This is a genomic window from Lysinibacillus sp. FSL W8-0992, assembly GCF_038008685.1.
In the GTDB taxonomy this organism is placed as follows: domain Bacteria; phylum Bacillota; class Bacilli; order Bacillales_A; family Planococcaceae; genus Lysinibacillus.
This window is the reverse complement of the sequence record NZ_JBBOZQ010000001.1, coordinates 2,708,012-2,765,682: the sequence shown is the minus strand read 5'-3', so window position 1 is coordinate 2,765,682 and position 57,671 is coordinate 2,708,012. Positions and strand designations below refer to the sequence as shown.

The window sequence follows — 57,671 nt, the reverse complement described above, 5'->3', positions numbered from 1 at the left end:
GATTCGAATGCTATCTTTATGCTAGATGCTGAATTAGCGAATCGCTCTTTCACACCAGATACTGAAGCTTAATAAAAAAAGGGCTGAATCAAATACTATTTGATTCAGCTCTTTTCATTTTCAAGATATTTTCCTACAACGGTCGGCTTGGCTCACGGATTTCGCCATCAAATGCAGCGCGGTAAATAGCAAAAATATCATCCCGATTTAATGGCATCGGACTGCGAGCTAAAATTCTTGTTTGCTTTGTTGCATCATCCGTTAATTGTTCAAGAGCAGTTTCTGGTATGTTAAAACCTTTTAAAGTCGAAGGAATATTTACATCGCGTACTAATTGTTGCAATGCATCAACACACTTATAGGAAGCAGCTTCTTGCGTTAAATACATAGAGGAAAGACCCATTGCATCTAATATATCTTTCATGCGTTTTTCACAACTTTGGCGAATATAGCCCATTACGTATGGCAATAGTACAGCATTTGAATCTCCATGTGCAATATGGTACTGACCACCAAGCGGATAAGCTAAAGCATGTACCCCTGCTACACCTGCATTAAAAAATGCTAACCCTGCTAAGTAACTACCATAACTCATATCCGAGCGTGCTTGCTTGTTATTACCATCGTGTACCGCTGTACGAATTGAGTTACTGATCAATCTAATCGCTTGCAGTGCAAGTCCATCTGTCACTTCATTTGCATTGATAGAAACATATGCTTCAATTGCATGTGTTAAAGCGTCTACACCCGTAGCGGCAGTTACTTTTGAAGGCAAGGAAATCGTTAATTGCGAATCCACAATGGCTACATCAGCCAGTAAATAATCATGCGTCACAACATCCTTAGTCGTTTCTAACGATAAAACAGAAATATTTGTAACCTCTGAGCCTGTACCTGAAGTTGTCGGAATTAAAATTTTCGGAAGCCCTTTATTTTCAAGTGTTTTCGTGCCTGTTAAATTTAAATAGTCAGCCACCTGACCATCATGAGTAGCTAATACAGCAGCTAGCTTAGCTAAATCTAATGCACTTCCCCCACCTAATCCAATAACTAAATCAAACTGATGGTTTCGTGTATAGGCCACTAGTTTTTCACCAATTGCAAGAGGTGGCTCAGGAGCAATGTCAGTATAAATTGTCGTCTTATACCCATTGTCCAGCAATGGCTTTTTAACTTGATCCACTAAACCTAAGTCTTGTAAAAATGGATCTGTTACTATTAATATATTATTTGCTTGAAATTTTTTTACTTCTACAAGAAGCTGTTGCAAACAACCCCAACCTGTATAACTTGTAGGAGTAAAGGTTAATTTATTCATTTTCAATCTACTCCTATCTATTCATAATAGCCTTCTGTGGATTTTCTAAATGATTTAAATTGCACAGGATCATGACCAAACCAAACTTGTGAATTCGTTTCATTTGCTAAGCGTCGAATTCGTTCAACTGTTGAATTATAGCCGACTGAATCATAAATAATACCAGGAGGCTTCACAGGAGGTCCAAAGCTTTCGGCTGTGTAAATGGCATCTGACGCTAAAATTATTCCTCCAGTTTCCGGCATATTAATATGCAAGCCAAGCATACCCCAAGCATGGCCACTACCAAAATTTAATATATTAATGCCTTCTGCAAGTTTCACATTATCTTCACCACGTTTGATTAATCGCCACTGTAAATTGTTTTTAATCCACATATCAATATCACCCCAAACATAAGCGCCATCCTTAACATTTCTCGCATATGTTTGTAATGTGCCATTAAATTCATCTTCCTGCACAATAATCGTTGCATTCGTAAAAAGTTCTAAACAACCTGCATGATCTAAATGAAGATGTGAAGCAACAACATATTTAATATCTTCTGGGCGAACATTTAATTCTTCTAAGCGATGGTGTAAATAGCATTCTTCTGGCATATTAATAGGAAATGCTTTTTGTGTAAATTCACCCCAGCGTCCTTCAGGTCCCATTGAGTTCGGATTACATGCTGTATCAAATAAAATTTTTCCTTCTGGATGATCTATTAAAACTGTATAAACGGGAAATTCAACAAATTCATTAGGTTGATTTGGATGATCGATTGTCGCCGGATTATGCATTGCAATCATATAATTTTTATCCATCCGCATCGTGCCATTATCCATAACAAAAAGCTTAGCATGTTGATTTATCATCTTCATTTACAAACATCCCCATTTCATGATTAGTTGTTATTCCAAATAACTAGTTTCATCTCGGTCATTTCTTCTATTGCATATTTAATTCCTTCTCTTCCTGTCCCACTTTCTTTTACTCCACCATATGGCATATGATCTACACGATATGTAGGAACATCATTAATAATGACACCACCTACTTGCATTTTTTTTGAAGCTTTAAAGGCCGTTTCAATAGAAGGTGTAAAGATGCCAGCTTGTAAGCCGTAATTAGAATCATTTATTGCTTCAATCGCTTCATCTATTGTGGACACTTTGTTGACGATAACTACTGGAGCAAAAATTTCTTCACATGAAACACGGCTATAGGATGGTACATTGTATAGCACTGTAGGTAATAAAATATTGTTTTCAATGCGACCACCAGTAATTATTTGTGCCCCATTCTTAATAGCCTCTTGAATCCAAGTGAGGGCACGCTGTTGCTCCGTTTCTGAAATCATCGTTGTAAGATCTGTTGTGGGATCAAGTGGATTCCCTAGCGTCAGTTGCTTAATTTTTGCTGTTAATTGTTCTAAAAATTGGTCCACTACATTGTCCTTTACATAAATTCGTTGTAGTGAAATACAAACTTGACCTTGGTTTGAGAACGCTCCCATTACAATGCGGTCTATCATTTTATCTAATTGAACCCCTTCATCGACAATAACGCCTGCATTGGAGCCAAGTTCTAACGTTACCTTTTTCAAACCTGCTCTATTCCGAAGTGAAATACCTACTGCAGGACTGCCTGTAAAAGTAATCATTTTCACATGTGGATGTGCTAAAAATGTATCTCCTACGAGCTTTCCTTGCCCTGTGATTAAATTAAAGGCACCTGCTGGCAAATCTGTTTGGGCTAATAATTTTGCTAGAAAGTGTGCTGATAAGGCCGTTTGTGTTGCCGGTTTTAAAACAATTGTATTTCCTGCTGCTAATGCTGGTCCGACTTTATGTGCGACAAGATTTTGAGGGAAATTAAATGGTGTAATTGCCGCTATTACCCCAATTGGTTCACGTAATGTATAGGCAAAGCGTCCTTCTCCACTTTTTGAAGCGTCCATAGGAATTAACTCTCCTGCAAGTCGCTTCGCTTCCTCTGCTGCAAACTTATAGGTTTCAATTGTTCGGTCTATTTCTGCAATTGCATACTTTAGTGGCTTAGCTGATTCTAATGAAATTATTGAAGCAGCCTCATCTCGATGTTCAGCAAATAAATTCGATAATTGTTCCAAAATTTGTGCTCTCTGGAATGCTGTTAAAGATGCCATTTTTGAAGTAGCTTCTTGCGCACTTTCAATTGCATCTTGCACGTCAACCTCAGTTGCCATAGCGAATTTAGCAATTAATTCCTTTGAATATGGGGCATACACATCGGTATACCCTTCTGTCATACGCCATTCGTCATTAATTAATAATTCTTTCTTCAAGTCATCCTCCTCCTCCCCTTTATGGTTACGTATTCATTTCTGAAAATAAAGAAATGAATACGTAACCATTTATCAAGTAAAAAAATAAACTGATGAATATCAGTTCATTTTTTACCTGTTGTGTTTCTTGGGAAAAGTTTAACAGATTCAGTTTGCTTGATGCAAGTACTTTTTTTCTCCATAACATCAAATAATTTTTCAATCGCTAGAAATCCTAGATTTTTTTCCGATTCGATGCCCACAGTAGTCAAGGAGATTGAACGATGTTTACTTAACTCTACATTATCAATACCAATAACATTAAAATCGTTAGGAATAGCAAATCCTTGCTCTAAACATTGGTTTAAAATTTCAATAGCAATAGCGTCTGTTGCAGCACAAATCGCTGTCGGTCTTGGGTTTAATAGCAATAGTTCTTCAAATGCTCGCTTAATATCGTCTTTGCTCGTATTTGTAAAAAATGTTGGCACTATATTTGTGTCAATTTCTGCTTCTGCTAACGCTCTTTTGAAGCCCTCATATCTTCCAAAAAAAGTACTCATTTCATGTGGTCCACCAATCCAGCAAAGATCCGTATGACCTAACGAAAGCATATGTTTAGTCGCTAAATAACCAGCATCCACATTATTGATTTCTACAAAATGCTTATTTTCTTTATGCTTACGATTAAACATTATAAAGGGTATATCCAATTTTTCGAGCTTATAAAATAATGGATCCGTATACCCGATAGAAGATAAAATAATTGCATCCACTTTCGTTTCTAACACGGAACTATAAATTGTATGTAAATTTTCTTCTGTTCCAAAATGCACATTTACTTTATAGCCCCTGGCGTTCGCATAATTAACAATTGCAGTTGTTGTATCGACAAAAAAAGGATTATGCAAAGGTCCAGAAATTAAAGTAATAATTCCTGTCTTTTGTTGTACTAGTGATCTCGCAATATCGTTTGGAATATAGTTTAATTCTTCAATTGCCTCCATCACTTTTTTTATTGTTTTCGGCTTTACTAATTCAGGTGTATTTAACACTCTTGAAACAGTCGTCTGAGAGACACCGGCAAACTTTGCTACATCTTTAGAAGAAACCAAAAAAACCCCCCACTTCATCTTTGTATGCCTATTTTATATCATCAAAAGGATATTGTTAATAGGATAAATCTCTAGTTAAGCCATTAAGGAAGTTGTTCCCATTCATCCACACTTTCATGCTATATAAATAAAACAAAGCCCTAAAAGAATCCATCACTTTTAGGACTTTGACTAATACATATTATGATTCATATTGTACTTCTAATTTATTTGGTATTGCGGGAATATCGTTTGATTTAACATCCGTCTCTGCAAGGCGTAAGTCTTGTAATGGATATTTACTGTCAACCTCAAAAGGAATCTCAATACTTTCCATTTTATTATTCATCTGACTTCTAGCGAGTAAGCCATTTTTCGATAAATCGATGTCAATAATACTGTAGATTGTTTCTTCCAGCATTTGTTGATCTTTTACGCGAAGTGGCATTCTATCTTCCATTAAAAATGGCTTTATATTATCTTTAATAAATCCTTGCGCTTCAATTAAACATGAAAACTCATTTAATTTAGCTGCATATAATTTTAGTTGCTTTTTCTCTTTTGCACGTTGCTGGTTAAGCTCTTTCACCCTTTTTTCTATTCGAGCTAAACGTTTTTTCGATAACCCTATCAAATAGCTTTGGATTGATTGTATTTCTTCAATAATTGAGGCTTCCGCTTCTCTTACTTTCGCATACTGAGTAACACATTCCTCTTGCTGTTCATTTAAGCGAAGAACACGTTCTTTGAAAAATTCATTTTGGGTATGTTGACCAAAGATGGCTTTCATAAGTCCTTTGCCATGAATTTTTTTATGTTGTGCATCTAGGCGCTCATGTTCTCGCATATATTCGTTATGCATATTTCGATATTCTCGTAAGGCTTGCTGATAGATTACCGCCTTTTCAGTAAACTGTTCTACTTGATCATCCTGTAAATAATCATTTTGGGAAATCGTTTGTAAGAGCTGATACAATGTTTGAACATTTTTGAAGACATTCGCTACCTGTTCATACTCTTGTTCGTATTCTTGTACAATCGCTAAATCGCGTTGGTAACGTGAAAATTCATATTGTGTATCGCCAGCAAATTTTTCTATATTTTCAACTGCTGATTGGAATGGGTCTCGTTGTGGTATAACTGTTAATTCAAAACGGAAACGTTCTAGCCATTGTAAAAAACGAATAATAATTGCATACGTTTTTTTATCACTATTCATCGCGACACGTTGAATTTCCGCAATTAAATTATCATATTGACTCTGGTGCCATAACTCTTTATTTTCTGTTCGTTGTGCTTCGATGGCATCGATTGCCGAAACAGGAACAAAGTCGCTTATTAAATGACCAATTCGCTTTTTTTCAGAACTTATAAACGCTTCAGTATTATTATTTGTATCAATTGCATTGACAATACAAAGAGGTACAACCCCTTTATTTTTTAAAGCCTCCATTAATAAAATTTCTGCGTCAATAGCCATTGATTGAGAGCGTAGCACCCAGAAAATTTCATCCACACGATTGATCAAAGATTCAGAGAAATAGGCCATTTCTCCCCCTCCTGCTTCCAATGATACCGAATCGATAATTGTCACAGATTTCAATAAATCATGTTTTATATATACTTCTAGATAGTCTAAATGTTCACGTAAAATTTGTGATGCAAATGTATCTCCTGTTGTGAGTAATTCTAATTTACTCATATCAAATATTGCCACCATACCATCTAAAAAATAAGCTTTTACTTCCTCATTTTCACCGTAACGTAAAAACGTGTTAACCCCTGTCGGATTTTGATCGCTAACAGGTAAAATAGAACGACCAAGAAGTCCATTCACAAGGGTTGTTTTTCCTACACGTTGTTTCCCGACTATCAGTACCATTGTTTCATTGTTTGCATCTTGGATTATACGATTTAAGTGCTTAGCTGTATCTTTTACATATGTATTTTGTACAATAATGCTGTGCAGTTGACGTAAACGATCCACAAACTGTGGCAAAATATTATTCGCTGAGGCTGTATAGTCGATTGGCGTAGTGTCAATATTCGTCATCCTCAAAACCTCTTTCCTATGTATCTATAGTTTCATTATAAATGAAACTATTCTATTTCTTATACATAGTTGAAAATTAATAACAAAAAAGGACAAACTACTTAGTTCGGGTTGTCACAAATAGGATTTACTTCTTAGTTCGATTTTCTATATTTTCTTTATTTATTGCACAACTAGGTAAATGAAATGAGATTTTCGTGCTAACCTATTATGAACTTAAAGCTAATCTTGAAGCGCAATATTTTCTATTCGTCATAACCAGCCATTCGCACATACACTTGGTTAAGCGTTGGCATACCGCCTTGTGCGCCTAATTTCTCGACAGAAAGCGAGGCTGCTATATTTGCAAAATAAACAGCTTCGTCCAATGATTGCCCCTCTGTTAATGCATACGCAAGTGCACCATTAAATGTGTCGCCTGCTCCTGTTGTATCTAATGCTTTTGTCATATAGCCAGGAACATGAATAGGGTACTCTCCATCAAAATAACGAGCGCCATCACTTCCTAATGTAATAATTATTTTATTCGGATATATTTCTAGTATACTGTCGAAATCATCTCCAAATATTTGGGCACACTCTATTTCATTCGGTGTGATGTATGTTATATCCTTCATCCACTGCATATCAAAATTCGCCGCTGGTGCAGGGTTTAATAGCACTGGTACATTAGCATCCTTACATAATTTCAATGCATATGCCGTCGTTTCTTTAGGAATTTCTAGCTGTAAAATTACTATTTGGCTCTGCTCTATCACGTCTTTAACCGCATCTAAATGAGACGGTTCCAATGTATAATTTGCCCCAGGTACTACAATAATCCGATTATCATTATGATGAACTAAAATATTAGCTACTCCCGTTGGTACTGACGCTGATATAAGTGTTTTCGTATTAACATGCTCTTGCTCTAAAACTGTTCGCAATGTATTACCGAAGTCATCATTGCCTACGCATCCCACCATTGTTACTTGACTACCTAGACGTGCAGCGGCAATAGCCTGATTAGCGCCTTTCCCACCAGGACTTGTTCGAAACGCTTCACCAAGCACTGTTTCTCCTTGCTGTGGAAAATTAGCCATTTGTATTACTAAATCCATATTTAAACTACCGATTACTGTTATCATCTGAATCATCCTTTCCATCTTCCTTACCATTTTACCGAGTCAACAATAGAAAGACAAAGGCTTACTTGTTCTCATTCTTACGATGTATCGGCGATTTCACTAGGTTTACTGGCGATTTCCCGCCATGTATCGGCGATTCCACCAGGTTTATCGGCGATTTCCCGCCATGTATCGGCGATTCCACCAGGTTTATCGGCGATTTCCCGCCATGTATCGGCGATTCCACCAGGTTTATCGGCGATTCACCTATTTCGCCTGTGAGGCAAACGAACAACAACGTTTACAGCAAAAAAAGTGTTAGATTGAACGCAGTCAATCTAACACTTTTTTCTAAGCCACTTTTGCTAATTAGTAGGCTACTCGCTGCGCTTCATATGCAGCAATTTGATCTTCGTACTTAATTGTTAGGGCAATTTCATCCCAGCCATTTAATAATGTTTCTTTATAATAGGAATCGATATTAAATGTATAGACTTTACCATCTTCGCCCGTTACAGTTTGTGCTTCAAGATTTACATCTACATGGTAAGGGTTTGCTAAACCTTTTTCTAAAATTTCATCGCACTCTGCTTCTGTTAGCTTGATTGGTAAAATTCCATTTTTAAAGCAGTTATTGTGGAAAATATCTGCGAACGATGGTGCAATGACTACATTGAAGCCATAATCTAAAATGGCCCATGGTGCATGCTCACGAGAAGAGCCACAACCAAAATTATCTTGTGCTACTAGAATTTTAGAGTCTTTAAACTCAGGTTTATTTAATACAAAGTCTTGTACTTCATTTCCTTGCGCATCATAGCGCCAGTGATAAAACAAATATTGACCAAAGCCTGTGCGCTCAATCCGTTTTAAAAATTCTTTCGAAATAATTTGATCTGTATCTACATTTTTACGATCAAGTGGTGTAATAACACTTTTTACAATATTAATTGGTTCCATTTCAATCATCCCTTCCGTGTAAATTTAGCTTTTACACAGTTTCCTTCACGAATTCCCGTACATCAACGAAATGTCCTGCAATGGCTGCAGCTGCTGCCATCGGCGGTGATACTAAGTGCGTGCGCGCGCCTGTACCTTGACGACCTTCGAAATTACGGTTTGATGTTGATGCACAGCGTTTACCAGCTGGGACAACATCATCATTCATTGCCAAACACATCGAGCAACCTGATTCGCGCCATTCAAAACCAGCATCAATGAAAATTTTATCCAAACCTTCAGCCTCTGCTTGTTTTTTTGTAGTATGGGAGCCCGGAACAACGATTGCTGTAACGTTTTCATGAACTTTGCGGCCTTGAATAACGTTTGCCGCAGCACGCAAATCGCTTAAGCGTGAGTTCGTGCATGAGCCAATAAATACGTATTGGATATCGATTGAAGTTAATGGCTGACCCTCTTCTAAGCCCATATAAGCAAGTGCTTTACGAAGAGCGGCTTTGTCAGACTCATCTTTGTAATCTGCCTGCGTCGGAACATTTTGCGATACACCAGAACCCATCGAAGGATTCGTACCCCATGTAATAATTGGCTCAATTTCCTCAGCCTTAATGATGCGCACTTCATCATATGTAGCATCCTCATCTGATGCTAAACTTAACCAATAAGCTGTTGCTTCTTCAAATTTGTCACCTTGTGGTGCATATTTGCGGCCACGAATATAATCTACTGTAATTTGATCTGGTGATACAAGACCAGCCTTTGCTCCCGCTTCGATTGACATATTACAGATTGTCATCCGTTCTTCCATTGACAGTTTGTGGATTGCCTCTCCAGTGAATTCCACAATATGCCCTGTACCAACGCCAATGCCAAATTTCGAGATGATTGCCAAAATAATATCCTTTGCCGCAACGCCAACTGGAAGCTCGCCTTCAACACGGATTTCCATTGTTTTAGGCTTGTTTTGCCATAACGTTTGTGTGGACATTACGTGCTCTACTTCTGATGTACCGATACCAAATGCAATGGCACCGAATGCACCATGTGTAGAAGTATGAGAATCTCCACATACGATTGTTTTACCAGGTTGTGTTAAACCTAATTCTGGTCCAATAACGTGTACAATTCCTTGATCAGGGTGACCCATACCTGCAAGTTCAATCCCAAATTCAGCAGCATTTTTCGCTAATGTTTCGATTTGATTGCGTGCAATTGGGTCATTAATAGTCGGTAAATTTTTCGTTGGAACGTTATGATCCATCGTTGCAAAGCTTAAATCAGGACGACGCACTTTACGTCCGTTCATGCGTAAACCTTCAAATGCTTGCGGAGAAGTTACTTCATGAATTAAATGAAGATCAATATATAACAGGTCCGGTTTGCCCTCTTCCTGATAAACAACATGTTTATCCCAAATCTTTTCAATTATATTTTTTCCCATTGTCTTCACCTATTTCTTAAATATATGTTGTCATAATACTTTCCGATACAAAACTTGTATCAATTTCATTAATTACTTTATCTGTCCATTCATTTGTAGATAACGTGCGCCCACCATCGCGTGAAAGGTCAGCTGTAAAGTAACCATCATCAAACACAGCACTAACAGCACGTTCAATTTCAGCTGCTTCTTCTGCTAAGCCGAATGAGTATTGTAACATCATAGCGACTGACAGAATTGTTGCTGCTGGATTGGCAACACCTTGCCCTGCAATCTCTGGTGCTGAACCGTGTACTGGTTCATAAAGACCAAAATTATCACCACGGATGGATGCGGATGGTAATACACCGAGAGATCCTGTTATAACCGATGCTTCATCACTTAAAATATCACCAAACATATTTTCTGTAACAACGACATCATAGTGAGCTGGATTTGTAATTAATTTCATAGCTACTGAATCTACTAAGTTGTGCTCGACTTGCACATCTGGATAATCCTTTTTCTTCGCTTCTACAACTTCGCGCCATAAACGACTTGTTTCAAGTACGTTTGCTTTATCGACAGAACATAATTTGCCTCCACGTAAACGTGCTAATTCAAAGGCATTTTCAACGATACGCTCTACTTCTGCTATTGAGTAAACTGTAGTATCAATTGCGCCATTTTCAGTACGCATACGTGGTTCCCCGAAGTATACGCCGCCTGTAAGTTCACGTACGATCATTAAATCGACGTTTTCGGCTACTTCACGTTTTAAAGGTGAAGCATCTAGTAAACTCGGGAACGCCTTTACTGGACGTAAATTTGCGAATAAGTCAAAGTGCTTGCGAATACGTAACAATCCTTTTTCTGGACGTAGTTCTGGAGGGTTATTGTCCCATTTTGGACCCCCTACTGCTCCTAATAAAATGGCATCGCTGCCCTCACACATTTCAATTGTTTCATCAGGTAGTGGATTATTGTGTTGATCGATGGCAGCGCCACCAATCGTTCCATAACCTAAATGGAATGTATGGTTAAATCGTTTGCCGATTACTTGTAATACACGTATAGCTGACGCAACCACTTCTGGCCCAATTCCGTCGCCAGGAAGTACTGTAATTTTTTTCTCCATTTATAAAACACCTTTCTTTTTATAGAGTATGGTTACGCTGTTTTAGGAAAGACTCTCACCTATTTCAGGCAGGTGAGAGCCAAATCAAATTAAACTAGTTGACCTTGAGCTCGAAGACTTACTTGGATTAAATGTCGATTAATCGCATTTAAATAAGCTTTCGCAGATGCTTCTAATACATCTTGAGATGAGTTTCGTCCCGTTGTTGATACACCATCGTATCGAATATTAATGACAGCTTCACCAAGTGCATCGCGCCCTTTGCCGACAGACTTCACACGGTAATCTATAACATTGATGTTACCTGGCACAAGCTGTTCTAATGTATTAAAAATAGCTTCTACTGAGCCTGAGCCCGTTGCCACTACATTTTTCACATGGCCTTCTGGCGTCACAACAGTTGCAGTGGCTGTCGGAATATTTTCTGTACCATATTGTACCTGTACCATTTTCAGTTCAAATAATGGCACATCTTCAATTTGTACTTGTTGCTCCGTAAGAAGTGTTAGCAAGTCTTCTTCCGTAATTTCCTTTTTACGATCTGCAAGCTGTTTAAATTCAACAAAAGCTTTGTTTAGCTTTTCGTCTGACAGTGTGAAACCCATTGTTACTGCACGATCTCGGAAGGCAGCACGTCCAGAATGTTTTCCAAGGACAAGTGGCACTTCACCTTCGCCAATTAATGCAGGTGAAATAATTTCGTAAGTTTCAGGATTTTTTAGCACGCCGTCTTGATGAATACCAGACTCATGGGCAAATGCATTTTTACCAACGATTGCTTTGTTCGGCTGAATAACGACATTCGTTAGTTTACTTACTAATTGAGATGTACGCTTAATTTCTTGTAGATTAATACCTGTTTCCACAGGGTACATATCTTTACGGATATGAAGAGCCACAGCGATTTCTTCTAGTGCAACATTCCCTGCACGCTCTCCGATACCGTTAATTGTTCCTTCTATTTGTGAAGCACCATTTTCGATAGCTGCGATTGTGTTCGCCGTCGCCATCCCTAAGTCATCATGACAATGTGCTGAGAATTTAACTTTTTCAGCACCTTTCACATTTTCTAGTAAAAATTTAAATAATGCCCCATATTCTTGTGGAGAAGCATAGCCAACTGTATCAGGCACGTTAATCGTCGTTGCACCAGCAGCAATAACATCATTCATAATACGGACTAAAAATTCGCGATCCGATCGGAAAGCATCCTCTGCAGACCATTGCACAAGAGGGAAGTATTTTTTCGCATACTTCACAGCTTCAATTGCTTGCTCTACTACTTGCTCTGGTGATTTTTTCAGCTTGTATTCCATATGAATTGGAGATGTTGCTAAAAATATATGAATATGTGGTTGTTCTGCTACTTTAATAGCTTCCCATGTTGTATCTATATCTTTTTGGACGCAACGAGCTAGCCCTGTAACGATTGAATTTTTCACAGTACCGGCAATTCGGTTGACCGCATCAAAATCACCAGGAGATGAAGCAGGAAAACCTGCTTCAATAATCGTTACACCTAGTCGTTCAAGTTGCTTAGCAATTTCAATTTTCTCTGCTGTATTTAAGTTAATACCTGCAGATTGTTCGCCATCGCGAAGTGTTGTATCGAAAATATCAATTTTTCGCACTTGTAGCCACTTCTCTCACAACTTTTTCCTTACCTTCATTAATGAATGGCATCATTGCACGTAATTTTGCACCAACTTCTTCAATTTGGTGGTTCGCACCAGCTTCTTTGAACTTCGTATAGTCTGGACGACCATTTTCATTTTCTTGAATCCAACGACGAGCAAATGTGCCATCTTGGATATCTGTTAATACTTCCTTCATACGACCTTTAACAGATTCGTCAATGATACGTGGACCTGCAACATAATCACCCCACTCAGCAGTATCTGATACTGAGTAACGCATTGTTGCCATACCACCTTCAAACATTAAGTCCACGATTAATTTTAATTCGTGTAATGTTTCGAAGTAAGCAAGTTCTGGTTGGTAGCCAGCCTCTACTAATGTTTCGAATCCTGCTTTTACTAATTGAGTTGCCCCACCGCAAAGTACTGCTTGCTCACCGAATAGGTCTGTTTCTGTTTCCTCTTTGAATGATGTTTCAAGTAAACCACCGCGTGCTGCACCAATACCTTTACCGTAAGCAAGAGCTAAATCTTTTGCTTGACCAGTTGCATCTTGATGGATTGCGAATAAACCTGGTACACCTGCACCTTGTTGGAATTGACGACGAACTAGATGCCCTGGACCTTTTGGTGCTACTAAAAATACGTCAACATCTGCAGGTGGTGTAATTTGACCGAAGTGAATATTGAAACCATGAGCGAACATAAGAGCTTTACCAGCTTCTAAATATGGAGCAATTTCAGCTTCATAAACTGCTTTTTGACGCTCATCTGGAAGTAAGATTTGAATTACATCTGCTTGCTGAGCTGCTTCAGCAACTGTTTTTACATCTAAGCCATCCGCTTTTGCTGCGTCGAAAGATCCGCCTGGACGAACACCTACTACTACATCGAAACCTGATTCTTTAAGGTTTAATGCATGTGCATGACCTTGTGAGCCGTAACCGATAATTGCGATTTTTTTCCCTTTTAATACGTCCTCGTTGATGTTTTGTTCATAGTACATAGTAGCCATTGTTTGTTTCCTCCTAATAGTGGGTTTATTTTTTTGCTTGCGATTATTACTACTTATTCAGTATTGCAAATCACAAGTTTCAATTTTATATGCAAACTATTTTAAAATAGAGAGCTGTGTATTCATGATTTTTTGTGTTTCACGAACAGACGCTGTAGCACCCGTACGTGTTAATTCTTTAATACCATATGGGCGAATAAGCTCAATAAAGGCATCAATTTTTTCTGGATGTCCTACCACTTGATATGTCACAACGTTTTTCGCTGTATCAATAATTTGTGGGCGGAACGGTTCAACAATTGAGTTCATTTCCAGACGTAAATTTGGTGGTGAAATAACCTTCACAAGCGCTAGCTCACGAAGCACGATAGATTTATCTGTAATGTCATTGACTTTTAACACATCAATTTGCTTCGATAGTTGCTTCACAAGTTGTTCAATTTTCCGCTCATCTTCTACATTTACAACAAAAGTCATTTTAGAGAAGTTTGGCTGTTCTGTATGACCAACTGTGATCGATTCGATATTGAATTGACGCTTCATAAGTAAACCTGTTACACGGTTTAGTACACCACTTTGATTAATCACTGTTACGGTAATTACTCGTTTCAATTCTTTTTCACCCCAATCATTTCATGTAACCCTTTACCTGGTGCAACCATTGGGTATACACATTCAAGCTGTTTTACGCGGCAATCGATTAACGCTGGCTCGTCATTAAGAAGTGCCTCACGGAAAATACTTTCCGCTTCGTCAATTGTGTCAATTCGATAGCCTTTAATGCCGTATGCATCCGCTAATTTAACAAAGTCTGGCTGGATCGGCATAAGTGAAGATGAATAACGCTCTTCATAAAATGTTTGTTGCCATTGGCGTACCATTCCTAAACAGCTGTTATTTAAAATCACAATTTTTACTGGTAAGTTGAATTCTTGTAATAATGAAAGCTCTTGTGCAGTCATTTGGAATCCTGCATCGCCTACAATGGAAACAACTTTTTTGTCTGGCTTCGCAAACTGGGCTCCAATTGCGGCCGGGAAGCCGAAGCCCATCGTACCAAGTCCACCAGACGTTACCCATCCATGATCATTGTTTAAGCGGTAATATTGCGCAGCCCACATTTGATGCTGCCCTACATCCGTCGTAACAATGGCATCTCCTTCAGTAATTTTATGCACAAGCTCTAGTGCTTCCTGCGGTAAAACTTCCGAGTCACCAGCTTCTTTTGTATACCAAAGCGGATATTCATTTGCGTGATTATTTAAAAACTCTAGCCATTGTGCAGTATCTGGACCATCAAAGTCTTTTTTCAATAAAGATTTTAGCGCCTCTTTCGCATCCGCAACGATTGGGATATCGGTTGGTACGTTTTTACCGATTTCAGCTGGATCGATATCGATATGGACAATTGTCGCATTCGGTGCAAACGTTGCTAAATTCCCTGTTAAGCGATCATCAAAGCGAGCACCGATATTTAAAAGTAAATCTGATTTCGTAATCGCAATATTCGCTGTTACCGTCCCATGCATCCCTGCCATACCAATGAATAATTCATGGTCACCATGGATGGAGCCGAGACCTAATAATGTATTGGCCACTGGAATTCGATACTTTTCAGCGAATGTCGTTAATTCTTCACGTGCATCTGCAAATAGTACACCAGCTCCTGCTAAAATTACTGGATTTTTAGCTAATGAAATTGCTTGAATAGCCTTTTGAATTTGTAAATAGTTCGGCTTATAAGTTGGCTGATATCCTGGTAAATAGATTTCTTCTGGTTCTTTTGGTGGATTATCTACATCAAACAGCATTTGAGAGACGTTTTTTGGGAAATCCACAACAACTGGTCCTTTACGGCCTGTGTTGGCAATATGGAAAGCTTCTTTCACAATGCGTGGAATATCATTCACATCCTGCACTTGATAGTTATGCTTTGTAATCGGTGTTGTAATGCCCATAATATCTGCCTCTTGGAATGCATCTGTTCCAATAACAGATGTTGCTACTTGACCAGTGAAAACAACTAGTGGAATTGAATCAATCATCGCATCCGCAATACCTGTTACTAGATTCGTTGCACCTGGACCACTTGTTGCGATAACAACTCCTGGTTTATTCGATACACGTGCATAGCCTTCAGCTGCGTGAATGGCACCTTGCTCGTGACGTGTTAAAATATGACGAATTGGGTTTTTGTACATTGCATCGTATATTTGAAGTACTGCCCCACCTGGATAACCAAAAATTATCTCTACATCTTGATCATGTAGCGCTTGGACTAAAACGTCTGCACCGTCTTTCGCTTGAAAAGTTTGCGCTACTTCTTCTGTCGCCAATTGTTCTTTTTCATTAATTGAAACATTCGTACTCATCAAAATATGCCTCCTTCTTGTCTTTCGATTCACAACAGCATACGACTACCTGTTCTAGTTAATGAACACTTTAATGATTTAACGTCGAAAAGGTTAAGCAATTTATGCTGGAAAACATAAAATAGAATATACTGTTCTTTTTGAAAAAAAATAAAAAGCCCTTTTCTCCGAACGCAAATAACTACCTTGCGTAGGGATGAAAAAGACTTTTCATGGTACCACCCTTGTTTATAGCAATAAAAATTGCTACCTCGCGAATAAATGAAAGCATTTATGCACCAATGTAAGTAAACTTACATCCAATACGGTGTCATAAATCATTTATTCATTAATAACGAGCACTTCGATTATGCCCGGAACTATCTAATGGCGATCACGCGTTTAATAGTTCACTCCGAGGGGATGTCGGATCTAGTTGTATCGCCGGCTTCCAGCACGACCGGCTCTCTGGTAGATACAAGGCTCTAGAACCTTTAACCTCATCAACGTTTTAACTTATTTATTTTTTAGTACTAAATCTTCATAACGCCACCAGTTGATGCACTTGTCACTAATTTTGAATACCTTGCTAACCAGCCACGTTTGATTTTCGGTTCAAAAATCGGCAGTTTAGCACGACGTTCTGCTAATACTTCATCGGATACTTCTAAATTGATTGTACGATTCGGTAAATCAATTGTAATAATGTCACCATTTTCAACTAAAGCGATTGGACCACCTTCTGCTGCTTCCGGCGAAATATGCCCTATTGAAATACCGCGAGATGCACCTGAAAATCGACCATCAGTAATTAACGCCACTTTGGTACCAAGACCACGACCTTGAATCGCTGATGTTGGTGCTAACATTTCAGGCATCCCTGGGCCACCTTTTGGTCCTTCATAACGAATGACGACTACATGGCCTTCCTTAACATTACCGTTATCAATATTTTCTTGTGCTGCCTCTTGTGATTCGAAGACAATAGCTTCCCCTGTAAACACTTTAATAGAAGGATCTACAGCACCAACTTTAATAACTGAGCCATCTGGTGCAATATTGCCAAATAACACCGATAAACCACCGACTGGACTATAAGGATTGTCTTTTGTACGAATGACTTGATCATTCGTAATCTCATAATCTTTTACTAGTTCACCCATTGTTACACCTGCAACAGTAGGACGATTTGGATGAATAGCACCTGGAATAGATGTTAATTCATTGATGATGGCACTTACACCACCTGCTTTATTAATATCATCCATAGAAACATCTGAAGCTGGCATAATTTTCGCCAAATACGGTACTCGCTCTGCAACTTTATTAATATCTTCAATGTTATAGTCAATTTCAGCTTCATTGGCAATTGCTAATGTATGTAGAACCGTATTAGTGGAACCACCCATTGCCATATCTAGTGCAAATGCATCGTCAATTGCTTCTTTTGTAATAATGTCACGCGGCTTAACGTCTTCTTTAACCATTCGCACTAGTTGTTTAGCGGCTTCCTTAATAAGTTTATGTCGTTCCTCAGAAGTAGCAACGATTGTTCCGTTGCCTGGAAGTGCTACACCTAGCATTTCCATTAAACAGTTCATAGAGTTCGCTGTGAACATCCCTGAACATGATCCACATGTTGGACATGCATTATTTTCGATATCTAACAGCTCTTCAGCTGACATGTTGCCTGATTTATGAGCCCCTACACCTTCAAAAACTGAAGTTAAAGAAAGCTGTTTTCCTGTAGCAGATGTTCCCGCCTCCATTGGGCCACCAGATACAAAAATCGATGGTACGTTTGTACGGACCGCTGCCATTAACATCCCTGGTGTGATTTTGTCACAGTTTGGAATGTAAAATACTCCATCAAACCAGTGTGCATTAATAACTGTTTCTGCTGAATCTGCTATAATTTCACGGCTAGGTAAGGAGTAACGCATACCAATATGCCCCATTGCAATACCATCATCAACACCGATTGTATTAAATTCGAATGGAATACCACCCGCTTCAATTATTGCTTCTTTCACTACATCAGCAAATGTACGTAAATGAACATGACCTGGAATAATGTCAATATAAGAGTTACAAACCCCAATAAATGGTTTCCCTAAATCTTTTGCTTTTACTTTGCCTGTTGCATATAAAAGACTTCGATGTGGCGCACGATCTACGCCTACTTTAATCATGTCACTTCTCATATTAAACGCCCCTCATTTATTGCTATGTTCGTTGATATATACAAAATGTTCTGTCTATTTTGTTTTTGCCTTAGCATATTGCCTTTGTTGGCAGCTAATTGTTGTAACGAACGTATTAAATTGTTGTTATCATAGTACGAATAACTATACTAAGTCAACAGTGTTTTTTGAATTGTTTAAAAAATTCAAATACTCTGCTAAATATGAAATCGTTTACATGCTGATTAAGCATCACTTTTATCTCGAATTGATAAATATTTTGACATTTCGTTCAAATTTTAATTTTTTTATAATAAACAATATTCAGTATGAATTAATTGTAAAAGTACTTATTGTTTTCCATCCCTTTTGACGAGTAAATTTACGATTAATTCGAAATTTTATAATATGAATAATTGTTCTAGGTAATGTGTGAGAAATACTTTATCAGGATCATATTGTGCACGAACTGCTAAAAATTTATCTATATTTGGATACAATGCATGGACATGTGAAGCTGTTAAATGACTTTGTTTTCCCCAATGTGGCCGTCCCTGATATTTTTGCATTAGCGTATGGATCCATTTAAAATAAGGCTCCTCTGACATTCCTTTATACATATGAAATGCAATAAACGCTGATTCCTGTCCCTGCGTTGGACTTAAATAACCGGATTCGCCAGCTGTTGTTCGGCATTCCAGTGGAAAATGCACGTTCAAATGCCCTTTTTTAAACGTTGCATGAATTTCTTCCATACATGCTTCAAATTGCGGTAAAGCTATCGCGTACTCGCTTTCTTGGAATTTTACACTGCGAGGAGAGGGAAAAATTTCATAGCTTATACCTATCTTCTCAGCCTCCACCACATTTGCCGCAGCTAATTTGCTCATCGCACTACTTAAGGTTGGCTTCCACTTACATAATTCCGAAATGGCAAAAAACGCACCATTTTCTACTATTTGAAGTTTTATATTTTCTACGACCTTACTCCATTGACTTTGATAGACAGGAGCCATTGCATTCATCCGTTTAATTTGAATCGTCTCACTGCCTGGGAAGTAAAACCACTCCACATGACGATGCTGTCGTATATCTTTGGCGAACGTCGCAAGCCCATTTGATAATGTATCCCTAGACCCAATATAATGTAAGCTATATAGCGGTAACACTTTAATTGTTACCTTTACAAGTACACCAAGCATGCCGAGTGAGACATGCAGTGTCTCGGATAATTCATCAGCATCTCTATCATGTTCGTGATATGTTCCATTCCCATCGACAAAACACCAGCGTGTCACTGCCGACGATAGCGAACCTAACGTCACACCTGTCCCATGTGTACCTGTGGATACTGCACCAGCAATTGTTTGTTCTTGAATATCGCCCATATTAATAAGACCAAAACCGTGTTTTGCGAGCTGTGGACCAATTTCATATAAATATGTTCCTGCCCATAATGTCGCCTCTTGTTTTTCCGCATCAATCGAGATGAGCCCTCGCATATTATGTAATGAAAGTGCAATATGCTCTGGCATTGCAACAGCACTAAAAGAATGAGCTGCACCTGTGACACGAATCGTTTTCTTTGTATCACGCGCATGCTTCACTACGTTTACGACTTCTTCTATAGAACGAGGCAAATACATCTCACTTGGATAAGAAATAATATTACCTGCCCAATTCGTCCATTTTTCTCCACTTTTCCACTTTTCTATAGAAAACATTGGCCATCCCCCCTATATGTTGCAAAGCTACCTACGTATTGGTCTCCCCTTATTCCATGTAGTGCTTGAAATCTTTCGCATAGCTCCCCGGCTTTTGCATGACGAAAATAAATGGTGTCACCAATTGCGATAGTTTTACCTTTCACTTTAATAGGTGTCTGCACCTCTCCTGCCCCTTCTAAACCGAGAAATGAAAAATAAGCAGGCTCATAAAATGCTGGATATCGATCAACTGCCATCGCTCCAGATGCTGGGTAGCCCCCACCATGACAAACAACAAAATAATTTGCCGGTTTTCGCGTAACACGGAGTGCAAAACCTGCTGCTTTGGCAAGTTGCAAATGGGAAAACTGATCAAAAAGTGCTGGTGCATAAAATGCTGAGCCAACTGTGATTTCCGTCACTTCTTTCTGCTCAGCCGTATACGTCATACTTCCAGTCCCACCACCATTGACAAAGCGTAATTTTGGAAAATATGCTTTAATATGCGCAACTGCTAATCTACGAAACTGCGTAACTTGCTTTTTTGCTTGTGTTTGCATTAAATCTATTAATCTACCTTTTATAGCATTTGCAGGACGATTACCGACACCCGCTATTTGCGCTTCATAGCCCATGACACCTACAACTTCTATGTGCGATTGCTCTTTTATATATAATAAGAATGGTGTTATCGACTCCAACGAATGGAGAGAGGATCGCTTCGTTCCAAAATAGAGCACTTTAAAATCTGTCGATAAATTGATATCAATACAAATAGATACTTTAATATCAAGCTCCGACCCTATTTTCTCTAAAAATGCTACATGTTCAAGTCTATCAACCATAAATGTGATCGTTCTTCCTTCTTTCACAAACTGTAACAGCTGTCGAACTGCTATTTCTTCCATAATTGGATAGCCAAGAAGAACATCATCAAAATGTTGTTCAAGTAAAAATAATGTTTCTGCTGCAGTAAAAGTCATGAAGCCTACTACGTTTGAAAGGTTTTGCTGTACATAATGCAGCACCTCTACCGAACGGATTGATTTTGTGGCAACGCGGATTTTTTTTTGCCCGCATGCTTGTTGAACTTTTTTAATATTTTCATCTAGTGCGTCAAGGTCAAGCCATGCAAAAGGTCGCTCTAGCCCATTGAATGCTTGCTGAAATCTTGTAGTCATCAAATCCCCCCATATGCTTTATATATTTGACAATAGATAGAAAAATTCACCTTTTAAAATAAAATGCTTGTCTACTTCCTCCTTACAATACCAACCGAGCATGTCATTGGTCTTGCATTCTAGCTTTACAATATATAGAGACAACAAAAAACAACCGTGGACTACGACGAAATTGCCTTCACGGTTGTTTTAGTATAGGTCAAGCATTGTACTCACCTTTCTATTGTATTTTTAATTACGAAGCAAATAAAAACTCCGCAGCTAAATTTAACACCACTACTAAATGTAACGCAGCGATTAAGAATCCTTGGCGATCTAAACGTTTCATAACAGACATATTCATAAACTATCACCTCTCCTTTTTTCACATTATACGCTCACATTCTTCAATTTTCAAACTATTCTTAATATTAAAATATGACTATTTTTCTGACAACCAAAACCAAATATGGCATGATAAAGAGTGAAATCATGCCTAAAGGAGTGGAGAAAATTTTGAAAAAAGCATTACTTGTCATTGATTACACAAATGATTTTGTAGCGGCGGACGGCAAACTATCTTGTGGAGAACCCGGACAATTACTAGATACGCCCATTGCCACATTAATAGAGCAATTTATTGCTGAGAAAAATTTAGTGGTCTTTGCTAATGACTTACATGAAGAAAACGATTCGTTTCATCCCGAAACAAAGCTTTTTCCTCCTCATAATATTCGGGACACGCTTGGGCGCAATCTATACGGACATGTTGGTAAAGTTTATGACTTGCATAAAGAAAAAGTAATGTGGCTTGATAAAACACGCTATAGTGCGTTTGCAGGAACAAATTTAGCCATTTTACTAAAAGAACGTGGCATAGAGGAAATTCATTTAGTGGGTGTTTGCACAGATATTTGCATTTTGCATACTGCTGTAGATGCTTATAATTTGGGCATTTCTACAGTTATTTATGCAAATGCTGTAGCTAGCTTTGACGCAGCTGGTCATCATTGGGCTTTACGTCATTTTGAACATACATTAGGTGCAAACGTTGTGAAATAATATAATGAAATCATAAAAAAAGAAGCTGTTTAGGTTTAATTATCTCCAAAAAGGATATAACTAAGTAATGCCATTATAGAAATGCCATTATATCTTAACTTTAAGGAGATGGATAATTTTGATTAGTTTCATTTGGTTTTTAATTATCGGAGGAATTTTAGGTTGGTTAGCTGGAGTCATTTTAGGAAAAGACGTTCCTGGAGGCATTATTGGTAACATTATTGCCGGGATTGTCGGTTCTTGGATAGGTAGTATGGTTTTAGGAAATTGGGGTTGGAGAGTCAGTGATTTTTATGTATTCCCAGCATTAATCGGTGCAATCGTACTTATCTTCATTGTAAGTCTTATTTTAAAGGGTATGCGTAAAGCAGCCTAATTATGTACAAAAGAGCCATTCATAAGAATGGCTCTTTTCGTTATTTTGAATTCATAAGAACTGCTGTTTTTAATTCATCATGGTAATCATTATACAAATTATAGTAATGTAACACATTGCTAACGTATTCCTCGCTATGATTATAATTAAAAACTGCCCGTTTTACATCACCTTTAGCAGCACCATACTTTGATAAATAATTTGCTGCACTAAACACTGCATCTTCAATATCATATGGATCGGCGATGCCATCACCATTTGCATCGACTCCATAGCCACCATATTTTTTTATAATAGCTGGATCCATTAGTTCTGCTTTTGAAATATTGCCCTTGCCCAGTCCAGAGCAGGTTGGATGCTTCCAGCCTACAAATGTGCAGGGCATAAATTGCATATGACCTACAGCACCAGCCGGTGATACAAGAGATTTCATGGAGGAAAATCGCGTTTCAATGCGATGATGGGCTGCTAACAATGTCCAAGGCACTCCATATTTTTCTTCAGCCGCAATATATACGGGAATAAATTGCTCTGGAATGTTCATATCAAAATTTTGCTGTATTTCTTCAATTGCCTTTTGTTGCGCAAGTTTTTCAAAGATAGGAAATGTTTGAAGTTCCCGCCACGCAAAAAAGGCGAGTACATACACAGTAATCGCTACAGGGATTAATAAAGCTATCATCCCCATCTTTACAGTTGGTGATAGCAGTGGTTTCTTTTGTTTTTTTTTCGCCATATGTCACACCTAATCATTCTTTGTCTACTTCCATATTACCAAATTTACCGTTTTATGTTGTAGATTTTTTCTATTTTTATTTTTACTTTGTTATAATGAGGCAAATATAGTAAAATACAATTCGATTGTTTTAATGGATATTAGTAGGAGGATTTTTTTTATGTGGAAAGACTTTAAGGAATTTGCTATGAAAGGTAACATCATTGATTTAGCGATTGCAGTTGTAATTGGTGGTGCTTTCGGTAAAATTGTTACATCTTTAGTAGAAAATATTATTATGCCATTAGTTGGTGTTTTAACGGGTGGCATTGATTTAACAGAAAGCTTTATATTTGGTTCAGGTACAGCCCAAGTCAAGCTTGGCGTATTTTTACAGTCCATCGTTGACTTTTTAATTATTGCTTTTGCCATTTTTTTAGCTTTGCGTCTGATGACTAAATTTACTAGAAAAAAAGAGGAAACGGTTGTAGAGGAGCCTACACCAGAGCTCGATGCAAAAGAGGAACTTTTAAAAGAAATTCGCGATTTATTAAAAAAACAACAAGCTTAATAAACAAGGCTATAGAGCAATTCGTTAAATTCGAATACTCTATAGCCTTTTTGTATGTGCTTACAGTTCCATCCTCGGCAATTAATCCCCTACTATTCCTACATGATTTAATTTCAATAATCTATGTAATTTTCTGAAATCATCTTGTCCTTCTGTACTATACATGTTAAATTGGTAACAATTATAGAGAATATTGAAGATACTAATCAAATTATTCTATTAAGAAATAGAGTCCTAATTGGGCTCTTTCTATATTATTGATGAAGAAAAGAGTGACGATATGACAAACAATAGAACTATTGAAACAAAACTTGTACAGCTAGGAAATTTAAGTGACCCGAGTACTGGCGCTGTCAGCCCTCCAATTCATTTATCGACTGCTTATAAACATGCAGGTATTGGTGAATCTACAGGTTTTGACTATGCACGTACAAAAAATCCAACACGTGCCATTTTAGAGGCAGGAATTGCTGATTTAGAAGGTGGCGACGCTGGCTTTGCCTGTAGTTCAGGTATGGCTGCGATTCAACTTGTTATGTCTCTGTTTAAGCCTGGTGATGAATTAATCGTACCGGATGATTTGTATGGTGGTACATATCGACTTTTTAACTTTTTTAATGAAACATACAATATTAAACCGATCTATTCAAAATTTGAGTCTGTTGAGCAAGTAGAGGCTTTAATTAATGAAAATACGCGTGCCCTCTTTATCGAAACACCAACAAATCCACTTATGCAGGAATTTGATCTCAAAGTGTATGCTGAGCTTGCACATAAACACGGTGCATTGTTAATCGTTGATAATACATTTTACACGCCATATTTCCAACGACCAATCGAATTAGGTGCCGATATTGTGTTACATTCTGCGACAAAGTATATTGGTGGCCATAATGATGTTTTAGCTGGTCTAGTTGTCTCAAAAGGCGTTGAGCTGTCAGAACGTATTGGCTATATTCATAATGGTAGTGGAATGGTATTAGGTGCGATGGATTCTTGGTTATTGATTCGTGGATTAAAAACATTGCATCTTCGCTTAAAACAACATGATGCAAATGCGAAGGCAATAGCTGCTTTTTTAGAAGAAGAAGAACTTGTGACAGACGTACTTTATACAGGCAAAGGTGGTATGCTGTCATTCCGACTTCAAAAGCCTGAATGGATTGACCCATTCCTCCGAAACTTAAAGTTAATTATTTTTGCAGAAAGCCTTGGTGGCGTTGAGAGCTTTATCACATATCCTGCCACACAAACACATGCCGATATGCCTTACGAAGAACGTGTAGAACGCGGTGTATGCGATCGTTTACTACGCTTCTCTGTCGGCATTGAAGAAGCTGAAGATTTAATTGCAGATTTAAAACAAGTGTTTGATACGCTGAGAAAAGAGGCATAAAAAATGAAGCAACATATTGAAACAGCCCTTATCCACGCAGGTGTGCGTGATGGCTATGAAAATAAAAAAGGGGCAGTAAACGTTCCTATGTATGTATCTTCAACATTTCATCAAGAGAGCATCGATGAGTTCGGCGAGTATGACTATGCACGTTCTGGTAACCCAACACGTGATGCATTAGAGAAAGCCGTTGCAGAGCTTGAAGGTGGCGTTCGAGCGCACGCCTTCTCTTCAGGAATTGCAGCTGTTTCCGCAGCATTAATGCTATTATCTCAAGGTGATCACATCGTGATTACTGAAGACGTTTATGGTGGCACATATCGCTTTGTTTCGAAAGTATTACCTCGTTTTGGTATCTCTCATACATTCGTTGATTTTTCAGATTTAGCGGCAATTGAAGCAGCCATTACGCCTGCGACAAAGCTTCTTTATATGGAGACACCATCAAATCCAACATTAGGGATTACAGATATTCGCGGCGTAGTTGCGATAGCTAAACAACATCAATGTTTAACGTTTTTAGATAATACGTTTATGACACCTTTGCATCAACGTCCTCTTGACTTAGGTGTAGATGTAGTAATTCATAGTGCAACGAAATTTTTATCTGGTCACTCTGATATTATTGCAGGACTAACAATTACAGCCGATGAGCAACTAGGAAACGACCTTTATTTTATCCAAAATTCTTTTGGGAATATTTTAGGTGTACAGGATTGCTTCACATTACTGCAAAATATGAAAACAACGGATGTGCGCTTTAGTCGTTCTGCGGCATCAGCACAAAAGATTGCGCAGTTTTTAGATGATAACCCACTCGTTGAACAAGTATACTATCCAGGTCTTGCATCACATCCTGGTTACGAAATTCATCAAAGCCAATGTACAAGTCCAGGAGCTGTATTGTCCTTCCGCCTACCTCACTATGCTGCTGCAAAAGCATTAGTGGAAGCTATGAAAATCCCTGTTTTTGCTGTATCTCTTGGTGGTGTGGAATCCATTCTTTCCTACCCAGCTAAAATGAGCCATGCTGCGATGGAGCCTGAAGAACGTTCAAAACGTGGTATTACAGATGGCCTATTACGATTTTCAGTAGGCCTGGAGCATGTTGATGATCTAATTGCTGACTTTGCCCAAGCATTAGAAATTGCTGCAAAAGCTTAAAATGTCAGAATTGTTTGAGTGACTGGCACTTCAAACCCACTTCGCTTTCCTGCGGCCAACATGTAATCCGCGGGAGTTAAGTGGGTTTTTACGTTGTTATTCAAAATTTAACAGCCTGAAGAAAATTCAGAATTGTTTGGGTGACTGGCACTAAGCCAATTGTCTATTATTTCATTAAAAAGAGCTGGATTCGCTAATGAAATACCATGTCCAATATCGGCTACTACCATTCCTTTACAATTAGCATTACTTTTCACCAAGTCATTTGCAGATTTTTTCATGATTGATTTTTCTTTATTCCCAATGAGCACAAGCATTGAAGTTTTTACATGTTTAAAGTTTTCTGGGATTGAGAATGATAAATTTTCCGTAAGTACAGTTGTTAGCATTCGTTGTGATATGCGACAGCTTTCTTCATAATATTGCGCAAACTTTTCTTTAGGGATATAAAGTGTTTTAGCTTGAATTTTTGAAAATGTTCGATTTGAAATAAGTGGAGAAGTGAGTTTTATTGTAGGGGCAATCCATTTTTTTAAAGCAGGCATCGGCCTCACTAAAGCGCTATTTATGACAGCCATATCAATTAAATTGGGTCTCATACATAGCAATTGCACAATAATTTGTGCCCCTAATGAAAAACCGATAATCGTTATTTTTCGATTATTAGAAACCTGTTCTATAAGATCAATTATTTTCTGCGCAGCTTGTTTTATTGAAAAATATGTATCTTCACTATTTTTTCCATGTCCAGGTAAATCAGGAACTATACAATGATAATGTTGGGCAAAATATATTATTTGTTTTTCCCACATCCAGCCACTGACACCTCCCCCATGTAAAAACACGATAAGTGGTGCATTTTTGTCTCCATGTTCTTCATAATAAAGCGTCAAAATTCCTTCCTCCTTTTCATCTTCAACTAGTAACTCCTTTGTCTTTATAATAAAAATCCCTTCATCTAACGAAGGGTCCAAAAATCCGATATAAATAATCGCCATGTCCTTTTGCTAATACAACGGCATCTTTATCTTCAATCCAATAAAATGTAAATTGTAAGTTACCTTCGTTTACACCTGTCGGATTGTGTTGCCACGTCGGACGTGGATCATTTGATATTAAATGGTAAAAATAACGTTTTTGTAAGGCTCCTGAATAATGTTCGGCATAATCATGTGCGATTAAGCCTTTTACTTCTAAATTTGTTAAACCTGTTTCCTCCGCCATCTCTCGTATTACTGCTTCAAGAGGTGTTTCTCCTTCTTCAACTGTCCCCTTTGGAATTTGGATACCAGCTCCAGCTGTATTTTGTTCAAATACAAGCACTTGGATTCGCCCCTCGCATTCCCTTGTAATATACCCAAATGCTTTTTCCAAAACTTGCATTCATTCATCCCCCTTCTGTTGAATTAAATGTTACAATATATAGAAATTATTGAAATTGTAGGTGATAAGTGTTGACACTCATTATACGACAAATGAAAGAAGAAGACATCCCTTTTGTACAAGAAATTGCCAAAACAAGTTGGGGTGTAACATATGAAGGAATCATTCCGATGCATATTCAGAGTCGTTTTCTGGAAGCTGCCTATAGCGAAGAACGTTTAATAACTCGTCTTCAAACGAGCCCATTTTTAGTTGCCGAGTTAGATGAATCACTTGTTGGCTTTGCTAATTTTTCAACTGTTAATGACGATGGACAAGCAGAGCTATTCGCTATTTATTTACTTCCAGATGTCCAAAACAAAGGCATCGGCTCAGCGCTATTAGAAAGTGGGATTCAAAAATTACGCGGGATAACTTCACTAACTGTATGTGTTGAGAAGGACAATACAATTGGAAGTCAATTCTACAAGGCAAAAAACTTCCAATATGTTGAAGAATTCGATGATTTATTTGATGGGCATATTTTAAAAACGTTACGGTTGGCGCTTGTGTTAGCATAAAAATAACGGAGTCACTTGCACCCCGTTATTTGCTCGTTTTATTCAAGCAAATCAATTTGCGTAGATTGAATAACGAGGGCTGTTAACCCATTGTCACTTCCTGACTCATGTGCTTCTCCCTCTTGCCAAAGAATTCCCTCCCCTTGTTTTACAAGTAATTTCTCCCTGTCTTTTCCACAGACCCATCCTTCTCCCTGAATAACAATGAATAGCTGTGGTACTGGTGCTTCATGTAATCCAACTACACCACCCGCTTCTATGTATATAAAACCAATATTTGTTGGCTCTACTGTTTTCATTATTTTAGTATAAAATGAATAAAGTGAGTTGTAATTGTTAATTGCATTGCCACTATCCTTTGAGAACTGATAAATTTTCATAGAAAATCCCTCTCCCTATTCAAACGTTTTATAAAATTTCTCTTATGAATTTAAACCATTTTGTACATTAACACATCATCAACATACTCATTATCCCTTACTTTAATTTCCTTAATCTTTCTACCTTCTTCTATAAAGCCCATTTTTCGATAAAGAGCAATGGCGCCTATATTTGTTGAAAATACACCTAAGCAAACTTTTTCAATTACTGGATTGGCAACCGCCCATGTCAGTAATTCCCCTATTAAACGTTTACCAATTCCTTGCCCTCGATAATCTTTTCGAACCATCATGCCAAAACTACAAGTATGGGCTAAACGTTTTCGATTTGGCGACTGAAATACTAGCCAGCCAACGACTTCATCATTGTGTTCTGCAATTAAAATTGTTTCATGGTCATTTGCTAATTTCGACTGTATCCATGCTTGTTGTCCTTCGATCGTTTGCTGATATTCTTCAGTTGTCGTTATTAAAAATAGTTCTTCCGCTAAAACTTCTTGTTGGATTTCAAGCATTTTTTTTGCATCAGCAAGACGTGCAACACGAATGTTCATTTGATTGTCCATTTCCATTTCTCCTTCTAAATTCCTTATTTCTTATATTTTACTATAAATCAATTACTTAGATATTTACTAATTTTCTTAAAATAAAATACAAAAAAGCCCAGATATAAAATATCTGAGCTTGATAACACTTATAGCTTCTAGCATGATTAAAACTGTCGGGCTTTCGCTTCACTTCTCAAGATACGGTTATGGAGAGTAATCTCCGTTTCACCATTTACTTGAGATTTCGAACGCTTAATCCTTGTCCAGTTACGGTGGATTTTTTGAGATTTCGGGTCTAGTTGTTCAGGCCTACTCATTTTACATCCTCCTCATCATTATAGACTTCATAAGTGAATCCATGTTAGTATGACCATTTTTTAAAATACTACACGTGCATAGCCGCTATTGTGAAAATTTTATATGCCTACACCATTACCGCATAACAAAGTTATTTGCACCATTATATACTCTTAGCATATTTCGACCACTTTCCTTAGCAATGTAAAGCGCCTGATCTGCCTTATCAATCAAATCGTAAAAGGTTGAAATGTCCTTATTATTGGAAAATTCCGCTATACCAACACTCACTGTCATAGGAATAAACTGTTCACCTATAGTAAAAGGATACTCTTCAACATTTTTTCTTATTCTTTCTGCTATTTTCACAGCACTTTCCAACGTCGTCGCTGGAGATAAAATTACAAATTCCTCGCCACCATATCTCGTAGTGATATCTTTTATTCGTACGGATTCTTTAATAATCTTTGCAACATGCTTTAGTACCTCATCACCAGTCAGATGCCCATATGTATCATTAACTTTTTTAAAAAAATCGATATCAATCGCAATACAAGAACAATGCTGCTCATTGTTTTTACAGTCTTGAAAAACATGCTCGCCCTGCTCAATTAAATAACGGCGATTATATAGTTTCGTGAGTTGGCAAGTAACAGATAACTCCTTAAGTAATATCGTATCTTCTTTCACTTTCGCGCTCATCTCATTAAAAGATGAACAAAGCTCCTGAAACTCTTTGGCATACGGTGCTAACTGTTTTTCATTAATTTTATAATCGTAATGACCTTGCTCCACCTTACCAACACCTTTTAGTAACTGCTGAATCGGCTCTTCTATCTTTTTCGTTATCATTAACATAACTTTTATGGTTAAAAATGTGCCTACTAAAATACAAATCGCTAACAAACCAAATCTTTTAATTAAAGGTGTATACGCTTCCAATAAATTGACTTCAGAAATAAAATACCATTTGCCTTGATTAATTGGCTTACTTTTTGCTAAAACCCATTCACCGTTTGCGTCCTTATAGGAGTTTATTGGTGATTGCGTTTGATTAGATTGAGCAATCGTCAAAATTCGTTCATCAATGTTATAGTTTTGCGACAATATGTTTTGACTAGCTGAAGCCACTTCTTTCTTATTTGAAACTAATTCTGTTAACAAAGTTCCATCTTGATTGACTATATAAGCATGTCCCCTAAAACCCACTCTTGATTCATTTAAAAGCAAATCAACAGTATTAAAATTTACAGTGCCAAAAACAACACCATTAAATTGTTGTTGCTCATCAAGTATAGGCGATGCGAAAGCAATGATTGGCTCCTTTGTGACTTTACTAATTAATACATCTGTAATATATTGTTGCTTCGTTTTTTGGGCGACTTGGAAATACTCACGATTTTTTACATCTATGCCAATCCCGTTATGTTGATATTCTGTCACTGTATCGAACTGTACTATTCCTTCTTTGTTAACAAAGACTAAATCAGTAAAAACAGTTTGTTTTTTATATTCTTGAAAAAATGCTTGCGTTTGTTCATACTGATAGCCTTTAACAAAAGCTAAATTTGTTATTGTATGTATATCCTCGGAACGCTCCTTTAACCAGCTTTCAAAAAAATAGGTTTGAGCATCTAAGTAATTGGTCATTTCTTCTTTTTGATGGTTAATTGTTTGCTGATATTCGATAAAAATTGTCGGAATAAAAATACATAAACTAATGATAAAAATAATAACGATATGCCCTCTTCGAAGCAAATTTCTTATCTTATTTTGCCATAAAACCTTTTTAATTATGTTCAAAACCTTTCCCTCCACAAAAATTAAATGGAAATTTTTTATTTTTCATATCAAAAATACCACAAGAAATAGATTGTAGCAGTGAGAAATTTAATAGTTGAAAGGTAAATTATAAGAATTCATCGGATTTCTGTTTCAATTCCCTAACAAAATATTTAGTATAATATGTATATTAATTCAATTAGGAGGAACTTATAGAAATTAGAGCGTATCAATTAGAAGATGAAATAGGTTGGGTTCGTTGTAGGGTGTTATCATTTTTAAATACTGCTTATTTTGACAATGTTCTTCAGAAAAAGGAAACATATGCTAACCCAGCCATTGAATTAGTAGCAATTAAGGATCATCAAGTCATTGGTTTAATAGATGTTGAATACGAAGTGCAACCGCAAACTGTTTGTTCTCGAGGCGATGGGTTGGGAGGAATGATTTGGCACATTGCTGTTCATCCTGACTACCAAAAAATAGGAGTCGGTCATCAACTATTGCAAGCTGCTGAAAAAAGAGCGAAAGAAAAAAATTTGAACCGTTTGGAAGCTTGGACAAGAGATGATAAGTGGGTAAACGATTGGTACATAAACAATAAGTTTTCAATTGTAGATTCCTATTTACACGTATTTATTGAAGGTGAAAAGGAAATGAAGCCAACGTTAACATCCGAAATACAAGAATTATACCCCGTTCAAGCATTTGCGCACTATGTAGGAAAGGAAAAGGAGATGATAAAGAATCGCTATACTAGGGTTCATGAATGTTTTTGTTTTGAGAAAAAGTTGTTGTGAATAGCATAATAGAACAAAGTGCGACGCTCATGTAACGAGAGTCGCACTTATGTTGTGAACGTTTCTTAATCCTTTACTTTTTAAAGCGATTTGCTGTGTTTACAAATATGAGTGTAAATACAGTGAGCCCTATAAATAGGAGGAGACTAACGATAAAGAGCCATTCGGTTTGGAATACCCCATCGAGTGCCCATAATAGTATACAAAAACAGTATCCATACATGATTTTGCCCATAAATTTAGCAAGTGCTTTTTCATTATAGGTCTCTTTTTCACTTTGAGCCATTGTGTTAAAGCCTGCAAGTAAAAATGCTCCTTTGCCTTGCGATAAAACAATTGCAAATATTAAAAATGGAATCATAATGATCAAACATACAATGGCTTCCACGATAATTTTTCCTCCAATGTTGTGGCTCGCAACGAAATTTTTAAAGAGCAACCGCGACTAACAACATACTAAAAGTTTGCGTCATACTGCTAGTCATTTACGATAAATTTATGAATCGCAGGTAATAAGTTCGTATGCAATGGTAATGTTGGGTCTGCATAGGTAGCTATATTCTCCTCTCGATTCTCAGGTGCGTTTTTAAGAATATGGTTCATGCCATCCATATAAATAAGCTCCGCTTTTTCATTGCCTTGCTTTAATGCTTCTGCGTCTGTAGCTTTCACTTGGATATCTGTTGTTCCTTGAATAATTAAAACGCGACCTTTAACTTTTTGAAGCTCATTAGCTGGATTATATTTAAGCCAAGATATCATATATGGCTGCACAGAAGGTCTAAATAATGCTTGTAGCTCAGGAGAGACATTTTTCACTTGCTCTCCTTTTTTGAGTGTTGCAAGAATTGTTGTTGCCTCAGTTGTTAGGGCAGGTGTTAATTGTCCTGTTAATTGCTCTAGCAGTAATGTATCAGCAGCTCTACCTGCACCTGCTATTGAAACAAATGATTCCACATCGGCTTTTTGTGCAGCGAGCATGCCTATTAAAGAACCTTCACTATGGCCAATAATATGGACACTTGAATAGTCCTTATTTGCTGAAAGTGCCTTGAGTATTTGAACTGCATCGTCAACATATAAATCGATAGAGATATCATCCTCTTTCGTTAACAAAGACGTATTATCTCCGATGCCTCGTTTATCGTATCGCACACTTGCAACACCTTCTTGCGCTAATCCTTCAGCAAGCATTTTCAAGCTATTATTTTTTCCAGCAATTGCTGAATTACCATCTTTATCGGTCGGTCCAGAACCAGCAATAATGAGGACGACTGGTGACGGCTCCTTACTACTCTTTTGAAGTGCTACTGTTAAATCGCCATCCTTTACAGGAACTGTGAATGTTTCATAGGATACTGGCTCTGCAGGTTGTTCTACATACGGTTTTAATAGCAAACGGAATTTTCCACCATTTTGATTAAACGTTGCTTCGATTTGCTCTCCTTTTAACGTTCCAATCACCTCAATAAGAGAACCATTTAAGTTAATGCTAATTTGTACTTCATTCTCATCATACGTTACGCTTTTAAAAGGATAATTACTTAAGCCTTGCGAAGGAACAGATAAAGAACCACCTTCTTTTTGTAAATCTACAATAATTGGTAGCGAGCCATTTGGAATTTCAATATCGCCTGCCCATTTTCCGATTAGTTGTTCATTCATAACTTGCCCCTCCTTTTTCGTGTCCACCTTTGTTGCCTTTTCTTTTTGTGAACAGGCAACTAATAATAATGCGATACAGCATAATACAACTAGTTTTTTCATAAAAGTCCCTCCTTATAAAAAATAGCGATTGCATAAGTATTATCCTGAATATTCAGGACCGTTCGTCGCTACTGTTTCATATGTATGTAAATGCTCAAAGCGTTAAAGATTTTCCAAATAAGGATTTGTAGTCCTCCAACTGTCATATTCAGAGTATAACAGTTGTCTTTGCAAAATCAACTAAAAACAAAAAAGACCCAGAAAAATTCTGGGCCATGGACACTTATACCTTCTATTTGATTGTACAGTTGTGGTTTCTACTTCATCCTAAGATACAGTAACACAGAGAATTCTCTCATTACCTAACCCTTAAGATATGTGAAGTATCAACCTTATTCAGCTGTGGCGGACTTTCCTGAGATTCATTGTCTACTGGTGTTGAACTTGAACTACTCATTATGCATCCTCCTCATCAATTTCGATGATTAAGTGTATCCTTTAACAGTATGGGACACTTTGCAAAAATCTATACATGTTATTCAAAACTTTTTTTCATTTATGTTCGACTATAATGCAATTTAAACAAAAGTCTAATTTCGAAGCAATCGGTCATACTAAGCCTCATATTAGATTGTACTATTCGACACTTAATTGCTTGTCCTGAAATACTTGCTGGGCAACCGTTAACGCGTTTTGCACACGTGGAAAACCAATATAGGGCACTAATTGTAAAAGGGCTTCTACAATTTCTGTAGGTGTTAACCCTGCATGCAAACCACGTGTAATATGTGTTTTCGTTTGAGGCACGGCACCTTGTGTAACAACCGCTGTTATTACGACAAGTGCACGGCTTTTAGCATCAAGACCTGGCCGTGAATAAACATCTCCATAGGCGAACTCGATAATCATTTTGCGCAAATCAGGTGCTATATCAGCTAGTGCATCGGCGTTGACCATGCCAGCTGCCTCTTCTTCCGTGACATATTGCTTTATCGTTTCTAACCCCTTTGTAAAACGATCCGTCAACGAACATTCCTCCCATTTAGAATAGTATATATTTCTTATACAAAAACCCCAATTTCGCGTCTCCGAAAATTGGGGATTGTCCTTCACTTATGTCAGGTACTCTTTTTAGTTTCACCCTCTGGCTCCACAGAAAAAGGAATAATAAGGTTTCATAGTGCCTCACTGGACAGCTTTAATGAATATCTATGCAAATGTCACTTAGGACGTGCACGCAAAATAGTTAAGAAAGACAAGCTTTTGCTTTCTCGATTTGAATAGTGACTTGATCGAAACCTGTACCACCTAGTGAATGTCTACGACGTACAGCTGCTTCAGGTGCCAATACATCATAAATATCTGTTTCGATAAGCTCACTTTCTTTTTTCATGTCTTCAATTGGTAAATCTAATAAATAAATGCCCTTTTGAATACATGTAAAGACTAATTTACCTGTTACTTCATGTGCTTCACGGAATGGCATCCCTTTCGTCGCAAGGTAGTCTGCCAATTCCGTCGCATTTGAGAAGTCAGAGTGTACTGCCTTGTGCAAACGCTCTGTATTTACTGTCATCGTGCGCACCATACCTTCAAAGATTTTTAAAGATCCAAGAATCGTATGCACTGTATCGAACATACCTTCTTTGTCTTCTTGCATATCCTTGTTGTAAGTTAACGGTGTTCCTTTTAGTACAGTTAGTAAGCCCATAAGGTTACCGTAGACACGACCCGTTTTTCCGCGAATTAGCTCTGCCATATCGGGATTTTTCTTTTGTGGCATAATGGAAGACCCTGTTGAGAAGGCATCATCCAATTCGATAAATTTAAATTCATCTGTTGACCATAAAATAATTTCTTCGGCAAAACGAGATAAATGCGCCATTAACAATGATGAATTACTTAAAAACTCGACGATAAAATCACGGTCACTTACCGCATCCATGGAATTTGCATATACGTCACTAAAGCCAAGTAGCTCTGCTGATTTTAGACGGTCAATCGGGAAGGTTGTCCCTGCCATCGCACCAGCACCTAGTGGTAATATATCAATGCGTTTCATGGATTCTGTAAAACGTTGTTTATCGCGCTCAAGCATCCAAAAATAGGCCATTAAATGATGTGCAAAAGAAATCGGTTGCGCACGTTGTAAATGCGTATAGCCTGGCGCAATTGTTTCAACATGCTCCTCAGCTTTTTCTATTAACGTTTTTTGGAATGTCTCGATTAAATCGATTGCTTCCTTTACACGTTTTTTCAAGAAAATATGCATATCTGTTGCTACTTGGTCATTACGGCTACGACCTGTATGAAGTTTACCTCCAACTGGTCCGATGCAATCAATTAGCATTTTTTCAAGGTTTAAGTGAATATCTTCATTCGCAACAGTAAATTCTAGCTCCCCTGCGATTGCTTTTTCTTGTAATTGTGCAAGACCGCCAAGAATCGCTTCTACATCAGCTGCTGGTAAAATTCCTGTAGCACCAAGCATCGTGACATGTGCGACACTACCTTCTAGGTCTTCCAAAACAAGTTGTTGGTCAAAGCCAATCGATGCGCCAAACTCATCAACCCATGCTTCTGCTGATTTTTGGAAACGTCCGCCCCAAAGTTTTGTCATAACAGCTCACCTTTTTCTACATTTCTTATCGAAAAGGTGCAGTACAGCGTCCATGCTACACTACACCCTAATGTAATAATTATTTTTTATTAACTGAAGAGTTAACCACTGTTGGCAGACCCCATAATTCGATGAAGCCTACAGCTGATGCGTGATTGAATTGGTCTTCTTTAGAGTATGTTGCTAATTTTTCATTGTATAGTGAATTTGGTGATTTACGTCCTTCTACAATCGCATGACCTTTATAAAGTTTCACACGTACAGTTCCATTTACATATTGTTGTGATTCTGCAAGGAATGCTTGTAATGCATCACGTAAAGGAGAGAACCATAAACCATCATAAATTAGTTCTGATAATTTTTTCTCAATAACTGGTTTAAAGTGTGCTAATTCTTTCACAAGCGTTAAGTCTTCAAGCTCCTTATGCGCAGTTAAAAGTACTTTTGCACCTGGAATTTCGTACACTTCACGAGATTTAATCCCAACTAAACGGTTTTCAACATGATCGATACGACCAACACCGTGCGCACCTGCTATTGCATTCAGTTCTTGAATTAAATCAGCAAGCTTCATTTCTTTACCGTTTAATGACACTGGTTTACCAGCAATGAATTCGATTTCTACATATTCAGCTTCATTTGGTGCGTTTTCTACAGAAATTGTTAAGCCATAAGCTTCTTCTGGTGGTGATACCCAAGGATCTTCCATTACGCCCGCTTCATTTGCACGACCCCATAAGTTTTGGTCAATCGAGAATGGTGAATCTAATGTTGCAGGAATCGGAACATTATGTTGCATTGCATATTCGATTTCTTCATCACGGCTCCAGCCCCACTCACGTACAGGTGCTAAAACTTCTAAGTCTGGATTTAATGCTTTAATTGAAACTTCGAAACGAACTTGGTCATTTCCTTTACCTGTGCAACCGTGAGCTACTGCGTCCGCACCCACTTCGTTAGCGATTTCCACTAATTTTTTAGAAATTAAAGGACGAGATAGTGCTGATACTAATGGGTATTTTTGTTCGTACCAAGTATGCGCCTGTAACGAAATAAGTGCATATTGTTCAGCAAATTCATCCTTCGCATCTACCATATAAGATTCAATTGCACCAACTTGAAGTGCTTTATTTTTTACAAATTCAAGATCTTTACCTTCACCAACGTCTAGACAAACTGCAATTACGTCCCAACCTTGTTCTTTTAACCACGGAATTGCTACAGAAGTATCAAGACCGCCTGAGTATGCTAATACTACTTTTTTGTTTGCCATACGAAATGCGCCTCCAATTGCTCTATATGATATGTATGTTTATACACTCACTTAAAAGTTTATACACGAATAGTAACATGTTATAAAAATAAATACAAGTGCATTTTTATAAAATAATATACTTTTGTGAAGAATGTTAAAAGTCTGCAATAGCAATAATTATTGCTATTATTCGAACAGTGAATATTTTCACTCGAAAGTACGACTTATTCCTATTTAGATGAATGTATACGATATTAAAAGGTGCTGGCTCTTAAACGAAAAAAACCACTTCGCTTTCTGCGGTTACATCGTAAGCCGCAGGAGCCTTAGTGGGTTTTCACATGGATATTTATAAATTGTTTGGGTGACTGGCACTTAGCAAATATACGTTTCTGTAGGAGTCTCTGTAGGTGTTAGCTTGAATATTTATAAATTGTTTGGGTGACTGGCACTCAAATTCTCAAATTATTTTTTATTGAATAATGGTTTTGCTAAAAATTCGATGGTAGCTGGCGCTAATGCATACAGTTTACTCGTCAACCCCATCATTCGTGGCAAGTTGACTTCTCGGACTGGACGTTCAATTGTTTTTACCGTCGCTTGTGCCACCTCTTCTGGTGTTAATAACAATCTACCTAAGGACTCTCGATAACCACTTTCATCATTTACTTTATCTAAAAATGGTGTATCAATTGGTCCAGGATGTATCGCCGTTACTTTAATATTGTATGGGGCTAGCTCCATACGCAGGCCATTTGTAAAGCCGACAATGGCGTGTTTTGTCGCAGCATATACACTTGCTTTAGGCGTTGCTACCTTACCGGCCTGTGAACCGATAAATATTAGTTGTCCTTGTTCACGCGCAATCATTCGAGTCGCTAGACGCTTTGCTAAATACATCGGAACACGAATATTAAGCTCCACCATTTCGGTAATATCGTCATCTGATAACATCGGTGCAATAGCGAACTTCCCTACACCAGCAGAAAAAATGGCTACATCAAGCATAGGTAGCTGCGCACATACGTCATCGATTGCTGTTAGTGAAGTTAAATCAGCTTGTATTACATTGGCCCCTAAACGTTGTAATGTTTTTAAAGCTACTTCATTACGCCCTGTGGCATATACGATATGGCCTTGTGCAACTAACAATTCGGTAATTTTCAAGCCAACTCCACTCGTTGCACCTGTTACAAAGATTGTCTTTTTATTCATTTTCATGTATAAAACCTACTTTCTTTTAAACAAATAGACACCTTCATTATTCTTCTCAGAAACCACTAGGTTATTTGCCTCTAAATAGTCTAAATGTCCAAGTGTCTTTGATAATGTCAAGCCAAGCTGATGCTGAAAAATCGATGGATATAAACGTTTTGTCATTTGTACAACCGTTAACTCATCACCGCTAAATAACTCATACACCTTCATAGATTGATGATGTTGCCGTTCAAGACGTTTATCAATTAAATATGGTATGTCTTCTAAATTTGCTCCATGCCCTGTGTACATAATGTTTACAGGCAATTGACGTAATATTTCAAGCGATGCATTATATTGCAACAATGATTTCGGGCGACCTAGTGTGCGGTCTAAAGGTGGTTCGATTAATGGATTAGGTGTAATTTTTTCTAACAATAAATCTCCGCCAATAACATTATGCGTTTTTTCATCCCAAAAAATGAAATGACTTTGTGCATGTCCTAATGTTTCAATTGCCTTTAAACCCGGATGACCGGGTACTTCATCCCCATCATGTAAAATTTGTGTCAATGGTAGCTCTCCAACAAGCTCTAATTCTCGACGAACATGGACACTCTGTTGAATATATTCTAGTGGGACGCCATGCTCGAACAAACGCTCACTGTAAAACTGCTCATGATAACGTAAAAACTCTTCGTCATGACGTAGCCATTTATCGTTATAGGCATGACCTAAAATTTCTGCATGTGGAAAAGCATCAACCCATCCCGCATGATCAGGATGGTGATGGGTTAAAACAACCTGTTCAATATCTCGTAAATCAAAGCCAGCTGCTCGAATACCCCATTTGAGTGCATCATAAGCTTCCATTGTTTTTGGACCAACATCAAATATTGTTAATGCATCACCTTTGACAACAAATGCATTGACGTCTCCTACTTCATAGGGCGTTGGAATTTCTATTTTATGTATCGACAAAGCTGTCTCCCCCTTTTTTGCGCAACTAATGAATACCGATTCATCTATTCTACAAGTTTTTCTTTCTTAAGTCACCCCTCCTGTTGACAGCTAGACATATTATCAATATAATTTTGAATAATCAAATTATTTATGTGCGTTGAGGAAGCCAAGTATGTAGTTGGTGAAGGTGTCTAGAGAGTGTTACATTTGCTGCAAGTAACATCACCCACTCCCATTACAGAACCTACTTCTGAGCAGTTATGACAACATAACCGTCCCCCTTGCGATAAAAGGGCTAAGAGTTGTGCCAATTGGCAAACAAAGGTGGTACCGCGGAAACGATAGCGTTTTCGTCCTTCTATTTAAGGACGAGAGCGCTTTTTTATTTTGAATCGGAGGTTTTTTCTATGAAAAAAATACTTTTTATTGGTGCAGGCTCGATGGCAGAAGCATTGATGCAAGGCTGGATTAAGCAGAATGTATTTAAGCCACAAGAAATTTATGTCACCAATCGCTCAGATAAGCAACGGTTACAATTTTTACACGACACGTACGGCATTAATTGTAACGTTGAAGAGACTATTTATCAGCAAGCAGATCTCATCATTTTAGCAATGAAACCAAAGGATGCCATTAAAGCAATGCTAGAACTAAAATCGAAAATAACAGAGCATACTTCGATTCTATCCATTTTAGCTGGTATTGCGATTAGCACTATAACAGAACAGTTAGGATTGCGCCCTGTAGCTCGAGTAATGCCAAATACATCTGCAACGATCGGTATGTCCGCAAGTGGTATAGCATTTAATGGGCATGTATCAGCTACACAACGTACCATGTTTTTACAATTATTAGAAGCTGTTGGTTCTGTGATTGAAGTTGAGGAAGACCAGTTGCATGCGGTTACAGCGCTATCTGGCAGTGGCCCTGCATATATTTATTATTTAATGGAAGCATTTGAACGAGTAGGAATTGAGGTAGGGCTTTCAAAAGATACTGTAAGATTACTGATGACGCAAACCCTCGCAGGTACAGCAGAAATGTTAAAGCAATCCGTTGATGAGCCTGATGTGCTTCGGAAAAAAGTTACTAGTCCAGGTGGTACAACAGAAGCTGGTATTAAAGCGCTGGAACAATATCAATTTAATGAAGCGATTGAAGCATGCATAAAAGAAGCTGAAGCTCGATCTCGCGCACTTGCAAAAAGTAAGTAATCCATGCAAAATAGAGGTATTCACTAGGAATTAGGAGGGTCTTTGCATTGACTAAATTATTTGAACCATACCAATTACAAACGATTTCGTTAAAAAACCGCATTGTCATGGCCCCAATGTGTATGTATTCTGCTAAGGATGACGGGTTTGTTACACCTTTCCACCTTGTACATTATGCAACACGTGCCGCTGGACAAATTGGGTTAATACTATTGGAGGCTACTGCTGTAGTACCCGAGGGGCGAATCTCTAGCAACGACCTTGGTATTTGGGATGACGCGCATATCGAAGGTTTACAACAATTAGTAACAAATATGCAAGCTTACGGAGCTAAAACAGGCATTCAGCTTGCCCATGCAGGACGGAAAGCGACTGTAGATGGTGAAATTTTTGGTCCTTCAGCCATTGCTTTTAGTGATGATTATAAAACACCGTCTGAAATGACACTTAATGATATTGAATATGTCATTGAAGCCTTTAAAAAAGCTGCCGTTCGCGCCCGTCAAGCAGGTTTTGATGTGCTTGAGATTCACGGTGCACACGGCTATTTAATTAGTGAATTTTTGTCACCGGCTACGAATAAACGAAGTGATCTATACGGTGGTTCTCAGGAAAATCGCTATCGCTTGCTACGTCAAGTAATTGATGCAATTCGAAGCGTTTGGGAAGGCCCTTTACTCGTTCGTGTTTCTGCGGAAGACTACGCACAAGATGGCACAACGATGGAGGACTTTATCGTCTTTAGTCGTTGGATGAAAACGCAGGGCGTAGATTTAGTCGATGTCTCAACTGGCGGTGTCGTACAGGCACATATTCATCCGTTCCCTGGCTATCAAGTGCCACATGCTGAAACGATAAAACTTGGGGCAAATATTCCTACTGGTGCAGTTGGTTTAATTACAACAGCGCAGCATGCAGAAGAAATATTGCAAAATAATCGCGCTGATTTAATTTTCTTAGGTCGTGTTTTATTACGTGATCCTTATTGGCCACTCCATGCTGCAAAGGAACTTGGCGAAAAAATCGAACCACCTGTGCAATATGTTCGTGGTTGGTAACTCACTTCTCCTATAAGCACTTTTACACACGCTGATAGCTTAGTAACTTTTGAGCTATCAGCGATTTTTTGCTTTTATCGGCGATTTTTCACAGGTTATCGGCGATTTAAGGCGTTCTATCGGCGATTTCCCTCGAGTTATCGGCGATTGCTCACGGGTTATCACCTTTAAAAAAGCGGATTTTGCTTGATTTCTTCATCAACCGCTTGTACTAGTGAAGGTGCGTCAGATGCCGTAATAATCTCGCCATTAACAATTGCAAAAATGCCCTGCTCGCAAATTTCACAGTGGGAAGTACAACCTGATTCTTCTATTTCTATATCTGATCGCTCTGCTAAAACATCGTAGGCATCAGCTGCACCGAGCGATAAATTTGTTATGCAAAACTCAACTCTATTGGTCATTTGCTGAGGCTTTTTATTTTTCTTAAACAATGAAAATGCCATTAAATCTCCACTCCTTTTAACTACATTCTCCCAGTTTCTAATGCACAGGTCCAATCCAAACGTCCATTTTCTTTACTTTTGTTGATGACCCCTTGCCGATCATAGCCAATAAGTACTTGCTCAATTAGCCAATGCTTTTGTTCTTTACTAACGATTGTGTAATTAGCGAATGGCGAACCCGACTCCATTTTGTGATAGATTGGTAACTCCTCTTCATAAGCTGAGAGTCCAACGCTGCCAGGGTTAATAATTATTTTATTATTTGGAAGGTAGACTACTCTTGGAATATGGGTATGTGCACAACAGATAATTTCTTGTTTAATATCCTGCACATATTCCATAATTTCTTCAGTTTTTTTCAACGTAGCACCATTAGCTCCGATGTTTTCTAACATATATGTTTCATCACTTGAAGGTGTCCCATGACAAAAATAAACATCATCTGTTTCAATCACTGCAGGTAAATTCGTTATCCATTGACGATGCATGTTCCCTAATAAATTTTGTACATAACGTACTGTTGCATTTTGTGCATTTTCTAGTAACATTCTATCGCAATTTCCCATTATACTTTTGACCTTCGACTCTACTAGCAAGTCGTATGTTTCTATCGGATATAATGGACCATACAAACTATCCCCTAAATTATAGATTGTTTCAATTCCCCTTCTGTGAATATCCGTAAGGACAGCTTGTAATGCGTCCTTATTACCGTGAATATCCGCAATAACTGCCATTTTCATTATAAAGTCACTCCTTTCTATAAATAGTCCCTAGTCATAAATAATTGTAATAATTTTTGTGGAACTTGGACGGAATCTTTGTAAAAAAGGTAGACAGGGACGCTAGGTAATACAAACTCTGTAAAAGGTACAATATTAAAGCGCCCCTCCATTCGCTCTCTTCTAACAATCATTCGAGGTAAAAATGACATACCTAAACCATCCTTGATTAATCGTTTTACAACATACGATTGTGAAATCGACACTTGTTTTGTATAGACATATTTATGATTAATTTGGTGTAATAAATCCTCCCAAATAGTTGGATGGTGATGAGTAAATAGTGTATATGTTTGGAATAATTCTTCATAATCAATATAAGCGCCAGTTTCGTCATCAAATGCATCTAACGGAATGACTAATTCTAACGGACTGTCTACTAGCAGTTCTTGACACCAATGTCGATAGCGGGTTGGAAATAAAGAAATACCGATATGTGCTTTGCCATTATGAATTAATTCCTCTATTTTGGATGATTCCTCTACAAGAATTGAAATTTCAATTGTCGGATGTTCATTTATAAACTGGTAAATTATATGTGGTAAAATCGTTTCCACCATTAACGGTGTCATCGCAATGATGATTTTTTCTTTAATGCCTTTCGTCACTAATTGAAAGCGCTCGATACTTTTTTCCCACTGTTGCATGATTTGCAACGCTTCCGTTAAAAATAACTGCCCTGCCTCCGTTAATTGCACGCGATTCTTTTCTCGATGAAATAACGAGACATTCAGAAACTCTTCTAGCTGATGAATATGTACTGTAATACTCGGTTGTGATACATGTAATTCTTCAGCAGCCATTCGAAAATTACAGGACTTGGCTGCTACAATAAACGTTTTTATCCATTTATAATCCACACCGCCACCTACTTCAATTAAAATTTTTAATTAATTTCATTAAATATATTTAATTTACTAAATTGTATAACAATACTAAACTCAAGGCTAGATAGTTCATTTTAAAACAAAGGGGAGAAACATAATGTTAGATCAATTCGGCAATCAGTTCCGCTCTTTCGCAAAAAATGAATGTAATAACTCAAGCCCACTTTATGAACATTTAGCCTATCAAATTGCTGATGATGAAGAATTATTGCTGATTGCAAAGGATGCTGCTAACGGACAGCCTATGCCTAATTTATTATTTGCTGCTGTACACTATTTGTTATTGACGTATACGGATGACGACTTAGCGGATTTTTATCCTTCGTTCACGACTACACCGAAGCCGCAAGACCGTGTATATCCGTTTTTTAAAAAGTTTGTTTTGTCCCATGCTCATGAAGTAAAGACAATTCTTCAAAAAAGGCTCGTACAAACAAACGAAATCCTTCGTTGTGCTTATCTTTATCCGATGATGACTGAAATTTATCAAAAGCATCGGATGCCATTAGCTTTTATTGAGATTGGGGCAAGTGCAGGACTACAACTTGCAATGGATCAATATAATTACTGCTACAACCAAACGTTGTCAGTTCGCAATTCCCTTACTAAACTAGTTTTAGCATCGGAGAACATAGGTGATGCATTACCACCTTCCGTTACCCAGCAATTTGTTGTATTACAACGCATTGGTATTGATTTAAATCCAATGGACGTTATGAATGAAAAAGACGTTGCATGGCTTCAAGCGCTAATTTGGCCAGAACATCATGAACGACGCACACTATTAAATAAGGCAATCCCAATTTTAAAACAGCTCGATGTACAGCTGATTAAAGGTGATGCAATAGAATTTCTAACAGATATTAGTAGACAAATCGATCAAAATACGATTTTAGTCGTCTATCATACGCATGTAGCCAATCAAATTCCTCTTAAGTTAAAGCATGCCTTAATCGAACGTTTAAAGGAAATTAGTTTGGAAAGGCCACTTTATCATTGTTATAATAATTTATTTGATTTGCAGTTACATCAGGACTTTCTACAACATGGAGAAATCAAATCCATTCGAACAATCGATCAACCAGATGGCCATGCAAGATGGTTTAAATGGGCAAATGAATAAGTTGACTATTGCCGTTGATTTCCACTGCAGGGTGTCAGGCACTCAAACAATTACACTTGTTGATTGGAGTGAAGGGCGGCGACTCCTGCGGGAACAGCACAGAACGTAAGACGCAACAAGTCGCGCGTTAGCGAGGGTTGTGGCTTACGCTGTGCTCGCGGAAAGCGTTCGCCCGTAACGGAAATCAACAGGCAGTAGACTTCTAAATTTATTTAATGATGGACGCAGACGACTATCCTATTTATTCATAAGGGCGATAATTGTACTGTTTTTTAACTTCCCTCCGAAAGAGAGTGTTGACACTTGTTGATTGGAGTGAAGGGTGGCGACTCCTGCGGGAACAGCACAGAACGTAAGACGCAACAAGCCGCGCGTTAGCGAGGGTTGCGGCTTACACTGTGCCCGCGGAAAGCGTCCGCCCGCAACGGAAATCAACGGCAAAAGTTATCTATATTTAAAAAAACACTGCATGATTACCATGCAGTGTTCCTATTATCCTCTTAAATTAGTAGTTTTCCCCTCAAAAATTGTGTTAAAAATCATATTCCGCATCTTTTTTAGCACGGATTTCAGCGAAGGCATCTGCTACCATAACTGTATCTTCTGCTAAACGCTCTAAGCGGAAAAGAACATCGTCATTGACAATTTCTTTGCGTAAGAAATCCTTTTCTTCTATAAAAACCTAAGTCGGTACAATATGAGCTTTCATATAAGCAAGAATTGGCTTTAATTGTTGCTCTACCATTAAATAATGTTTAGATGTCCCCGCTGTTACAATTGCGCTGACCGTTTTATCACGAAAAGCATTAACAGGAAGTAAATCGAAAATATTTTTTAATGTTGCCGGAATCGAAGCTTGAAATGTTGGTGTACCAATCACCAATGCATCAGCAGCCATAATAGTTTCTGCCACATACTTCGTATCACCCTCGTAATCTACGTAATTACGGCCATCACTAAATGCAATATTATACTGAGCTAGGTCAAGTATTGTTACATCATGCTCTGGGTATTTTTCATTTAGTACTTCAACAATTTTATGAATGGCTATTTTGGTTTTAGAGCCGACGATTGAACCTGCTAGTGCTACAATTTTCATGCTGCTCGCTCCTTATTTCGCTGTATATTTTTTAATTGCTGGTAAGATGTCATTGCCAATTATTTCGATATTCTTCATCAATTTATCGAAAGGCACCCCACCAAAATCAATTTGTGCCATAAAACGTTGCATGCCATAAAGTTCATATTGATATAGCAACTTTTCAATAATTTGTTCCTTACTTCCGACCATTAAGGCATCACGTGTATCAACTGCTTGGGCAAATTGTTGTTTTGGATAACCACCTCCACGAATTGCTTGGAAGCCCCCATTTAGATGAGGATACATATTTTGCAAAGCTTCTTTTGATGTATCTGCTACATAAAATAAACTTGTAGTGGCAATTGGTAACTGCTCTGCATCAAAACCGCTTCTATCAGCTGCCTCACGATATGCATCGACTGAAGGTTTAAAGTTGATTGCTGGGCCACCTAATGTTGTTAACATCATTGGAATGCCCATATACCCTGCTTTTATAGCACTTGCCGGCGGACCTCCAACTGCGCGCCAGATTGGTAGTGAGCCATTTTTAGGCTGTGGTAAAATTTGCGCATTGTGTAGAGGTGCTCTATACTGCCCTTCCCACGTAACAAGCTCTTCTTCATTAATTTTTTTTAGCAGTTCTAATTTTTCCTCAAAAATTTCTTCATAGTCCTGTAAATCGACGCCAAGTAAATGATAAGCGCCAACGCGCGAACCTCGCCCTGCTACAATTTCAGCACGCCCATCTGAAATTAAATCAATTGTTGCAAAGTCCTCATACACTCTTACTGGGTCTGATACACTCAACACGGTGGCAGAACTTGCTATTTTAATTTTTTTCGTTGCTTGTGCAATCGCGCCTAAAACGACCGTATGTGCCTGTGTTGTAAAATACGATTGATGACTTTCGCCTACTCCAAATACATTGATGCCAGCTTGCTCTGCTAATTGGCTCATTTCAATTAGCTCCTGTATCCGCTGTTGGGCAGATATCCGTTCACCTGTTAATGGGTTTGGAATATGATCTCCCAGTGAATAAAGTCCAAATTCTAAACCTTGTGATTGATCGATACGATAATTTTCCATTGTGCTCTCTCCTTTAATCAAGTGGTTCTAAAATCGCTTCAATTTCTGCGCGTTTTGCTTCTAAAAATGGTGGCAGATCCAGTTCATTCCCCAAATCCTCAATAGCGGAATCTACTGTAAATCCAGGTCCATCTGTCGCCAATTCAAACAGAATGCCATTGCGATCTCTAAAATACAGACTTTGGAAGTAATAACGATCGACAACACCTGAGCTGTCTAAACCACGCGCTTTAATTAATTCATCCCATTTTTGAAGTTCTTCTACCGTCGCTACACGTAATGCAAGGTGATGAATACTGCCTCGACCGGGCTTTTCACTCGGTCCCTCCAATTCCTTGACGATGACTTCTCCAAACGTTTCACCAGCAATTGATTGAAGTCGTACTTCTTTGTCATCTTCAGTGACCACTGTATAGTCAAAAAGTTCTTGTAATACATTCACTGTACGCTGTAAATAACGAACCGTAATTTCAACGGTGCCCATGCCTAAAATACGATGCTCTGCTGCAATATCGATACCATCCCATACTTGCCATTCGGCTGGTGTCGGCTGTCCATCATGATTTATAAGCACCATGCGCAGACCTTCATGATCCTCAAAAAATAAAGCATCTTTGCCCGCATATGTCGCTATGTCGCTATGTTCCACTTGTAAAAGCTCAAAACGCTTTTTCCAATATAATAAACTATCATAGCTTTGTACTAATAAGCCTATTCGCGTAATCGCATTTGTTCCACGTACTGTTCGTCCTGCTACAGGCATTTCAAAAAATGTTAATTCTGTTCCCGCTGCTCCTGTACGATCGCCATAAAATAAATGGTACATGGAAGGTGAATCTTGATTAACTGTTTTTTTCACTCGACGTAAACCAAGGATTTTTGTATAAAACTCATTATTACGTTTACCATTTTTTGTTAACATCGAAATATGATGATGTCCGCTTAATTTATTCATGTAGAGTCCTCCTGATTTTCACTTGACTAAGCAAGTGATGTTGTAAAAAAAATCACGCCTAAGGTAATTTTTTTTCTCGGCTATGCTTTTCTAGTTTTGACATAAGTGTATATAAAGATTTCATTTCTTCCTCTGATAAAACTTCTTCAAAAAATGAGGATTGAAAGTGAAGCTGACTAGGTGTAGCCGCATCAATCAAATGCTCACCTTTGACAGTTAGAGATATTGTTTTTGTTTTCCAGTTTTGCTTACGCTCAATTAGTCCTTCTTTTTCAAGACGGGCAAGCATTCGTGAGATACCACCTTGCGTTACTGTAACTTTTTCCGCTAGCTGTGACTGTGTTAACGGTGCGTATGTTTTAATTTGAATTAGTACATCAAACTGTGCAGTTGTTAAGTTAAAACGTTTTAAAAATTCATTCGATAGCTGATTACTTTGATTCGTAAAGCGCATCATTCGTAGCCATGTTAGCGAGCCTAGTGTATGTTTTTCCATCACTTTGCCCTCCCTTCCTCGAACTGTATCATCACTTTACCACGCAAGTGACAAAGTTGCAAGGAAAATATCTCGAATTTGAGATATTGTGAATAGAGCCTATTTTACGCTATAATATCCCATCTGAAGTAATTGGGTGTAAGCTTCCATTAAAAGCAAAAGAAATTCTTCCGGTTTCTTCTGATATAACCATGATTAAAGCATCACTGAGCTCACTTAAGCCTATCGCAGCTCGATGTCTCGTTCCGAGTTTTTTATCGCCTGTATAAATGTCTGAAAGAGGTAGTACATTTGCTGCTGAGATAATTCGATTACTCTTAACTAACACAGCACCATCATGGAGAGGATTGCCTGGGTAAAAAATAGATTCTAGCAAAGAATGTGTTAATTCCGCTCCAATATGAATCCCCGGCTTTATAAGATGTTCAATTGGACTCTCTCTTTCAAATACAATTAATCCACCATGACGTCTTTTTGACATATTTTGTACGCAAATCGATAGCTCTGGATATTTTTCAGTGAATGGAGACAAATAGCAATTTAAATAAAACGTGGCTGCCTGCATTTCAATCGTTACAAATTGTTCTTTAATTTTTTCCAAATCTGCAAGTAAGCAATCTTCTAGCGAATCCATTGCGGTTAAACTTTGCTGTAAAGACAAAATAACTTGACTAAGTTCTTCTTTGATTGTTTGTTTTAATGGAGCGGAATCACAGTTTGGTTGATTCATGTACGGCACCTCAGTTCTTTATAATAACGATTTACACTTTGTATTTTTAGTTTTCCTATATGATATTTTTTTATTCTCTTTCCATGCAATTCAACAATTTTCTGGGCTAGGTTTTGCTTTCTTTCTATTAAAAAACACGTTGCATCCTCTATAAGATGCAACGTGTTACTTTGTACGCTATTATATTTGTTACATATGACCAGCGCGAATTTTTTTAACAATACTAAAGGTTGTATAGGCTGCTGCTGGTGCAAGGACTGCGATAAAAATTAGCCATACCTTTAAGCTCTCTGTTGATTTTAACAAATCATAATTTGAAGTAACATAAATAATGAGTCCGCCTAATAATAAATAGCTTAACACGTTTGGAAAGATAACAAGTAAACGTAAAACAGCTGGTGGCATCTTTTGTTGATCCATACAACCACTCCCCTTTTACTTAATTATACGGAAATCATCTACTAATCGCACTATATTTCTACAAACACCCTAACTTTTAACAATTCTACTTAACACTTACTAGTAGATTACTCTAGCTTTTCTACAGTACCCTATAACATATTAAAAATGGCAGTCAATCTATTTATCGCTGTTTGCTGTTAGCCATTTGTGAAAGCATTCTAAACTAGTTAAAGTAATCACTTGTTGGTCAATTAAAATAATTTATCATTACTCCAATTAAATACCGATTGGTCTGATGTGAGGAAAGTTTGTGGAAAGATTGCTTGGGCTTCTGCTAAAAATACTGGTAAATCATGTGGTAAAAAACGTGCACTTAAATGATTAAGAAGTAAATATTTTGCACCTGCTCTACTTGCTACCATTGCCGCTTCAACATTTGTCGAATGACCATAGCTAGCAGCTAAATCCGTTGTGCTCCCATCAAATGTTGCCTCATGTACAATTACATCTGATTGATTGGCCAATGAAATCGCTTCTTCACAATATTTTGTATCCCCTAAAATAGTGAGTGTAAAGCCTTTTTTAGGAGGAGCAACAACATCTTTTGCTCTTATAATTGTACCATTTTCAAGTTCGATATCTTGTCCTCTTTTCAACTGGCCAAGTAAAGGTCCTTTTGGTACGCCGAAAGATTGTACTTTCTCCATCAGTAACTCGCCAGGTAAATCCTTTTGCTCTATACGGTAGCCAAAACATGGGACAACATGACGTAATTCACTAGCATGCACTGTAAACTTTTCATCTTCGTAAATAATACCTTCGCCTACTTCTACAAAGTGTAATGGGTAAGTTAAATGTGTTTTTGATAATGAAAAAGTCTGCTCTACCCATTGCTGTAAGCCTGCTGGACCAAAAATAGTTAGCGGCTCATCACCACCTTGAAATGAACGCGAGCTCAAAAATCCTGGTAAACCAAAAATATGATCACCATGTAAATGTGTAATAAATATTTTCGACACTTTACGTGGCTTTAAGGATGTATGCAAAATTTGGTGTTGTGTCGCCTCTCCACAATCAAATAGCCACATTTCACCGTTTTCATCTAGTAGCTTTACCATTATTGCGCTCGTATTACGTTCCTTTGAAGGCATGCCTGCGCCTGTTCCTAAAAAATGCAGTTGCACAACTGCCACCTCAATTCTTTTTCTGTCGTTCTATTGTACCCTATTGCTAAACAGAAGAAAAACCTTTGGTGAAAGCTATCACCAAAGGTTTTTCTATTATTTAGGTTCCCACGATACGAGTGCAGCATGAAAATCATGACGATAGTAATATCGACCGTTCTTTTCCTCTATAAACGGGGCAAGTGCTTCCTCAACATGTGATCTATTAAAATCAGCACTCAATATTTTTTTGCTTTGTGTTGTCACTAGCTGATCGTATGATTCGTATTCATACGTTCGCTTTAACGGAATAATGTCACAATCTGCATATATATCCATTTCATATAGTAAATTCAAAAATTCTATATAATCTCTTCGCGGATATTTAATATCATAACCGAACTTGTCATGTAATACCTCATAATGCGGCTGAATTGGCCCCGTTGTCATGCCGATAATCGCTCGTTTTTTAGCAAGTCGATTCATGTGATAAAGAGCCGATTTAATTTCGTACATGCGATAAAAACAATTTACGCCAATTACAATGTCATGTGCTTGTAGCTCATTTTCATCAAGCTTCTCCCACTTCGCGTGAACATAGGATACATGGCTCTTTTCTTGCAAACAATGTTGTAAGTATGCAAGTATGCTATCTGAGCTATCTACACACGTTAGGTCACGCACATATTCTGCAAGCGGAAACGTATAATTGCCCCATCCTGGACCAATTTCAACTACAGAATGATGTGGTTGAATTTGTTTCTTTATTTCTTGAAAAATACGGGCTGCATAAGGATCGGTTTGACCAATTTTTTTGCGCGCTAACGATTGAGACCAAAACTGTTCCTCTAATTGATCATTGACCATGCGCTCTGGCATTTGACCTTGCCAATCCTTCATGCCTTCTTGCCATAATGCTTCATAATTAATAGCTAACGGTCCTTTTCTAGTCATCCATGTACCTCAATTTTTAACATCTCATATATTTTTTCCATATTTAAATTAGCACGCACATGTGATGCTAGCATATTGTAGGCATCTTCCCTGCGCTCAGCATCGCTTTTAACATCTGTCGGCAATGTGGCCAGCCCTTTTGAAATGCGAATATTATTAACAAGCTGACGTGTAAAGTTACGATTATGGAATAATCCATGGAAGTATGTACCAATTACTTGTTCGTCCGCACTTACTGCTCCATCTACACGACCATCTGCTAATTGTAAAAATGGTGATACTTCATCTCGTAAAATTTGTGTACGACCAAGATGGATTTCATAGCCTGTCAATGTATCGTTTCCGCGCGTCCCCGACATTTGTACAGTTTTTTTATCTCCTACAAATACGGTTTCCATCGGTAATAAGCCGAGACCCTGTGCTGAGTCGCCATTTCCTTCAACTGCATCTGGATCGAGCAACACTTCACCGAGCATTTGAAATCCGCCACATATGCCAATGATTTTAGTTCCACGTGCACGTAAGTTCGAAATCGCTTGAGCAAAGCCTTGTGCCTTAAGCCATGCTAAATCATCCATTGTGCTTTTAGTGCCAGGTAGTATAAGCAAATCCGGTGTGCCAAGCTCAGCCACATTGCCGATTAAACGTACACCAACCTCTGGCTCATCAAAAAACGGATCAATATCTGTGAAATTCGATATGCGAGGTAAACGAATCATCGCCACATCAACAGAAAACTCACCAGGCTTCGGTTTTTTAAATCGCAGTGCAGACAGCGCTAATGAATCTTCAGCTTCAATATTCACATCTACATAAGGCACAACACCTAAAACAGGGATGCCTGTCTCACGCTCTACCCATTCAATGCCATCGTCTAAAAGCTCGCGCATACCGCGGAATTTATTAATAATGAGTCCTTTTACACGTGCACGCTCTGCGTCATCAAGCAAAGCTAACGTCCCAATAATGGATGCAAACACACCACCCCGGTCAATATCAGCTACTAACACAACTGCCGCATCTGCTAAATGTGCCATACGCATATTGGCGATATCGCGATCCTTCAAATTGATTTCAGCCGGGCTTCCCGCACCTTCAAGCACAATAACATCATATGTATTTTGTAAAGTACGTACAGACTTCTCAACAATCGGCATTGCTTGTTGTACAAATTGATTGCGATAGCTCTTAGCATCCATATTTAAAAAATGCTTGCCATGTACAATAACCTCAGATACCATGTCCTGCTTTGGCTTTAATAAAATTGGATTCATATCTGTTGTCGCTACAACACGAGCTGCTTCAGCCTGTACCCCTTGCGCACGGCCAATTTCTCCGCCATCTTCGGTTACAAATGAATTAAGCGCCATATTTTGCGACTTAAAAGGTACCACTTTTAGTCCATCATCTGAAAAAATGCGACATAATGCCGTACATATCATACTTTTACCTACGTCAGAGGCTGTTCCTTGAATCATAATTGACTTTGCTGGCATTCTGATTTCCCTCCTTGATACTTAGGAGAGTAGCTTATATTCAGTGACTTTAAATCATTCCTGAATATCCCCCCATTGAATATAAAATCGAAAATTGGACAGATGGATTTAGAATTCAAGTCCTTTGACAGCAGGAATTCCCTCTTCGTAATAATGTTTCGTTGCATCAATTGTTGAAACTAAATCAGCCATGGCAACAAGGGCAGGATTGGCACTGCGTCCTGTTACGACAAGATGCATTGTAGGAGGACGTTGTGCAATGGCTTCGAGTACTTCAGCTAATGGGAGAACGTCATCAATTGGGAACTTTGTAATTGCCAATGCATTATTAAGCTCATCTAAAACGAGTAAATCAATACTATCATCTTGTAAGGCTTCCTTTGCTTTTTGCCAAGCTTTTGCTAATGCAACACGATGCTCCTCTGGTGTTTTTGTCCATGTAAACCCTATGCCCATTTGTTCCATTTCTACCCCAAGTTTCGATAGGGCAATTTGTTCACCATACGTACGCTCTGGCGATTTTATAAACTGCATATAACGCACATTTAAACCACGCCCTACTGCACGCAATGTTACGCCAAGGGAAGCTGTCGTTTTCCCCTTGCCATCACCTGTGTATACTAAAAACAAGCCTTTTCTAGCCATTTTTCCTACCTCCTTAAAGCCAAGTTGTTTTCTCTTCAAATGATGTTCGTTTTTTGTCTTTAAGCTCTTGCTCTTCTGGGTAACCAATGAAAATAGTACCGACAACCTTTTGATTTTCACTTGCACCGATAAATGTATGCATGCGTGCATCATGAACAAGTCCAACGCCTCGCGTACGCCATACGAATCCAAGCCCTAGCTCCTCTGCTGCTAGCCACATGGACATAATCGCACTGCATACAGCAAAAATATTATCTTCGGTTGCATCTTCATCATCTTCCACAATATCGGCTGTCACAACAATTGCAACAGGTGTTGTTTGAACAACCTTTAATGAACTTTCTACTAAATTAGGCTTCGTTGGAAAACGTTCTTGCAAATATGTACTAGCCATTGCTTCATAACGTTTCATCGCGTCACCTTGTATTACATAAAAATGCCAAGGTTCACGCATACGGTCGTTAGGTGCATACGTTGCGGCTTGTAAAATTTGTTCTATTTTTTCCTTTTCAATAGGCTCAGTTGTATAGTTGCGAATTGCACGACGTTTTTTTAATGCTTCAATTACTGTCATGAAGTTATCCTCCTTTAAGTACATCTCTTTTGTCATTTGCCTGTCTATCTATTTATATAAGAGAATAGCAAGGTGCCATCGCAACATTAGCTAAAAGCGAGCCCTTGCTCTTCAAACCATTGAATTTTTTCACGTACATTGACAACATCCCCTACGACGATCATAGAAGGATTATGATAACCCTCACGTTCAATAATATTAGCAATGTCGTTTAGTGGTCCTGTTATCGTACGCTGTTGCTCAGTTGTACCCCATTCAATTACGGCAACGGGCGTAGTCGCTGGGCGACCATTGTCAATAAGCTTTTTTGCGATATATGCAATATTGCCTACACTCATATAAAATGCGACAGTATCGATACCAGTTGCAAGTGCTGGCCAATTTAAAAAATCTTGTCCTTTTTCCTCGCGACCGTGACCTGTAACTAGTGCAAAACTTGTGGCAAAATCTCTATGTGTAACAGGAATACCCGCATACGCAGGAGCTGCAATTCCAGCTGTTATACCCGGTACCACTTCATAGGGTATGCCATGATTTTTTAATATTTCCGCCTCTTCAGCACCACGACCAAAAACAAAAGGATCGCCACCCTTTAAACGAGTTACAACTTTGCCTTCTTGCGCTCTTTCGACAAGCAATGCATTAATTTCGTCTTGAATTAGATGGTGTTTACCAGGCAATTTACCACAGTACACAAGCTCTGCATCTTTTTTTGCAAAATCTAATAATTTCGGATTCACTAGACGATCGTATGCAATGACATCGGCCTTTTGAATACATTCTAGCCCATACACTGTAATGAGCTTCGGATCTCCCGGGCCAGCCCCTACTAAATATACAATTCCCTCTTTCATCGCGTTTCTCCCGTCAATAGTTGTTGTAAATACGCCTCTCGTCGGTCAATCTCTCCACTGCGTGTCCATGCTAATAAGTTTGGCTCAAGTAGTGCTTGTAATGCGGCACGTCTTTGATTACCCTTATCAAATTTAGCAGTAACCATTAGACGAGCTTGCTGTAAAAAGCATACGTAATCTTCATATACAGCATCAAATTGCTCAGTTAAATCTTCTTTTATTTTGCGTGCAAGTGCTGGGCTTGCACCAGAAGTAGAAACCGTCAACACTAAATGACCGCGACGAATTGTTGCAGGTGTTATAAAGTCGCTCTCACCCTGTGCATCTGCTCGATTTAAGAGCTGCCAATGTTGCGCCGCTTCTTGTACCGCATTGTTGACGTTTGTATCGTTCGTCGCTGCGATAATAAGTGTTGCATCATCTAAATCACGTGGCTCAAATTCTTTTTCACGCCATGTTATTTGCCCTGATTCTGCAAGTGGCACTAATGTGTCGTGTAACGTCGGGCTAACTATGACAATGTTTGCTTTAGCTGGTAGCAATGACGTAACCTTTTGCGTCGCTACATGACCTCCACCTACAATAACAACAGTTTTATATTCGATATTTAAATGGATAGGAAAGTAATTAGTCATTTGTTTTCACCTTCTTACATGCTGTTAACCAGTTTTCAACAAGCTTAGGATTCGAAACAAAATGAAAATGCGTATAGCCAGCTACTAGATTCCCTGTTTGGTAACCTTCTTCTTTATTGCCAAAACGCCCTTTCGTTTCGTAAGCAGGAGTGTCATGAGTACCACTATATGATGAATAATGGAATTCATGGCCCTTTGCTTGTTCGTCCTTACCGATTAAAAAGTTAGACGTTGTCCCAAAGATTTCACGATAGCCAAGTGCCGCAAGCTTTGTTTGCATCGCTACTTCACCAGGAATCACACCGAGCATTTCATGGCGTTCACCTTGACTATTCGTAATCGCCTCAGTCAAATACATAAAGCCACCGCATTCAGCTAATGTCGGTAAACCTTTCGCGATTGCTTCACGAATGGATGTTTTCACGTCAGTATTTTTTGCTAGCGTATCAGCAAATTCCTCTGGGAAGCCTCCACCAATATATAAACCATCTGCTTCGGCTGGCACAGGTTCATTTGCAAGTGGTGAGAAAAATTGCAATGTTGCTCCTTTTGCTCGTAAAAGTGCTAAATTTTCCTCGTAATAGAAGTTGAATGCAGCATCTTTTGCTACCGCAATACAAATATTTTTTGCAGGTTGTTCAGCAAATAGTTGACCCGTCTCTTCTAAAACGGGTGCCTTTGTTAATGACAGTAATAAATCCAAATCAATCGTCTCTGCCATTAAAGCACCTAGCTTGTCAAAAAATGAATCGAGCTCTCCTCGTTCAATCGCAGGAATAAGCCCTAAATGGCGACTTGGAATATCTATGCCTGTTTCACGCTTTAAATAACCTATAACCGGAATACCACATTCCTGCTCAATCGCAGCTTTGGCAATTTCATAATG

General features: G+C 38.2%; 57 protein-coding genes and 1 pseudogene (2 of these 58 running past the window's edge). 11 read left to right on the top strand and 47 right to left on the bottom strand.

Annotation, left to right across the window (positions count from 1 at the left end; all coding sequences use genetic code 11):
- Positions 1-72, top strand: the 3' portion of a protein-coding gene (locus NSQ74_RS13775) for a ferritin (protein ID WP_340824035.1). The gene continues 438 nt to the left of window position 1, outside the view; the window shows 72 of its 510 coding nt (coding positions 439-510); its start codon lies off the left edge, out of view; it ends in the stop codon at positions 70-72.
- Positions 73-133: 61 nt separating this feature from the next.
- Here NSQ74_RS13775 and NSQ74_RS13770 read toward each other — a convergent pair whose 3' ends face one another.
- From NSQ74_RS13770 to NSQ74_RS13695, 16 genes are all read right to left on the bottom strand, one after another.
- Positions 134-1,318, bottom strand: coding sequence for an iron-containing alcohol dehydrogenase (locus NSQ74_RS13770; protein ID WP_340824034.1), 1,185 nt, complete (start codon positions 1,316-1,318; stop codon positions 134-136).
- Positions 1,319-1,335: 17 nt separating this feature from the next.
- The gene (ahlS, locus tag NSQ74_RS13765; RefSeq protein WP_340824032.1) at positions 1,336-2,181 is read right to left on the bottom strand and encodes an AhlS family quorum-quenching N-acyl homoserine lactonase; all 846 of its coding nucleotides are present in this window, start codon (positions 2,179-2,181) and stop codon (positions 1,336-1,338) included.
- Positions 2,182-2,204: 23 nt separating this feature from the next.
- Positions 2,205-3,626, bottom strand: a complete 1,422-nt coding sequence (locus NSQ74_RS13760; RefSeq protein ID WP_340824031.1) for an aldehyde dehydrogenase family protein — start codon at positions 3,624-3,626, stop codon at positions 2,205-2,207.
- A gap of 104 nt (positions 3,627-3,730) precedes the next feature.
- Complete coding sequence (locus NSQ74_RS13755; RefSeq protein ID WP_340824030.1) at positions 3,731-4,720, bottom strand: LacI family DNA-binding transcriptional regulator; 990 nt, start codon at positions 4,718-4,720, stop codon at positions 3,731-3,733.
- 181 nt (positions 4,721-4,901) lie between these two features.
- A complete protein-coding gene (locus tag NSQ74_RS13750) occupies positions 4,902-6,752 on the bottom strand; it encodes a dynamin family protein (RefSeq protein WP_340824029.1) in 1,851 nt (616 codons plus the stop codon).
- A 245-nt stretch (positions 6,753-6,997) separates the two neighbouring features.
- Positions 6,998-7,879 carry a ribokinase gene (gene rbsK / locus NSQ74_RS13745; protein WP_340826463.1) on the bottom strand — a complete coding sequence of 294 codons (882 nt, stop codon included), beginning with the start codon at positions 7,877-7,879 and terminating at the stop codon, positions 6,998-7,000.
- A 348-nt stretch (positions 7,880-8,227) separates the two neighbouring features.
- On the bottom strand, positions 8,228-8,818 hold the full coding sequence (gene leuD, locus NSQ74_RS13740) for a 3-isopropylmalate dehydratase small subunit (protein ID WP_340824028.1): 591 nt from the start codon (positions 8,816-8,818) through the stop codon (positions 8,228-8,230).
- A gap of 31 nt (positions 8,819-8,849) precedes the next feature.
- A complete protein-coding gene (gene leuC, locus NSQ74_RS13735; protein ID WP_340824027.1) occupies positions 8,850-10,259 on the bottom strand; it encodes a 3-isopropylmalate dehydratase large subunit in 1,410 nt (469 codons plus the stop codon).
- A gap of 16 nt (positions 10,260-10,275) precedes the next feature.
- Positions 10,276-11,376 (bottom strand): 3-isopropylmalate dehydrogenase, encoded by a 1,101-nt coding sequence (gene leuB, locus NSQ74_RS13730; RefSeq protein ID WP_340824026.1) that lies wholly within the window; start codon positions 11,374-11,376, stop codon positions 10,276-10,278.
- Positions 11,377-11,465: 89 nt separating this feature from the next.
- On the bottom strand, positions 11,466-13,007 hold the full coding sequence (locus NSQ74_RS13725; protein ID WP_340824025.1) for a 2-isopropylmalate synthase: 1,542 nt from the start codon (positions 13,005-13,007) through the stop codon (positions 11,466-11,468).
- Positions 12,994-14,028, bottom strand: a complete 1,035-nt coding sequence (gene ilvC / locus NSQ74_RS13720; RefSeq protein ID WP_340824023.1) for a ketol-acid reductoisomerase — start codon at positions 14,026-14,028, stop codon at positions 12,994-12,996. Before ilvC ends, NSQ74_RS13725 begins: the two co-directional genes overlap by 14 nt.
- 96 nt (positions 14,029-14,124) lie before the next feature.
- Entirely contained in the window at positions 14,125-14,640 is a 516-nt protein-coding gene (gene ilvN / locus NSQ74_RS13715) for an acetolactate synthase small subunit (protein ID WP_173478925.1), read from the bottom strand.
- Complete coding sequence (gene ilvB / locus NSQ74_RS13710) at positions 14,637-16,400, bottom strand: biosynthetic-type acetolactate synthase large subunit (RefSeq protein ID WP_340824022.1); 1,764 nt, start codon at positions 16,398-16,400, stop codon at positions 14,637-14,639. Before ilvB ends, ilvN begins: the two co-directional genes overlap by 4 nt.
- A 512-nt stretch (positions 16,401-16,912) precedes the next feature.
- Positions 16,913-18,583 (bottom strand): dihydroxy-acid dehydratase, encoded by a 1,671-nt coding sequence (gene ilvD, locus NSQ74_RS13705; RefSeq protein WP_340824021.1) that lies wholly within the window; start codon positions 18,581-18,583, stop codon positions 16,913-16,915.
- Positions 18,584-18,963: 380 nt separating this feature from the next.
- Positions 18,964-20,286: a D-arabinono-1,4-lactone oxidase gene (locus NSQ74_RS13700; RefSeq protein WP_340824020.1), complete on the bottom strand. Its 1,323-nt coding sequence runs from the start codon at positions 20,284-20,286 to the stop codon at positions 18,964-18,966.
- Positions 20,274-21,449 (bottom strand): amino acid deaminase/aldolase, encoded by a 1,176-nt coding sequence (locus NSQ74_RS13695; protein ID WP_340824018.1) that lies wholly within the window; start codon positions 21,447-21,449, stop codon positions 20,274-20,276. The genes NSQ74_RS13700 and NSQ74_RS13695 overlap by 13 nt, the downstream gene beginning before the upstream one ends.
- A 495-nt stretch (positions 21,450-21,944) precedes the next feature.
- Here NSQ74_RS13695 and NSQ74_RS13690 point away from each other — a divergent pair, with 495 nt between their 5' ends.
- Complete coding sequence (locus tag NSQ74_RS13690) at positions 21,945-22,490, top strand: cysteine hydrolase family protein (RefSeq protein ID WP_340824017.1); 546 nt, start codon at positions 21,945-21,947, stop codon at positions 22,488-22,490.
- A gap of 118 nt (positions 22,491-22,608) precedes the next feature.
- Positions 22,609-22,866, top strand: a complete 258-nt coding sequence (locus tag NSQ74_RS13685; protein ID WP_340824015.1) for a GlsB/YeaQ/YmgE family stress response membrane protein — start codon at positions 22,609-22,611, stop codon at positions 22,864-22,866.
- A gap of 40 nt (positions 22,867-22,906) precedes the next feature.
- Here NSQ74_RS13685 and NSQ74_RS13680 read toward each other — a convergent pair whose 3' ends face one another.
- Positions 22,907-23,602: a lytic transglycosylase domain-containing protein gene (locus tag NSQ74_RS13680; RefSeq protein ID WP_340824013.1), complete on the bottom strand. Its 696-nt coding sequence runs from the start codon at positions 23,600-23,602 to the stop codon at positions 22,907-22,909.
- A gap of 160 nt (positions 23,603-23,762) precedes the next feature.
- Here NSQ74_RS13680 and mscL point away from each other — a divergent pair, with 160 nt between their 5' ends.
- The 3 genes from mscL to NSQ74_RS13665 all read left to right on the top strand — a co-directional run bounded on the left by mscL (position 23,763) and on the right by NSQ74_RS13665 (position 26,712).
- Positions 23,763-24,152 (top strand): large conductance mechanosensitive channel protein MscL, encoded by a 390-nt coding sequence (gene mscL / locus NSQ74_RS13675; RefSeq protein WP_340824012.1) that lies wholly within the window; start codon positions 23,763-23,765, stop codon positions 24,150-24,152.
- A gap of 280 nt (positions 24,153-24,432) precedes the next feature.
- Positions 24,433-25,548, top strand: coding sequence for a methionine biosynthesis PLP-dependent protein (locus NSQ74_RS13670; protein ID WP_340824011.1), 1,116 nt, complete (start codon positions 24,433-24,435; stop codon positions 25,546-25,548).
- Between the two features lie 3 nt (positions 25,549-25,551).
- Positions 25,552-26,712 carry an aminotransferase class I/II-fold pyridoxal phosphate-dependent enzyme gene (locus NSQ74_RS13665; protein WP_340824010.1) on the top strand — a complete coding sequence of 387 codons (1,161 nt, stop codon included), beginning with the start codon at positions 25,552-25,554 and terminating at the stop codon, positions 26,710-26,712.
- A 107-nt stretch (positions 26,713-26,819) separates the two neighbouring features.
- On the opposite strand, the gene NSQ74_RS13660 is transcribed toward NSQ74_RS13665, so the two are convergent.
- Positions 26,820-27,605 (bottom strand): alpha/beta fold hydrolase, encoded by a 786-nt coding sequence (locus NSQ74_RS13660; protein WP_340824009.1) that lies wholly within the window; start codon positions 27,603-27,605, stop codon positions 26,820-26,822.
- Positions 27,606-27,666: 61 nt separating this feature from the next.
- Entirely contained in the window at positions 27,667-28,095 is a 429-nt protein-coding gene (locus NSQ74_RS13655) for an NUDIX hydrolase (protein WP_340824008.1), read from the bottom strand.
- A 92-nt stretch (positions 28,096-28,187) separates the two neighbouring features.
- Here NSQ74_RS13655 and NSQ74_RS13650 point away from each other — a divergent pair, with 92 nt between their 5' ends.
- Complete coding sequence (locus NSQ74_RS13650; protein WP_445669076.1) at positions 28,188-28,655, top strand: GNAT family N-acetyltransferase; 468 nt, start codon at positions 28,188-28,190, stop codon at positions 28,653-28,655.
- Between the two features lie 38 nt (positions 28,656-28,693).
- Here NSQ74_RS13650 and NSQ74_RS13645 read toward each other — a convergent pair whose 3' ends face one another.
- From NSQ74_RS13645 to NSQ74_RS13630, 4 genes are all read right to left on the bottom strand, one after another.
- The gene (locus NSQ74_RS13645; RefSeq protein WP_340824006.1) at positions 28,694-29,035 is read right to left on the bottom strand and encodes a cupin domain-containing protein; all 342 of its coding nucleotides are present in this window, start codon (positions 29,033-29,035) and stop codon (positions 28,694-28,696) included.
- A gap of 50 nt (positions 29,036-29,085) precedes the next feature.
- Complete coding sequence (locus tag NSQ74_RS13640; protein ID WP_340824004.1) at positions 29,086-29,607, bottom strand: GNAT family N-acetyltransferase; 522 nt, start codon at positions 29,605-29,607, stop codon at positions 29,086-29,088.
- 140 nt (positions 29,608-29,747) lie between these two features.
- Positions 29,748-29,900 (bottom strand): YpzG family protein, encoded by a 153-nt coding sequence (locus tag NSQ74_RS13635; RefSeq protein ID WP_069513162.1) that lies wholly within the window; start codon positions 29,898-29,900, stop codon positions 29,748-29,750.
- A 115-nt stretch (positions 29,901-30,015) separates the two neighbouring features.
- Positions 30,016-31,683, bottom strand: coding sequence for a sensor domain-containing diguanylate cyclase (locus tag NSQ74_RS13630; protein WP_340824001.1), 1,668 nt, complete (start codon positions 31,681-31,683; stop codon positions 30,016-30,018).
- Between the two features lie 191 nt (positions 31,684-31,874).
- On the opposite strand from NSQ74_RS13630, the gene NSQ74_RS13625 reads away from it, so the two are divergent.
- Positions 31,875-32,462: a GNAT family N-acetyltransferase gene (locus NSQ74_RS13625; protein WP_340826461.1), complete on the top strand. Its 588-nt coding sequence runs from the start codon at positions 31,875-31,877 to the stop codon at positions 32,460-32,462.
- A 73-nt stretch (positions 32,463-32,535) separates the two neighbouring features.
- On the opposite strand, the gene NSQ74_RS13620 is transcribed toward NSQ74_RS13625, so the two are convergent.
- The 7 genes from NSQ74_RS13620 to NSQ74_RS13590 form a co-directional block, all read right to left on the bottom strand.
- Entirely contained in the window at positions 32,536-32,850 is a 315-nt protein-coding gene (locus NSQ74_RS13620) for a DUF3784 domain-containing protein (RefSeq protein WP_340824000.1), read from the bottom strand.
- A gap of 89 nt (positions 32,851-32,939) precedes the next feature.
- Entirely contained in the window at positions 32,940-34,229 is a 1,290-nt protein-coding gene (locus tag NSQ74_RS13615; protein WP_340823999.1) for an alpha/beta hydrolase, read from the bottom strand.
- A gap of 576 nt (positions 34,230-34,805) precedes the next feature.
- A complete protein-coding gene (locus NSQ74_RS13610) occupies positions 34,806-35,195 on the bottom strand; it encodes a carboxymuconolactone decarboxylase family protein (protein WP_340823997.1) in 390 nt (129 codons plus the stop codon).
- 220 nt (positions 35,196-35,415) lie between these two features.
- Complete coding sequence (gene argH / locus NSQ74_RS13605) at positions 35,416-36,789, bottom strand: argininosuccinate lyase (protein ID WP_340823996.1); 1,374 nt, start codon at positions 36,787-36,789, stop codon at positions 35,416-35,418.
- Positions 36,790-36,868: 79 nt separating this feature from the next.
- Positions 36,869-38,062 (bottom strand): argininosuccinate synthase, encoded by a 1,194-nt coding sequence (locus tag NSQ74_RS13600; protein WP_340823995.1) that lies wholly within the window; start codon positions 38,060-38,062, stop codon positions 36,869-36,871.
- Positions 38,063-38,509: 447 nt separating this feature from the next.
- Entirely contained in the window at positions 38,510-39,265 is a 756-nt protein-coding gene (locus NSQ74_RS13595) for an SDR family NAD(P)-dependent oxidoreductase (RefSeq protein WP_340823993.1), read from the bottom strand.
- A 9-nt stretch (positions 39,266-39,274) separates the two neighbouring features.
- A complete protein-coding gene (locus tag NSQ74_RS13590; protein WP_340823991.1) occupies positions 39,275-40,222 on the bottom strand; it encodes an MBL fold metallo-hydrolase in 948 nt (315 codons plus the stop codon).
- 389 nt (positions 40,223-40,611) lie between these two features.
- Here NSQ74_RS13590 and proC point away from each other — a divergent pair, with 389 nt between their 5' ends.
- Both proC and namA read left to right on the top strand, forming a co-directional pair.
- Positions 40,612-41,418 carry a pyrroline-5-carboxylate reductase gene (gene proC / locus NSQ74_RS13585; protein ID WP_340823990.1) on the top strand — a complete coding sequence of 269 codons (807 nt, stop codon included), beginning with the start codon at positions 40,612-40,614 and terminating at the stop codon, positions 41,416-41,418.
- A gap of 47 nt (positions 41,419-41,465) precedes the next feature.
- Entirely contained in the window at positions 41,466-42,476 is a 1,011-nt protein-coding gene (gene namA / locus NSQ74_RS13580) for an NADPH dehydrogenase NamA (protein WP_340823988.1), read from the top strand.
- A gap of 167 nt (positions 42,477-42,643) precedes the next feature.
- Here the strand turns inward: namA and NSQ74_RS13575 are convergent, their stop codons facing one another.
- Genes NSQ74_RS13575 through NSQ74_RS13565 form a run of 3 tightly spaced genes read right to left on the bottom strand, consistent with a single transcriptional unit; the run spans position 42,644 to position 44,564 of the window.
- Positions 42,644-42,922, bottom strand: a complete 279-nt coding sequence (locus NSQ74_RS13575) for a DUF1450 domain-containing protein (RefSeq protein WP_340823986.1) — start codon at positions 42,920-42,922, stop codon at positions 42,644-42,646.
- A 20-nt stretch (positions 42,923-42,942) separates the two neighbouring features.
- Positions 42,943-43,665: a metallophosphoesterase family protein gene (locus NSQ74_RS13570; protein ID WP_340823985.1), complete on the bottom strand. Its 723-nt coding sequence runs from the start codon at positions 43,663-43,665 to the stop codon at positions 42,943-42,945.
- 17 nt (positions 43,666-43,682) lie between these two features.
- Positions 43,683-44,564 carry a LysR family transcriptional regulator gene (locus tag NSQ74_RS13565; RefSeq protein WP_340823983.1) on the bottom strand — a complete coding sequence of 294 codons (882 nt, stop codon included), beginning with the start codon at positions 44,562-44,564 and terminating at the stop codon, positions 43,683-43,685.
- Between the two features lie 124 nt (positions 44,565-44,688).
- On the opposite strand from NSQ74_RS13565, the gene NSQ74_RS13560 reads away from it, so the two are divergent.
- Positions 44,689-45,714 (top strand): DUF2332 domain-containing protein, encoded by a 1,026-nt coding sequence (locus NSQ74_RS13560; RefSeq protein ID WP_340823981.1) that lies wholly within the window; start codon positions 44,689-44,691, stop codon positions 45,712-45,714.
- Between the two features lie 532 nt (positions 45,715-46,246).
- Here the strand turns inward: NSQ74_RS13560 and NSQ74_RS13555 are convergent.
- From NSQ74_RS13555 to NSQ74_RS13490, 14 genes and pseudogenes are all read right to left on the bottom strand, one after another.
- Positions 46,247-46,813 (bottom strand): annotated as a pseudogene (locus NSQ74_RS13555) (NADPH-dependent FMN reductase).
- 12 nt (positions 46,814-46,825) lie between these two features.
- The gene (locus NSQ74_RS13550) at positions 46,826-47,881 is read right to left on the bottom strand and encodes an LLM class flavin-dependent oxidoreductase (RefSeq protein ID WP_340823979.1); all 1,056 of its coding nucleotides are present in this window, start codon (positions 47,879-47,881) and stop codon (positions 46,826-46,828) included.
- A gap of 13 nt (positions 47,882-47,894) precedes the next feature.
- Complete coding sequence (locus NSQ74_RS13545) at positions 47,895-48,836, bottom strand: ring-cleaving dioxygenase (protein ID WP_340823978.1); 942 nt, start codon at positions 48,834-48,836, stop codon at positions 47,895-47,897.
- A 58-nt stretch (positions 48,837-48,894) separates the two neighbouring features.
- Positions 48,895-49,332, bottom strand: coding sequence for a MarR family winged helix-turn-helix transcriptional regulator (locus NSQ74_RS13540; RefSeq protein WP_340823977.1), 438 nt, complete (start codon positions 49,330-49,332; stop codon positions 48,895-48,897).
- A 109-nt stretch (positions 49,333-49,441) separates the two neighbouring features.
- Complete coding sequence (cdaS, locus tag NSQ74_RS13535; RefSeq protein WP_340823975.1) at positions 49,442-50,062, bottom strand: sporulation-specific diadenylate cyclase CdaS; 621 nt, start codon at positions 50,060-50,062, stop codon at positions 49,442-49,444.
- A gap of 189 nt (positions 50,063-50,251) precedes the next feature.
- On the bottom strand, positions 50,252-50,482 hold the full coding sequence (locus NSQ74_RS13530; RefSeq protein WP_340823974.1) for an acyl-phosphate glycerol 3-phosphate acyltransferase: 231 nt from the start codon (positions 50,480-50,482) through the stop codon (positions 50,252-50,254).
- A gap of 233 nt (positions 50,483-50,715) precedes the next feature.
- The gene (rnz, locus tag NSQ74_RS13525) at positions 50,716-51,648 is read right to left on the bottom strand and encodes a ribonuclease Z (protein ID WP_340823971.1); all 933 of its coding nucleotides are present in this window, start codon (positions 51,646-51,648) and stop codon (positions 50,716-50,718) included.
- 96 nt (positions 51,649-51,744) lie between these two features.
- Entirely contained in the window at positions 51,745-52,581 is an 837-nt protein-coding gene (locus tag NSQ74_RS13520; RefSeq protein ID WP_340823970.1) for a class I SAM-dependent methyltransferase, read from the bottom strand.
- Positions 52,578-54,077 carry a cobyric acid synthase gene (locus tag NSQ74_RS13515; protein ID WP_340823969.1) on the bottom strand — a complete coding sequence of 500 codons (1,500 nt, stop codon included), beginning with the start codon at positions 54,075-54,077 and terminating at the stop codon, positions 52,578-52,580. Before NSQ74_RS13515 ends, NSQ74_RS13520 begins: the two co-directional genes overlap by 4 nt.
- A gap of 108 nt (positions 54,078-54,185) precedes the next feature.
- Positions 54,186-54,722, bottom strand: a complete 537-nt coding sequence (locus NSQ74_RS13510; RefSeq protein ID WP_340823968.1) for a cob(I)yrinic acid a,c-diamide adenosyltransferase — start codon at positions 54,720-54,722, stop codon at positions 54,186-54,188.
- Between the two features lie 13 nt (positions 54,723-54,735).
- The gene (locus NSQ74_RS13505; RefSeq protein WP_340823967.1) at positions 54,736-55,296 is read right to left on the bottom strand and encodes a nitroreductase family protein; all 561 of its coding nucleotides are present in this window, start codon (positions 55,294-55,296) and stop codon (positions 54,736-54,738) included.
- Between the two features lie 86 nt (positions 55,297-55,382).
- On the bottom strand, positions 55,383-56,150 hold the full coding sequence (cobA, locus tag NSQ74_RS13500; RefSeq protein WP_340823965.1) for a uroporphyrinogen-III C-methyltransferase: 768 nt from the start codon (positions 56,148-56,150) through the stop codon (positions 55,383-55,385).
- On the bottom strand, positions 56,147-56,785 hold the full coding sequence (locus tag NSQ74_RS13495) for a precorrin-2 dehydrogenase/sirohydrochlorin ferrochelatase family protein (RefSeq protein WP_340823963.1): 639 nt from the start codon (positions 56,783-56,785) through the stop codon (positions 56,147-56,149). Before NSQ74_RS13495 ends, cobA begins: the two co-directional genes overlap by 4 nt.
- Positions 56,778-57,671, bottom strand: partial view of a cobyrinate a,c-diamide synthase gene (locus NSQ74_RS13490; protein ID WP_340823962.1) — the 3' portion only. It continues 474 nt past the right edge of the window; 894 of the gene's 1,368 nt are visible here — the last part of the coding sequence; its start codon lies beyond the right edge, outside the window; the stop codon is at positions 56,778-56,780. Before NSQ74_RS13490 ends, NSQ74_RS13495 begins: the two co-directional genes overlap by 8 nt.

Coding starts and splice junctions, on each gene's coding strand:
- NSQ74_RS13770 (WP_340824034.1), bottom strand. CDS start 1,318: ATGAATAAATTAACCTTTACTCCTACAAGTTATACAGGTTGGGGTTGT.
- ahlS (WP_340824032.1), bottom strand. CDS start 2,181: ATGAAGATGATAAATCAACATGCTAAGCTTTTTGTTATGGATAATGGC.
- NSQ74_RS13750 (WP_340824029.1), bottom strand. CDS start 6,752: ATGACGAATATTGACACTACGCCAATCGACTATACAGCCTCAGCGAAT.
- rbsK (WP_340826463.1), bottom strand. CDS start 7,879: ATGATAACAGTAATCGGTAGTTTAAATATGGATTTAGTAATACAAATG.
- leuD (WP_340824028.1), bottom strand. CDS start 8,818: ATGGAACCAATTAATATTGTAAAAAGTGTTATTACACCACTTGATCGT.
- leuC (WP_340824027.1), bottom strand. CDS start 10,259: ATGGGAAAAAATATAATTGAAAAGATTTGGGATAAACATGTTGTTTAT.
- leuB (WP_340824026.1), bottom strand. CDS start 11,376: ATGGAGAAAAAAATTACAGTACTTCCTGGCGACGGAATTGGGCCAGAA.
- ilvC (WP_340824023.1), bottom strand. CDS start 14,028: ATGGCTACTATGTACTATGAACAAAACATCAACGAGGACGTATTAAAA.
- ilvB (WP_340824022.1), bottom strand. CDS start 16,400: ATGAGTACGAATGTTTCAATTAATGAAAAAGAACAATTGGCGACAGAA.
- ilvD (WP_340824021.1), bottom strand. CDS start 18,583: ATGAGAAGTGACATGATTAAAGTAGGCGTAGATCGTGCGCCACATCGA.
- NSQ74_RS13700 (WP_340824020.1), bottom strand. CDS start 20,286: ATGTTTTCTATAGAAAAGTGGAAAAGTGGAGAAAAATGGACGAATTGG.
- NSQ74_RS13695 (WP_340824018.1), bottom strand. CDS start 21,449: ATGACTACAAGATTTCAGCAAGCATTCAATGGGCTAGAGCGACCTTTT.
- NSQ74_RS13680 (WP_340824013.1), bottom strand. CDS start 23,602: ATGGCGAAAAAAAAACAAAAGAAACCACTGCTATCACCAACTGTAAAG.
- mscL (WP_340824012.1), top strand. CDS start 23,763: ATGTGGAAAGACTTTAAGGAATTTGCTATGAAAGGTAACATCATTGAT.
- NSQ74_RS13670 (WP_340824011.1), top strand. CDS start 24,433: ATGACAAACAATAGAACTATTGAAACAAAACTTGTACAGCTAGGAAAT.
- NSQ74_RS13665 (WP_340824010.1), top strand. CDS start 25,552: ATGAAGCAACATATTGAAACAGCCCTTATCCACGCAGGTGTGCGTGAT.
- NSQ74_RS13655 (WP_340824008.1), bottom strand. CDS start 28,095: ATGCAAGTTTTGGAAAAAGCATTTGGGTATATTACAAGGGAATGCGAG.
- NSQ74_RS13650 (WP_445669076.1), top strand. CDS start 28,188: ATGAAAGAAGAAGACATCCCTTTTGTACAAGAAATTGCCAAAACAAGT.
- NSQ74_RS13645 (WP_340824006.1), bottom strand. CDS start 29,035: ATGAAAATTTATCAGTTCTCAAAGGATAGTGGCAATGCAATTAACAAT.
- NSQ74_RS13640 (WP_340824004.1), bottom strand. CDS start 29,607: ATGGAAATGGACAATCAAATGAACATTCGTGTTGCACGTCTTGCTGAT.
- NSQ74_RS13635 (WP_069513162.1), bottom strand. CDS start 29,900: ATGAGTAGGCCTGAACAACTAGACCCGAAATCTCAAAAAATCCACCGT.
- NSQ74_RS13615 (WP_340823999.1), bottom strand. CDS start 34,229: ATGAAAAAACTAGTTGTATTATGCTGTATCGCATTATTATTAGTTGCC.
- argH (WP_340823996.1), bottom strand. CDS start 36,789: ATGACAAAACTTTGGGGCGGACGTTTCCAAAAATCAGCAGAAGCATGG.
- NSQ74_RS13600 (WP_340823995.1), bottom strand. CDS start 38,062: ATGGCAAACAAAAAAGTAGTATTAGCATACTCAGGCGGTCTTGATACT.
- NSQ74_RS13595 (WP_340823993.1), bottom strand. CDS start 39,265: ATGAAAATGAATAAAAAGACAATCTTTGTAACAGGTGCAACGAGTGGA.
- proC (WP_340823990.1), top strand. CDS start 40,612: ATGAAAAAAATACTTTTTATTGGTGCAGGCTCGATGGCAGAAGCATTG.
- NSQ74_RS13575 (WP_340823986.1), bottom strand. CDS start 42,922: ATGGCATTTTCATTGTTTAAGAAAAATAAAAAGCCTCAGCAAATGACC.
- NSQ74_RS13570 (WP_340823985.1), bottom strand. CDS start 43,665: ATGAAAATGGCAGTTATTGCGGATATTCACGGTAATAAGGACGCATTA.
- NSQ74_RS13560 (WP_340823981.1), top strand. CDS start 44,689: ATGTTAGATCAATTCGGCAATCAGTTCCGCTCTTTCGCAAAAAATGAA.
- NSQ74_RS13550 (WP_340823979.1), bottom strand. CDS start 47,881: ATGGAAAATTATCGTATCGATCAATCACAAGGTTTAGAATTTGGACTT.
- NSQ74_RS13545 (WP_340823978.1), bottom strand. CDS start 48,836: ATGAATAAATTAAGCGGACATCATCATATTTCGATGTTAACAAAAAAT.
- NSQ74_RS13540 (WP_340823977.1), bottom strand. CDS start 49,332: ATGGAAAAACATACACTAGGCTCGCTAACATGGCTACGAATGATGCGC.
- cdaS (WP_340823975.1), bottom strand. CDS start 50,062: ATGAATCAACCAAACTGTGATTCCGCTCCATTAAAACAAACAATCAAA.
- NSQ74_RS13530 (WP_340823974.1), bottom strand. CDS start 50,482: ATGGATCAACAAAAGATGCCACCAGCTGTTTTACGTTTACTTGTTATC.
- NSQ74_RS13520 (WP_340823970.1), bottom strand. CDS start 52,581: ATGACTAGAAAAGGACCGTTAGCTATTAATTATGAAGCATTATGGCAA.
- NSQ74_RS13515 (WP_340823969.1), bottom strand. CDS start 54,077: ATGCCAGCAAAGTCAATTATGATTCAAGGAACAGCCTCTGACGTAGGT.
- NSQ74_RS13510 (WP_340823968.1), bottom strand. CDS start 54,722: ATGGCTAGAAAAGGCTTGTTTTTAGTATACACAGGTGATGGCAAGGGG.
- NSQ74_RS13505 (WP_340823967.1), bottom strand. CDS start 55,296: ATGACAGTAATTGAAGCATTAAAAAAACGTCGTGCAATTCGCAACTAT.
- cobA (WP_340823965.1), bottom strand. CDS start 56,150: ATGAAAGAGGGAATTGTATATTTAGTAGGGGCTGGCCCGGGAGATCCG.
- NSQ74_RS13495 (WP_340823963.1), bottom strand. CDS start 56,785: ATGACTAATTACTTTCCTATCCATTTAAATATCGAATATAAAACTGTT.